The organism is Pseudomonas fluorescens, from assembly GCF_902497995.1.
In the GTDB taxonomy this organism is placed as follows: domain Bacteria; phylum Pseudomonadota; class Gammaproteobacteria; order Pseudomonadales; family Pseudomonadaceae; genus Aquipseudomonas; species Aquipseudomonas fluorescens_BK.
Genome location: NZ_CABVII010000008.1, coordinates 115343 through 173013 on the forward strand (window position 1 = coordinate 115343; position 57671 = coordinate 173013).

Annotated in this window: 49 protein-coding genes and 1 pseudogene (2 of these 50 running past the window's edge); 18 read left to right on the top strand and 32 right to left on the bottom strand. The window is 58.7% G+C overall.

What is annotated here, in order from left to right; all coding sequences use genetic code 11:
- Positions 1–1446 carry the 3' portion of a DHA2 family efflux MFS transporter permease subunit gene (locus F8N80_RS11700; RefSeq protein ID WP_150783919.1) on the top strand. It extends 84 nt beyond the left edge of the window, so 1446 of the gene's 1530 nt are visible here — the last part of the coding sequence; the start codon falls outside the window, past its left edge; the stop codon is at positions 1444–1446.
- A gap of 126 nt (positions 1447–1572) precedes the next feature.
- Here F8N80_RS11700 and lpxH read toward each other — a convergent pair whose 3' ends face one another.
- Entirely contained in the window at positions 1573–2325 is a 753-nt protein-coding gene (gene lpxH / locus F8N80_RS11705; RefSeq protein WP_150746627.1) for a UDP-2,3-diacylglucosamine diphosphatase, read from the bottom strand.
- A complete protein-coding gene (locus F8N80_RS11710) occupies positions 2322–2825 on the bottom strand; it encodes a peptidylprolyl isomerase (protein ID WP_150746626.1) in 504 nt (167 codons plus the stop codon). Before F8N80_RS11710 ends, lpxH begins: the two co-directional genes overlap by 4 nt.
- 279 nt (positions 2826–3104) lie before the next feature.
- Between F8N80_RS11710 and F8N80_RS11715 the strand changes: the two genes are divergently transcribed.
- Together F8N80_RS11715 and cysS are read left to right on the top strand one after the other, a co-directional pair.
- Positions 3105–4802, top strand: a complete 1698-nt coding sequence (locus tag F8N80_RS11715) for a glutamine--tRNA ligase/YqeY domain fusion protein (RefSeq protein ID WP_150746625.1) — start codon at positions 3105–3107, stop codon at positions 4800–4802.
- Positions 4803–4817: 15 nt separating this feature from the next.
- Positions 4818–6200: a cysteine--tRNA ligase gene (cysS, locus tag F8N80_RS11720; RefSeq protein WP_150783920.1), complete on the top strand. Its 1383-nt coding sequence runs from the start codon at positions 4818–4820 to the stop codon at positions 6198–6200.
- A 219-nt stretch (positions 6201–6419) separates the two neighbouring features.
- Here the strand turns inward: cysS and F8N80_RS11725 are convergent, their stop codons facing one another.
- Positions 6420–8252: a sigma-54-dependent Fis family transcriptional regulator gene (locus F8N80_RS11725; RefSeq protein ID WP_150783921.1), complete on the bottom strand. Its 1833-nt coding sequence runs from the start codon at positions 8250–8252 to the stop codon at positions 6420–6422.
- 380 nt (positions 8253–8632) lie between these two features.
- Between F8N80_RS11725 and F8N80_RS11730 the strand changes: the two genes are divergently transcribed.
- Genes F8N80_RS11730 through F8N80_RS11755 form a run of 6 tightly spaced genes read left to right on the top strand, consistent with a single transcriptional unit; the run spans position 8633 to position 14585 of the window.
- Positions 8633–9727 (top strand): ABC transporter ATP-binding protein, encoded by a 1095-nt coding sequence (locus F8N80_RS11730; RefSeq protein WP_150783922.1) that lies wholly within the window; start codon positions 8633–8635, stop codon positions 9725–9727.
- Positions 9727–10824 carry an ABC transporter ATP-binding protein gene (locus F8N80_RS11735; RefSeq protein WP_150783923.1) on the top strand — a complete coding sequence of 366 codons (1098 nt, stop codon included), beginning with the start codon at positions 9727–9729 and terminating at the stop codon, positions 10822–10824. The genes F8N80_RS11730 and F8N80_RS11735 overlap by 1 nt, the downstream gene beginning before the upstream one ends.
- A complete protein-coding gene (locus F8N80_RS11740) occupies positions 10821–11687 on the top strand; it encodes a carbohydrate ABC transporter permease (RefSeq protein WP_150746620.1) in 867 nt (288 codons plus the stop codon). Before F8N80_RS11735 ends, F8N80_RS11740 begins: the two co-directional genes overlap by 4 nt.
- Positions 11688–11716: 29 nt before the next feature.
- Positions 11717–12511 carry a carbohydrate ABC transporter permease gene (locus F8N80_RS11745; protein ID WP_412071184.1) on the top strand — a complete coding sequence of 265 codons (795 nt, stop codon included), beginning with the start codon at positions 11717–11719 and terminating at the stop codon, positions 12509–12511.
- A gap of 10 nt (positions 12512–12521) precedes the next feature.
- Positions 12522–12794, top strand: a complete 273-nt coding sequence (locus tag F8N80_RS11750; RefSeq protein ID WP_150783924.1) for a DUF2160 domain-containing protein — start codon at positions 12522–12524, stop codon at positions 12792–12794.
- A 48-nt stretch (positions 12795–12842) separates the two neighbouring features.
- On the top strand, positions 12843–14585 hold the full coding sequence (locus tag F8N80_RS11755; RefSeq protein WP_150746618.1) for an ABC transporter substrate-binding protein: 1743 nt from the start codon (positions 12843–12845) through the stop codon (positions 14583–14585).
- 251 nt (positions 14586–14836) lie between these two features.
- Here F8N80_RS11755 and F8N80_RS11760 read toward each other — a convergent pair whose 3' ends face one another.
- Together F8N80_RS11760 and F8N80_RS11765 are read right to left on the bottom strand one after the other, a co-directional pair.
- On the bottom strand, positions 14837–15022 hold the full coding sequence (locus F8N80_RS11760; RefSeq protein WP_150783925.1) for a hypothetical protein: 186 nt from the start codon (positions 15020–15022) through the stop codon (positions 14837–14839).
- A 262-nt stretch (positions 15023–15284) separates the two neighbouring features.
- Positions 15285–15647 (bottom strand): DUF6124 family protein, encoded by a 363-nt coding sequence (locus F8N80_RS11765; protein WP_150783926.1) that lies wholly within the window; start codon positions 15645–15647, stop codon positions 15285–15287.
- 663 nt (positions 15648–16310) lie between these two features.
- Between F8N80_RS11765 and F8N80_RS11775 the strand changes: the two genes are divergently transcribed.
- A complete protein-coding gene (locus F8N80_RS11775) occupies positions 16311–17393 on the top strand; it encodes a polymorphic toxin type 44 domain-containing protein (protein WP_224790673.1) in 1083 nt (360 codons plus the stop codon).
- A 1544-nt stretch (positions 17394–18937) separates the two neighbouring features.
- On the opposite strand, the pseudogene F8N80_RS11785 reads toward F8N80_RS11775, so the two are convergent.
- The 17 genes and pseudogenes from F8N80_RS11785 to F8N80_RS31905 all read right to left on the bottom strand — a co-directional run.
- Positions 18938–19282: pseudogene (locus tag F8N80_RS11785) on the bottom strand (proton-conducting transporter transmembrane domain-containing protein); the annotation flags it as partial.
- A gap of 25 nt (positions 19283–19307) precedes the next feature.
- Positions 19308–19622: a helix-turn-helix domain-containing protein gene (locus tag F8N80_RS11790; protein WP_150783927.1), complete on the bottom strand. Its 315-nt coding sequence runs from the start codon at positions 19620–19622 to the stop codon at positions 19308–19310.
- Positions 19623–19832: 210 nt separating this feature from the next.
- The gene (gene nuoN / locus F8N80_RS11795; RefSeq protein ID WP_150783928.1) at positions 19833–21296 is read right to left on the bottom strand and encodes an NADH-quinone oxidoreductase subunit NuoN; all 1464 of its coding nucleotides are present in this window, start codon (positions 21294–21296) and stop codon (positions 19833–19835) included.
- 7 nt (positions 21297–21303) lie between these two features.
- Positions 21304–22836 carry an NADH-quinone oxidoreductase subunit M gene (gene nuoM, locus F8N80_RS11800; RefSeq protein WP_150746612.1) on the bottom strand — a complete coding sequence of 511 codons (1533 nt, stop codon included), beginning with the start codon at positions 22834–22836 and terminating at the stop codon, positions 21304–21306.
- Between the two features lie 39 nt (positions 22837–22875).
- Positions 22876–24729, bottom strand: a complete 1854-nt coding sequence (gene nuoL, locus F8N80_RS11805) for an NADH-quinone oxidoreductase subunit L (protein WP_150746611.1) — start codon at positions 24727–24729, stop codon at positions 22876–22878.
- On the bottom strand, positions 24726–25034 hold the full coding sequence (gene nuoK, locus F8N80_RS11810; protein ID WP_007905077.1) for an NADH-quinone oxidoreductase subunit NuoK: 309 nt from the start codon (positions 25032–25034) through the stop codon (positions 24726–24728). The genes nuoL and nuoK overlap by 4 nt, the downstream gene beginning before the upstream one ends.
- Positions 25035–25036: 2 nt before the next feature.
- Complete coding sequence (gene nuoJ / locus F8N80_RS11815; RefSeq protein WP_095631557.1) at positions 25037–25540, bottom strand: NADH-quinone oxidoreductase subunit J; 504 nt, start codon at positions 25538–25540, stop codon at positions 25037–25039.
- Positions 25541–25549: 9 nt separating this feature from the next.
- The gene (nuoI, locus tag F8N80_RS11820) at positions 25550–26095 is read right to left on the bottom strand and encodes an NADH-quinone oxidoreductase subunit NuoI (protein ID WP_218244332.1); all 546 of its coding nucleotides are present in this window, start codon (positions 26093–26095) and stop codon (positions 25550–25552) included.
- A 12-nt stretch (positions 26096–26107) separates the two neighbouring features.
- Complete coding sequence (gene nuoH / locus F8N80_RS11825; RefSeq protein ID WP_150746610.1) at positions 26108–27115, bottom strand: NADH-quinone oxidoreductase subunit NuoH; 1008 nt, start codon at positions 27113–27115, stop codon at positions 26108–26110.
- A complete protein-coding gene (gene nuoG, locus F8N80_RS11830; RefSeq protein WP_150783929.1) occupies positions 27112–29826 on the bottom strand; it encodes an NADH-quinone oxidoreductase subunit NuoG in 2715 nt (904 codons plus the stop codon). The genes nuoH and nuoG overlap by 4 nt, the downstream gene beginning before the upstream one ends.
- A gap of 137 nt (positions 29827–29963) precedes the next feature.
- On the bottom strand, positions 29964–31319 hold the full coding sequence (gene nuoF, locus F8N80_RS11835; protein WP_150746608.1) for an NADH-quinone oxidoreductase subunit NuoF: 1356 nt from the start codon (positions 31317–31319) through the stop codon (positions 29964–29966).
- Positions 31316–31813 (bottom strand): NADH-quinone oxidoreductase subunit NuoE, encoded by a 498-nt coding sequence (nuoE, locus tag F8N80_RS11840; protein ID WP_150746607.1) that lies wholly within the window; start codon positions 31811–31813, stop codon positions 31316–31318. The genes nuoF and nuoE overlap by 4 nt, the downstream gene beginning before the upstream one ends.
- Before the next feature lie 2 nt (positions 31814–31815).
- The gene (gene nuoC, locus F8N80_RS11845; protein WP_150746606.1) at positions 31816–33600 is read right to left on the bottom strand and encodes an NADH-quinone oxidoreductase subunit C/D; all 1785 of its coding nucleotides are present in this window, start codon (positions 33598–33600) and stop codon (positions 31816–31818) included.
- 72 nt (positions 33601–33672) lie between these two features.
- Positions 33673–34347, bottom strand: a complete 675-nt coding sequence (locus F8N80_RS11850) for a NuoB/complex I 20 kDa subunit family protein (RefSeq protein ID WP_050682721.1) — start codon at positions 34345–34347, stop codon at positions 33673–33675.
- Between the two features lie 10 nt (positions 34348–34357).
- Positions 34358–34771, bottom strand: coding sequence for an NADH-quinone oxidoreductase subunit A (locus F8N80_RS11855; RefSeq protein WP_003223812.1), 414 nt, complete (start codon positions 34769–34771; stop codon positions 34358–34360).
- Positions 34772–35315: 544 nt separating this feature from the next.
- A complete protein-coding gene (locus tag F8N80_RS32040; RefSeq protein ID WP_191632907.1) occupies positions 35316–35513 on the bottom strand; it encodes an SDR family oxidoreductase in 198 nt (65 codons plus the stop codon).
- 92 nt (positions 35514–35605) lie between these two features.
- Positions 35606–36076, bottom strand: coding sequence for an SDR family NAD(P)-dependent oxidoreductase (locus F8N80_RS31905; protein ID WP_150783930.1), 471 nt, complete (start codon positions 36074–36076; stop codon positions 35606–35608).
- Positions 36077–36203: 127 nt separating this feature from the next.
- Here F8N80_RS31905 and F8N80_RS11870 point away from each other — a divergent pair, with 127 nt between their 5' ends.
- The 5 genes from F8N80_RS11870 to leuS all read left to right on the top strand — a co-directional run bounded on the left by F8N80_RS11870 (position 36204) and on the right by leuS (position 41884).
- Positions 36204–36434, top strand: coding sequence for a hypothetical protein (locus F8N80_RS11870; RefSeq protein ID WP_150783931.1), 231 nt, complete (start codon positions 36204–36206; stop codon positions 36432–36434).
- A 16-nt stretch (positions 36435–36450) separates the two neighbouring features.
- Positions 36451–37185, top strand: a complete 735-nt coding sequence (locus F8N80_RS11875; RefSeq protein ID WP_224790674.1) for an aminotransferase class I/II-fold pyridoxal phosphate-dependent enzyme — start codon at positions 36451–36453, stop codon at positions 37183–37185.
- 4 nt (positions 37186–37189) lie between these two features.
- Complete coding sequence (locus tag F8N80_RS11880) at positions 37190–38011, top strand: pyridoxal phosphate-dependent aminotransferase (protein ID WP_263596956.1); 822 nt, start codon at positions 37190–37192, stop codon at positions 38009–38011.
- A gap of 35 nt (positions 38012–38046) precedes the next feature.
- Positions 38047–39216, top strand: coding sequence for an MFS transporter (locus tag F8N80_RS11885; RefSeq protein WP_191632908.1), 1170 nt, complete (start codon positions 38047–38049; stop codon positions 39214–39216).
- Between the two features lie 82 nt (positions 39217–39298).
- The gene (leuS, locus tag F8N80_RS11890) at positions 39299–41884 is read left to right on the top strand and encodes a leucine--tRNA ligase (RefSeq protein WP_150783953.1); all 2586 of its coding nucleotides are present in this window, start codon (positions 39299–39301) and stop codon (positions 41882–41884) included.
- Positions 41885–42266: 382 nt separating this feature from the next.
- On the opposite strand, the gene aceA is transcribed toward leuS, so the two are convergent.
- The 9 genes from aceA to F8N80_RS11940 form a co-directional block, all read right to left on the bottom strand.
- Positions 42267–43592 (bottom strand): isocitrate lyase, encoded by a 1326-nt coding sequence (gene aceA / locus F8N80_RS11900; RefSeq protein WP_008032724.1) that lies wholly within the window; start codon positions 43590–43592, stop codon positions 42267–42269.
- Between the two features lie 475 nt (positions 43593–44067).
- Positions 44068–44829 (bottom strand): secretin N-terminal domain-containing protein, encoded by a 762-nt coding sequence (locus F8N80_RS11905; protein WP_150746597.1) that lies wholly within the window; start codon positions 44827–44829, stop codon positions 44068–44070.
- A gap of 273 nt (positions 44830–45102) precedes the next feature.
- Positions 45103–45528, bottom strand: a complete 426-nt coding sequence (locus tag F8N80_RS11910) for a GNAT family N-acetyltransferase (RefSeq protein WP_150746596.1) — start codon at positions 45526–45528, stop codon at positions 45103–45105.
- A complete protein-coding gene (locus F8N80_RS11915) occupies positions 45521–46690 on the bottom strand; it encodes a ribosomal protein uL16 3-hydroxylase (RefSeq protein ID WP_150746595.1) in 1170 nt (389 codons plus the stop codon). Before F8N80_RS11915 ends, F8N80_RS11910 begins: the two co-directional genes overlap by 8 nt.
- Positions 46691–46776: 86 nt before the next feature.
- Positions 46777–48147: an adenylosuccinate lyase gene (gene purB / locus F8N80_RS11920; RefSeq protein WP_150746594.1), complete on the bottom strand. Its 1371-nt coding sequence runs from the start codon at positions 48145–48147 to the stop codon at positions 46777–46779.
- Positions 48148–48273: 126 nt separating this feature from the next.
- Entirely contained in the window at positions 48274–48897 is a 624-nt protein-coding gene (gene hflD, locus F8N80_RS11925; RefSeq protein WP_150783932.1) for a high frequency lysogenization protein HflD, read from the bottom strand.
- The gene (gene mnmA / locus F8N80_RS11930) at positions 48894–50039 is read right to left on the bottom strand and encodes a tRNA 2-thiouridine(34) synthase MnmA (protein ID WP_150746593.1); all 1146 of its coding nucleotides are present in this window, start codon (positions 50037–50039) and stop codon (positions 48894–48896) included. Before mnmA ends, hflD begins: the two co-directional genes overlap by 4 nt.
- A 59-nt stretch (positions 50040–50098) precedes the next feature.
- Positions 50099–50545 (bottom strand): NUDIX hydrolase, encoded by a 447-nt coding sequence (locus tag F8N80_RS11935; protein ID WP_150746592.1) that lies wholly within the window; start codon positions 50543–50545, stop codon positions 50099–50101.
- 230 nt (positions 50546–50775) lie between these two features.
- On the bottom strand, positions 50776–53001 hold the full coding sequence (locus F8N80_RS11940; protein ID WP_150746591.1) for an NADP-dependent isocitrate dehydrogenase: 2226 nt from the start codon (positions 52999–53001) through the stop codon (positions 50776–50778).
- 496 nt (positions 53002–53497) lie between these two features.
- Here F8N80_RS11940 and icd point away from each other — a divergent pair, with 496 nt between their 5' ends.
- Positions 53498–54754, top strand: coding sequence for an NADP-dependent isocitrate dehydrogenase (gene icd / locus F8N80_RS11950; RefSeq protein WP_150746589.1), 1257 nt, complete (start codon positions 53498–53500; stop codon positions 54752–54754).
- A gap of 82 nt (positions 54755–54836) precedes the next feature.
- Here the strand turns inward: icd and F8N80_RS11955 are convergent, their stop codons facing one another.
- Positions 54837–55133 (bottom strand): cold shock domain-containing protein, encoded by a 297-nt coding sequence (locus F8N80_RS11955; protein ID WP_318185857.1) that lies wholly within the window; start codon positions 55131–55133, stop codon positions 54837–54839.
- A 219-nt stretch (positions 55134–55352) separates the two neighbouring features.
- Here F8N80_RS11955 and clpS point away from each other — a divergent pair, with 219 nt between their 5' ends.
- Both clpS and clpA read left to right on the top strand, forming a co-directional pair.
- The gene (gene clpS, locus F8N80_RS11960; RefSeq protein ID WP_150746587.1) at positions 55353–55736 is read left to right on the top strand and encodes an ATP-dependent Clp protease adapter ClpS; all 384 of its coding nucleotides are present in this window, start codon (positions 55353–55355) and stop codon (positions 55734–55736) included.
- A gap of 30 nt (positions 55737–55766) precedes the next feature.
- On the top strand, positions 55767–57671 hold the 5' portion of the coding sequence (gene clpA / locus F8N80_RS11965) for an ATP-dependent Clp protease ATP-binding subunit ClpA (protein WP_007946437.1). Its footprint extends 366 nt past the window's final position; 1905 of the gene's 2271 nt are visible here — the first part of the coding sequence; its start codon is at positions 55767–55769; the stop codon falls past the right edge of the window.

Below are 57671 nucleotides of genomic sequence, written 5' to 3' on the forward strand. Positions count from 1 at the left end.
GACACCACCATCGCCAACGTGGCGTTGCCGACCATTTCCGGCAACCTCGGGGTGAGTTCGGAGCAGGGCACCTGGGTCATCACCTCGTTCGCAGTGAGCAACGCGATTGCGCTGCCATTGACCGGTTGGCTCAGCCGGCGCTTCGGTGAAGTGAAGCTGTTTCTCTGGGCGACCATTCTGTTCGTGCTGGCCTCGTTTCTCTGCGGTATTTCGACTTCCATGCCTGAATTGATCGGCTTTCGGGTGCTGCAAGGCCTGGTGGCCGGCCCGTTGTATCCAATGACCCAGACGCTGCTGATTGCGGTCTATCCGCCGGCAAGGCGCGGCATGGCCTTGGCGTTGCTGGCGATGGTCACGGTGGTGGCGCCGATTGCCGGGCCGATTCTCGGGGGCTGGATCACCGACAGCTACAGCTGGCCGTGGATCTTCTTCATCAACGTGCCGATCGGGATTTTTGCGGTGATGGTGGTGCGCCAGCAACTCAAGGCGCGTCCGGTGGTGACCAGTTATCAGCCGATGGATTACGTCGGGTTGATCACGCTGATCATCGGCGTCGGCGCGTTGCAGGTGATCCTCGACAAGGGCAACGACCTGGACTGGTTCGAGTCGAACTTCATCATCATTGGCGCGGCCATTTCGGTGATTGCGCTGGCGGTGTTCGTGATCTGGGAAATGACCGACAAGCACCCGGTGGTCAACCTGCGGCTGTTCGCCTATCGCAACTTCCGTATCGGCACCATTGTGCTGGTGGCCGGGTATGCCGGGTTCTTCGGGATCAACCTGATCCTGCCGCAATGGTTGCAGACCCAGATGGGTTATACCGCGACCTGGGCCGGTCTGGCGGTGGCACCGATCGGGATTCTGCCGGTGCTGATGTCGCCGTTTGTCGGCAAGTACGCGCACAAGTTCGATCTGCGCTTGCTCGCCGGACTGGCGTTCCTGGCCATCGGCTTGAGCTGCTTCATGCGTGCCGGGTTCACCAATGAAGTGGACTTCCAGCACATTGCCCTGGTGCAACTGTTCATGGGCATCGGTGTGGCGCTGTTTTTCATGCCGACCTTGAGCATTCTGATGTCGGACCTGCCGCCGAGCCAGATTGCCGACGGCGCGGGCCTGGCGACCTTCCTGCGCACGTTGGGCGGCAGTTTTGCGGCGTCGCTGACCACCTGGATCTGGATTCGCCGGGCGGATCAGCATCATGCCTATATGAGCGAAAGCATCAGTACCTATGAGCCGGCGACACGGGATGCGCTCAATGCCCTGGGCGGGGCGAGCAATCAGGCCTATGCGCAGCTGGATCATGTGCTGACCAGCCAGGCGTACATGCTCTCCACCGTGGATTACTTCACGTTGCTGGGGTGGGCATTCATGGGCCTGATTGTATTGGTGTGGCTGGCGAAGCCGCCGTTTGCAGCGAAGGCGGGGCCGGCTGCCTCCGGCCACTAATCCAACCACAAAACCCATGTGGGAGCGGGCTTGCTCGCGAAGGCGGTGTGTCATTCAACATTGATGTCGACTGAACCACCGCTTTCGCGAGCAAGCCCGCTCCCACATGGGTTATGTGTTCGGCAGTTAGATTGTGGGGGCCGCCAATTGCGGCGGCGGGGCGAAATCGAACGGCGCCAGCGCAAACCCATGCTCATCCACCTGCAAAGCCCAGCCCTGACGATCCCAATCCCCCAACACAATGCGCCTGGCCGCCTGCTCGCCAATCTGCAACTTGTGGATGGCGGGGCGATGGGTATGGCCATGGATCAAGGTTTTCACCCCATATTCCTGCATGATCCGCGGCACTTCTTGCGGCGTGACGTCGACGATGTCATTGGCCTTCATCCGCACCTGGGCCGTGCTTTCGCTGCGCAGCTTGCGCGCCAGTTTGTGCCGGGTGCTCAGGGGCAGGTGGCGGAGGATGAACAGGGTGATGGGATTGCGCAGGTAGCGACGCAGCTTCATATAGCCGACATCGCGGGTGCAGAGGCTGTCGCCGTGCATCAGCAGCACCGGCTCGCCGTAAAACTGCACGACACTCGGGTCCTTCAATAATGTGCAGCCAGCCTGTTTGCAAAAGGCCTTGCCGAGCATGAAGTCGCGATTGCCGTGCATCAAAAAAATCGCCGTGCCGCTGTCGCTGAGGTCACGCAGGGCCTGGCAGATGGAACGCTGGAACGGCGTCATGGCATCGTCGCCAATCCACGCCTCGAAAAAGTCGCCCAGGATGTACAACGCACTCGCCGAGCGGGCGCGCCCGGCGAGCAAATCCAGAAACGCCCGGGTAATGTCCGGGCGCTCCTCTTCCAGATGCAAGTCTGAAATCAGCAGTATCACCCAATGATCTCGGCTTTCTCGATGATCACGTCTTCTGCTGGCACGTCCTGGTGGCCGGACTTCATGGTGGTGGAAACACCTTTGATCTTGTCCACTACGTCGGTGCCGGCAACGACTTTGGCGAATACCGCGTAGCCCCAGCCCTGAGTGGTCTTGGCGCTGTGGTTGAGGAAGCTGTTGTCAGCCACGTTGATGAAGAACTGGGCGGAAGCCGAATGCGGCTCCATGGTGCGCGCCATGGCCACGGTGTACTTGTCGTTCGGCAGGCCGTTGTCGGCTTCGTTCTGGATGCTTGGACGCTTGTCTTTCTTTTCTTTCATGCCTGGCTCGAAACCGCCGCCCTGGATCATGAAGTTACCGATGACGCGGTGGAAAACAGTGTTTTCGTAGTGACCGGCTTTTACGTACTCGATGAAGTTGGCAACGGTCAGCGGTGCCTTTTCAGCGTTCAGTTCCAGGACGATGTCGCCATGGTTGGTGGTCAGTTTGACTTGGGTCATGATCGTGAACTCTTTTTGGGAGATGCGTTTTCAGGGAATTCGTGGGTTCAGGGGCGTTACAGCCCTCAACCGGTCCGGCCAATGTTGGCCAAGGTGCGCAGTTTAGCGTGCCGAGCGCGAATTTCGAGGCCGTTTTTCATTTGCATCCGATTAAATGCAGCCGTTTTCGGGCCTGCTCTGTCAGCGACTTGACGGCATCGGCTATGATAAGCCCCTTTGATTTATAACAGCCGCTTTGATTTGGCCAACTGGCCGCGCACTTGTACGTTCAAGGATCCTATGAGCAAGCCCACTGTCGACCCTACCTCGAATTCCAAGACCGGCCCTGCCGTGCCGGTCAATTTCCTGCGCCCGATCATCCAGGCGGACCTGGACTCGGGTAAGCACACGCAGATCGTCACCCGTTTCCCGCCTGAGCCCAACGGCTACCTGCACATCGGTCACGCCAAGTCGATTTGCGTGAACTTCGGTCTGGCCCAGGAATTTGGTGGCGTCACGCACCTGCGTTTCGACGACACCAACCCGGCCAAGGAAGACCAGGAATACATCGACGCGATCGAAAGCGACGTCAAATGGCTGGGCTTCGAATGGTCCGGCGAAGTGCGCTACGCCTCGCAGTATTTCGACCAGTTGCACGACTGGGCCGTCGAGCTGATCAAGGCCGGCAAGGCCTACGTCGATGACCTGAGCCCGGAACAGGCCAAGGAATACCGTGGCAGCCTGACCGAGCCGGGCAAGAACAGCCCGTTCCGTGATCGCTCCGTGGAAGAGAACCTGGACTGGTTCGCCCGCATGAAGGCCGGTGAATTCAAGGATGGCGCACGGGTGCTACGGGCCAAGATCGACATGGCCTCGCCGAACATGAACCTGCGCGACCCGATCATGTATCGCATTCGTCACGCGCACCACCACCAGACCGGCGACAAGTGGTGCATCTACCCGAACTACGACTTCACCCACGGTCAGTCGGACGCCATCGAAGGCATCACCCACTCGATCTGCACCCTGGAGTTCGAAAGCCACCGTCCGCTGTACGAGTGGTTCCTCGAGAACCTGCCCGTGCCGGCGCAGCCGCGTCAGTACGAGTTCAGCCGCCTGAACCTGAACTACACGATCACCAGCAAGCGCAAGCTCAAGCAGCTGGTGGACGAGAAACACGTCAATGGCTGGGACGATCCGCGCATGTCCACGCTGTCGGGCTTCCGCCGCCGTGGCTACACGCCGAAATCGATCCGCAACTTCTGCGAAATGGTCGGCACCAACCGTTCCGACGGCGTGGTCGACTTCGGCATGCTGGAATTCAGCATCCGCGACGACCTCGACCACAGCGCCCCGCGTGCCATGTGCGTATTGCGTCCGCTGAAAGTCGTGATCACCAACTACCCGGAAGGCCAGGTCGAGAACCTCGAACTGCCGTGCCACCCGAAAGAAGACATGGGTGTGCGCGTGCTGCCGTTCGCCCGTGAGCTCTACATCGACCGTGAAGATTTCATGGAAGAGCCGCCAAAAGGCTACAAGCGCCTGGAGCCGAATGGCGAAGTGCGTCTGCGCGGCAGCTACGTGATTCGCGCCGACGAAGCGATCAAGGACGCCGATGGCAACATCGTCGAACTGCGTTGCTCCTACGATCCGCAAACCCTGGGCAAGAATCCTGAAGGCCGCAAGGTCAAAGGCGTGGTGCACTGGGTGCCGGCCGCGGCCAGCGTCGAATGCGAAGTGCGTCTGTACGATCGCCTGTTCCGTTCGGCCAACCCTGAGAAAGCCGAAGACAGCGCCGGTTTCCTGGACAACATCAACCCTGACTCGCTGCAGGTCCTCACCGGTTGTCGTGCCGAGCCAACGCTGGGCAATGCACAGCCGGAAGACCGTTTCCAGTTCGAGCGCGAAGGCTACTTCTGCGCGGATATCAAGGACTCGAAACCCGGTCGTCCGGTGTTCAACCGTACCGTGACCTTGCGTGATTCGTGGGGCCAGTGATTCAAGGATACTGACGTGCTTTCTATCTACAACACGCTCACCAAGAGCAAAGAAGTCTTCAAGCCGCTGGATGGCAACAAGGTGCGCATGTACGTCTGCGGGATGACCGTGTACGACTACTGCCACCTGGGCCATGGTCGCAGCATGGTCGCGTTCGACCTGGTGACCCGCTGGTTGCGGTTCAGCGGCTACGACCTGACTTATGTGCGCAACATCACCGACATTGACGACAAGATCATCAATCGGGCCAACGAGAACGGCGAGTCGTTCGAAGCCTTGACCGAGCGCATGATCGCGGCGATGCACGAAGACGAAGCGCGCCTGAACATCCAGAAGCCAGACATGGAGCCGCGCGCCACCGGGCATATCCCCGGCATGCACGCGATGATCCAGACCCTGATCGACAAGGGTTACGCCTACGCCCCGGGCAATGGCGACGTGTACTACCGCGTCGCCAAATTCATGGGCTATGGCAAGCTGTCGCGCAAGAAGATCGAAGACCTGCGCATTGGCGCGCGGATCGAAGTCGACGAGTCCAAGCAGGACCCGCTGGACTTCGTGCTGTGGAAAGGCGCCAAGCCGGGCGAGCCGAGCTGGCCATCGCCGTGGGGCGACGGTCGTCCGGGCTGGCACATCGAGTGCTCGGTGATGTCGACCTGCTGCCTCGGCGAGACCTTCGACATTCATGGCGGCGGTAGTGACCTCGAGTTCCCGCACCACGAAAACGAAATCGCCCAGAGCGAAGCGGCCACCGGCAAGACCTACGCCAACGCGTGGATGCATTGCGGCATGATTCGCATCAACGGCGAGAAGATGTCCAAGTCCTTGAACAACTTCTTCACCATTCGCGACGTGCTGGAAAAGTACCACCCGGAAGTCGTGCGTTACCTGCTGGTGTCGAGCCACTACCGCAGCGCGATCAACTATTCGGAAGACAACCTCAAGGACGCCAAAGGCGCACTCGAGCGTTTCTACCATGCGTTGAAAGGTCTGCCGAGCGTGGCGCCGGCCGGTGGCGAAGCCTTTGTCGAGCGCTTCACCCAGGTGATGAACGACGACTTCGGCACGCCGGAAGCCTGCGCGGTGCTGTTCGAGATGGTGCGTGAGATCAACCGCCTGCGCGAGAGCGATCTCGAGGCAGCGGCGGGTCTGGCGGCGCGCTTGAAGGAACTGGCCAGTGTGTTGGGTGTGTTGCAGCTTGAGGCTGATGACTTCCTGCAAGCGGGTGCCGAAGGGCGGGTTGATGCGGCTGAAGTCGATGCGCTGATTGCCGCGCGTCTGGCGGCTCGTGCGGGTAAAGACTGGGCCGAATCCGACCGTATCCGCGACCAGCTGACCGCCATGGGCGTGGTGCTGGAAGACGGGAAGGGCGGGACGACCTGGCGTCTGGCTGACTGATTGCTGTGTTTGCTACAAAACAAAACCCGCCTTGTGCGGGTTTTTGTTTTTGGGTATGGCAACGAATGCTGTATCGACAATACTGACGCCTTCGCGAGCAAGCCCGCTCCCACATTTGATCGACGGTGTAGTTGAATTTTATTTACGACACAAATCCCCTGTGGGAGCGGGCTTGCTCGCGAAGGTCTCAAGCCGAACACGGCACCTGCGGTTCTCTCGTCACTCAGCCTGGCGCAACCGCTTGTAAAGGGTATTGCGGCTTACCCCGAGCCTGCGGGCCAAATGCGAGATATTCCCCCCCACCGCCTGCAACTGCCGATTCAACTCCTCCACATCATTCAAATCCAACGCCAAGGGTTCCTCCACCTCGACCGGCTCCATCTCCAGATCCACAAAAAAATCATCTGGCAAATGCTCCAGCCGCACCGGCTGCTCTTCGGCCATGGCCAGAGCCACCTGAATCACGCTACTGACCTGCCTCAGATTCCCCGGCCACGGATGGCGGCCGAACAACTCCAGCACTTCACGACTCAATCCGGCCCACTGTGACGGCTCACGATGCTGCTCCCACATGCGCTTGAACAGTGCCTGCTTGTCGCTGCGTTCGCGCAGGGGAGGCAGTTCCAGGGTCAAGCCGCCTATCCGGTAATAAAGGTCTTCACGAAACCGCCCCAACTGAACCTGCTCGCGCAACGAGCGGTTGGTCGCCGAGATGATTCGAATGTCCACCGGGAACAGCTCGCTGCTGCCCACCGGTTGCACGCAACGCTCCTGCAACACCCTTAGTAGCCGAGCCTGGGTCGGCAACGGCATGTCACCGATTTCATCGAGAAACAGGGTGCCTTTATCCGCCTTGCGAATCAGCCCGATGCTCCCTTTCTGATTGGCCCCGGTGAACGCGCCTTTCTCGTAGCCAAACAGCTCGGACTCCACCAATTCGGCGGGGATCGCCGCACAATTAACCGCAATGAACGATTGTTTGCTGCGTGAGCTGGCCTGATGCAGGGCTTTGACGAAGACTTCCTTGCCGACGCCGGTTTCCCCATGGATCAACAGTGGAATGTCCTTTTCCAACAAGCGCTCGGCCTGGCGCACGGCTTTTTCCACGCGGCTGTCGCCGAAATGCAGGGTGTTCAGGCTGATCGCTGGGGGGGCCGTCACCGCCGGTTCAGCAACCAGCGGCGCCTGGACAGGTGCTTGCTTCGGCCGTTTCAACAGGCACTGAAAGCGGTTGCGTCCGGAGGCTTGCAGCGCAAAGGGTAATCCTTCGGGCTGGTTAAGCAGCTCCGATAGCGAGACCTTGAACAGGCTTTCGACACTGACCCGCGACAGGCTGATGCCCAGCAGGTTGTCCGCCCGGCGATTGGCGGACAGCACCTGACCGCTTTCATCGAAAATCAACAGCCCGGCCCATTGGCTGTCGAGATTGTTCAACCCGGTGTTGAAAGTCAGTTGAAAGTGCTGGCCATGGAACAGATTAAGGATCAGCCGGTTCTCCACGGTCTGGCTCATCATCTTGACCATGCCGAGGGTGTGGGACGGCGGCAGGTAGCTGTCGCTGGAGACATCGAGTACCGCGATCACCTTGCGTTCGGCATCGAAAATCGGCGCGGCGGAACCGGTCATGAAGCGGTTGGCCTTCAGGAAGTGTTCATCGTGCTCGATATGCACCGCCTGCTCGCAGGCCAGCGCGGTGCCGATCGCATTGGTGCCGCTGCAGCGTTCCATCCAGCTGGCGCCGGCGCTGAAGCCGCGGGTCAGTCTGGGCTCGATAAAACGCTGGATACCCCAGGATGTCAGCACCTGGCCCTGATTGTCGGCGAGCATGATCAGGCAATTGGAATTGCTCAGGATGTTCTCGTAATACGGCAGGACTTCCTGATGGGTGGTCTGCACCAGTGACTGCTGGCTCTCCAGCAACCGGGCGATGCCCTCGGGCAGCAGCTGATCGAACGCAGGGGCGCTCTGATGATCGAGACCGAACGCGCGGCAACGGGACCAGGAGTCCCGGATGATGGCGTCATGGGAGAGCGGCAGGGCAGGTGCGGCCATGGCAGTCGATCTCTGAGCAAAGCTTTTATTGTTTTTATGGGTGTCGCAAGACGTTTGGCGCGCCGCGGATATCGCGCCGAAAACAATACCCGTAGGAGCCAGGCTTGCCGGCGAAGGCGTCATCGAAATCGCCTTCGCCGGCAAGCCTGGCTCCTACAGGGATCGCGAAACGGTCCATAGAGTGTTGTTCACTATTGTTCAATGTCAACCGCCACAGTGTTCAAATGTTCAGTCGCGGTTGTTCATTTCTGTTCAGCAACGAACGCAATTTTTTTCCTCTTTGAGGAATTTTCAAGCCGGATCAAAGGCTTGAATTTTCTGGCACAAATATCGCTCAGTCGCTCAGGCCGCTTGACTCCAATAATAAAAAAGGCCGAGCCATGTCATTAACCCTGGAGCACGTCAGCCGTACCGTCGAGGGCCAGACCTGGATCGACGATGCCAACCTGAGTTTCGAACCCGGATCCTTCAACGTTTTGCTCGGCCGCACCCTGTCCGGCAAAACCAGCCTCATGCGCCTGATGGCCGGCCTGGACAAGCCCGACAGCGGTCGCATCCTGATGAATGGCGTCGACGTCACCCAGCGCCCGGTGCGCCTGCGCAATGTGTCGATGGTCTATCAGCAGTTCATCAATTACCCGACCATGACGGTGTTCGAGAACATTGCGTCGCCGTTGCGCCAGGGCGGTGTTTCCAATGAGCTGATCCAGAGCAAAGTGCTGGAAACCGCGAAGATGCTGCGCATCGAAAAATTCCTCCAGCGCTATCCGCTGGAGCTCTCCGGTGGCCAGCAACAGCGCACGGCCATGGCCCGGGCGTTGGTCAAGGACGCCGAGCTGATCCTGTTCGACGAGCCGTTGGTCAACCTCGACTACAAATTGCGCGAAGAACTGCGTCAGGAGATGCGCGAGCTGTTCAAGGCGCATCACACCATCGCCATCTACGCCACCACCGAACCCAACGAAGCCCTGGCCCTGGGCGGAACCACGACCATTCTCCATGAAGGCCGGGTGATCCAGAGTGGCAAGTCATCCACGGTGTATCACCAGCCGCAAACCGTGCTGGCCGCCGAATTATTCAGCGAGCCGCCGATCAACCTGATGCCCGGCCGTATCGCCGGCAACGAAGTGAGTTTCGCCAATTTCGTGCACTTTCCATTGAACGTGGATCTGCGGCCGGTGGGCGAGGGCGAGTTCCGCTTCGGCGTGCGGCCAAGCCACATTTCGCTGGTGCCCAGCAACGATGACGATCTGGAACTGGCGGTGACCGTCGAAGTGGCGGAGATCAGCGGTTCGGAAACTTTCCTGCACGTGCGCAACGAGCATTTCCTGCTGGTGCTGCACCTGCCCGGGGTCCATGAATACGATGTCGACGCGCCCATTCGCATCTACATACCGACCCATAAACTGTTTGTGTTCGATACGCAGGGGCGGCTGGTCCAGGCGCCCGGTCGCCGTATCGCGAGGGTTGCCTGATGGCCGAAATCCGCTTGCAGAACCTTGCCCACAGCTATACCCGCACGCCGACCGGCCCTGACGATTACGCGATCCGCGAGATGGACCACGTCTGGGAGCAGGGCGGTGCCTACGCCTTGCTCGGGCCTTCGGGCTGCGGCAAGTCGACCTTGCTCAACATCATTTCCGGCCTGCTCAGTCCGTCCCAGGGCCAGGTGCTGTTCGACAACAAGGTCGTCAACGCGCTGACCCCGGAGAAGCGCAATATCGCCCAGGTTTTCCAGTTCCCGGTGGTCTACGACACCATGACGGTGTACGACAACCTGGCCTTCCCGCTGCGCAACCAGGGCATGGCCGAGGCGAAGATTCACAGCAAGGTGCAGGACATTGCTGAAGTCCTCGACCTCCAGGCACTGCTGAGCAAGAAGGCGCGCAACCTCACCGCCGATGAAAAACAGAAAGTCTCCATGGGCCGGGGACTGGTGCGCGATGACGTGTCGGCGATTCTGTTCGACGAGCCGCTGACGGTGATCGACCCGCACCTGAAGTGGAAACTGCGGCGCAAGCTCAAGCAGATCCACGAGCAATTCAACATCACCATGGTCTACGTCACCCACGATCAACTGGAGGCCTCGACCTTTGCCGACAAAATTGCGGTGATGTACGGCGGGCAGATCGTGCAGTTCGGCACGCCGCGGGAACTGTTCGAACGCCCGAGCCACACCTTTGTCGGCTATTTCATCGGCAGCCCGGGCATGAACCTGATCGAGGTGCAGCCGCAACCTGGCGGCGTCGGGTTCGCCTCGACTCACTTGCCGCTGTCCGCTGCACAGCAACTGCGCATCGCCGAGTCCGAGTGGCAAACCCTGAAGGTCGGCATCCGTCCGGAGTTCGTCCATGTGTGGGACGAACCCTTTGATGACGCGCTGCGGGCCCAAGTCGTACACGTCGAAGACCTGGGCACCTACAAGATCGTGACCCTGGACCTCGACGGCGCACCACTGAAAGTGCGCCTGGCCGAAGACAAGCCGGTGCCCGAAGGTACGGCATACATCAGCTTCCCGGCGCAATGGTTGATGGTGTATGCCGATGACTATCTGCTGGAGGCGCAGCCATGAACAAGGTGTACAACAACAAGGCCTGGTGGCTGGTGTTGCCGGTGTTTTTGCTGGTGGCGTTCAGTGCGGTGATCCCGATGATGACCGTGGTCAATTACTCGGTGCAGGACATCTTCGACCAGTCCAGCCGCTACTTCGTCGGCGCCGACTGGTACCGGCAGGTGCTGCTCGATCCGCGCCTGCACGACTCGCTGCTGCGCCAGTTCATCTACTCCGGGTGCGTGCTGCTGATCGAAATCCCGCTGGGCATCGCCATCGCCCTGACCATGCCGACCAAGGGGCGCTGGTCGTCGCTGGTGCTGATCATCCTGGCGATTCCGCTGCTGATTCCGTGGAACGTGGTCGGTACCATCTGGCAGATCTTCGGCCGGGCGGACATCGGCCTGCTCGGTTCGAGCCTCAATGCCATGGGCATCAGCTACAACTATGCTGCCAACACCATGGACGCCTGGGTCACGGTGCTGGTGATGGACGTCTGGCATTGGACGTCGTTGGTGGCGCTGCTGTGTTTCTCCGGCCTGCGGGCGATTCCGGACGTGTACTACCAAGCGGCGCGGATCGACCGGGCCTCGGCCTGGGCGGTGTTCCGGCACATCCAGTTGCCCAAACTCAAGAGCGTGCTGCTGATCGCGGTGATGCTGCGGTTCATGGACAGCTTCATGATCTACACCGAGCCGTTCGTACTCACGGGGGGAGGGCCGGGGAATGCCACCACCTTCTTGAGTCAGACGTTGACGCAGATGGCCGTAGGGCAATTCGACCTGGGCCCGGCAGCGGCGTTCTCGCTGGTGTACTTCCTGATCATCCTGTTGGTGTCCTGGCTGTTCTATACCGCCATGACTCACGCTGACGCCAACCGTTGAGGTCTGCCATGAGCAAGCGTCTTATCCCTATGAAGAAAGTTATCCCCCTGCTGATTTACATCCTGTTCCTGCTGGTACCGATCTACTGGCTGCTGAACATGTCCTTCAAGAGCAACGGCGAAATCCTCGGTGGCCTGACGCTGTTTCCCCAGGACTTTACCTTCGCCAACTACAAGGTGATCTTCACCGACCCGAGCTGGTACACCGGTTACCTCAACTCGCTGTACTACGTGAGCCTGAATACGGTGATCTCGCTGAGCGTAGCGCTGCCGGCGGCTTATGCGTTCTCGCGTTATCGTTTCCTCGGCGACAAGCACCTGTTCTTCTGGCTGCTGACCAACCGCATGGCACCGCCGGCGGTCTTTCTGCTGCCGTTCTTCCAGCTGTATTCCTCGATCGGTCTGTTCGATACGCACATCGCGGTGGCGTTGGCCCATTGTCTGTTCAACGTGCCGTTGGCGGTGTGGATTCTCGAAGGCTTCATGTCCGGCGTGCCCAAGGAGATCGACGAAACCGCCTACATCGACGGTTACAGTTTCCCCAAGTTCTTCGTCAAGATTTTCGTCCCGCTGATCGGCTCCGGGATCGGTGTCACGGCGTTTTTCTGCTTCATGTTTTCCTGGGTCGAGCTGCTGCTGGCGCGCACCCTGACCTCGGTGAACGCCAAGCCCATCGCCGCTGTGATGACGCGCACGGTCTCGGCGTCTGGTATCGACTGGGGCGTGCTGGCAGCGGCGGGGGTGTTGACCATCCTGCCGGGCATGCTGGTGATCTGGTTTGTTCGCAACCACGTGGCCAAGGGCTTTGCCCTGGGCCGGGTATGAGGAACTGATGATGGAATGGATGAGCTGGACCGTCCCCACCGCGGCGTTCTTCTGCGCCATTGCCTTGATCCTGGTGGGCATGACGACCTGGGAATTACGCTCGCCGAGTGTCCCTCGGCGTGGTTTCTTGCCGATCGCCACCACCCGTGGCGACCGGTTGTTTATCGGTCTTCTCGGCAGCGCCTACCTGCATTTGCTGGTCATCGGCGCAACCGACTGGAGCATCTGGGTCGCGTTCGCGGTGTCCCTGGTGTGGCTGTTGGCTGTGATGCGCTGGGGCTAGTCGAAATCGATCGGCAATGTTGCTCCGAAACTTAAACAGGAGGTCTCTATGTTCGACAAAAACAATAAGCTGCGACATAGCGTTTCATTGGCAGCCATGCTGGCATTCAGCGGGTTGAGCGCTGCGGCCTGGGCCGATGCCTATGAAGACGCGGCCAAAAAATGGATTGGCAGCGAGTTCAAACCGTCCACCCTCACGCCAGAGCAGCAGCTCGCGGAGTTGAAGTGGTTCATCAAGGCCTCCGAGCCGTTTCGCGGGATGAACATCAAGGTGGTCTCGGAAACCATCGCGACCCACGAATATGAATCAAAAGTGCTGGCCAAGGCCTTTACCGAGATCACCGGGATCAAGCTGACCCACGACTTGTTGCAAGAAGGCGACGTGGTGGAAAAGCTGCAGACCCAGATGCAATCGGACAAGAACATCTATGACGGCTGGGTCAACGACTCGGACCTGATCGGTACGCACTTTCGCTATGGCAAGACCGAATCGATCACCGATCTGATGGCCAACGAAGGCAAGGCCTACACCTCGCCGACCCTCGACATCAAAGACTTCATCGGTATCTCCTTCACCACCGCGCCGGACGGCAAGATCTATCAACTGCCTGACCAGCAATTCGCCAACCTCTACTGGTTCCGCGCCGACTGGTTCGAGCGGGCGGATCTGAAGGCGAAATTCAAGGAAAAGTACGGCTACGAATTGGGTGTGCCGGTGAACTGGTCGGCCTATGAAGACATTGCCAAATTCTTCAGCGAGGACGTCAAGGAAATCGACGGCAAACGCATCTACGGGCACATGGACTATGGCAAGAAAGACCCGTCCCTGGGCTGGCGCTTCACCGATGCCTGGTTCTCCATGGCCGGTGCCGGCGACAAGGGCATCCCCAACGGCTTGCCGGTGGACGAGTGGGGCATTCGCGTTGAGGACTGCCATCCGGTCGGTTCCAGCATTACCCGCGGTGGCGACACCAACGGCCCGGCGGCGGTCTATGCCACCACCAAATACGTCGACTGGCTGAAGAAATATGCCCCGCCGGAAGCGGCGGGCATGACCTTCTCCGAATCCGGCCCGGTGCCGTCCCAAGGCAACATCGCCCAGCAGATCTTCTGGTACACCGCGTTTACCGCCGACATGACCAAACCGGGCCTGCCGGTGATGAACACCGACGGCACACCGAAATGGCGCATGGCGCCATCGCCGAAGGGGCCGTATTGGGAAGAGGGCATGAAACTCGGTTATCAGGACGCCGGTTCCTGGACCTTCCTCAAGTCCACGCCTGAGAAGCAAAGACTGGCGGCCTGGCTGTACGCACAGTTCGTGACCTCGAAAACCGTGTCCCTGAAGAAAACCATCGTCGGCCTGACCCCGATCCGCGAATCCGACATCAACTCCCAAGCCATGACCGACCTGGCACCGAAACTCGGTGGCCTGGTGGAGTTCTACCGCAGCCCGGCCCGCGTGCAATGGACCCCGACCGGGACCAACGTGCCGGACTATCCGCGCCTGGCCCAACTGTGGTGGAGCCACATTGCCGAAGCCGCCAGTGGCGAGAAGACCCCGCAACAGGCGCTGGACGGCCTGGCCAAGGATCAGGACGCGATCATGACCCGTCTGGAGCGTTCGAAGGCACAAGCCACCTGCGCACCGAAAATGAATCCTGAGCGGGATGCGCAGTATTGGTTCGATCAGCCAGGTGCACCGAAGCCGAAACTGGCGAACGAGAAGCCCAAGGGGGAGACCGTGAGCTATGCCGAACTGCTGAAGTCGTGGGAGGCGGCGCGTAAGTAAACGGCTGGACCTTGAAATACGAACGGCACCGTAAGGTGCCGTTTTTGTTAGTGCCTGTCTCATCGCCATCGCGGGCAAGCCCGCTCCCACAGGGATCTGTGGTGTACGCACCTAGTGTGACGGACGCAAAACGTGTGGGAGCGGGCTTGCCCGCGAAGGGGCCATGCCAGACGGCCAGCTTTTCCAGCCGAACAAACATCTGTCAGAAACGCTGCTCGCTGAGTTGGCTAACCGCCTGTGGAACAGAAATCTTATTCGTGGGTGCCTTCGAAATCATCATGTATGTCATCAGGCAGGGGCGCGTCGAAGTCTTCGGGAAGCACCAGTTTTACTTTCATTGCTCCAATGCGTTGGTAACTGGGTTCAGCATCACTCAGACGCTCAGCAGCCAAGGCTTCAAAGCCCTCTACCAGCTCGGAGAATATGTCACGTTTCATTGTTCGTTCTCGCGTTGATTTCTTTATCCAGGAGCTTTTCAAAGTCGATTGGACGGGAAGGCTCAAGGTGTAGACCATCGCTTACAGGCTTGGAACCAGCTATTGGATAGCCTGTCGGAACGTCGCTGGCAGGGCCTTGGTTGCTTACGCTCGGAGGCACAGCCTGTAGATGTCAGCGCTCCAACCACCATTGGCGGGGTACAAACTAGTCCGCCAATGGTGCGTTGCGACTTACAGTCAGCCGAAGCCACTGCGGCCGGGACTATTCAAGTGGGTCAAGCCGATCCAGCGCCCGGTTCACCGCCAGCTCACCCAGCATGATGACTTGCGCTATGCCCATTAGGGTATTGCGCCTTGGCCCATCCGTGTGGTCCGCCAAATCCATCGTCATGACATTGGCCGAGGCCAGCGACTCGCAAGCATGGGCCAGCAGGGTTTCGGTATCGAGTTCCGGGTTGACGATGAACATGGTGCCGGGAGTGCGTGGGTTGTCCATGATGGGGACGTCCGGCTTTAGGTGATAGTCGAGGGTGCACTCGGCGGCGTCGTGAAGTTTTTTTGATTCGAGGGTTTCGTACGGGGATGCCGGATCGCTGTCCAGCGGATTGGGTGTGACCTTGAACATAGATGAACTCCGATGCTATTTAAAAGGAATCACATCCTCGCTACCAAACGAAGGCGGTGACCATACGAAGGTTGGTAGACCGGGCATCGTAACCGGCGCCCCCGAGGGAGCCCTGCGCATGGCCACCATAAAAACACCGCCCAAACATTGGACAGTAAAGGGTGACGCTATGCGTCGATGCTACGGGTCTACCAAACCCGATCACTGCTTTTCAGTGACCGGCAAACGATAGAACCCGTGCCCAAGACGCACAAGCCGGCGGATTCTGTCTTACCTGTAGGTAACGCCGCAAGGTGTTGTGGCTTTTCACGAAGTAGTTTTCGAAGAGATTAAACAGACGTGTTTAAATTTATTTGAGCGCCGCGCAGGTCAGTAGGGTTTTCACACAGCCCGGGAAGACATCGTTGTTTAGTCTATCCATTGGGCTGCGCTCGCTCGTGCAAGAAACACCGCAGACACCACTCTCATATTTCACGAAAACTTACATTTTTGAAACTTCCGCTGTAGGAAATTGGCTGTTTGTTATTGCGAAAATTCCTATTCGTTCATTTGGCTATGCCATTGGATTGCTTTCAGCACGCCTTCCACCGTCTTATTCGTTGTCGCCCAATATTCGGTCGAAAACATCGCGGACTCAGTCGCATAAAATGGAGAAGTACATCAATGAATGAAGGTTATTTCATTGGCTTGAATGACAAGACCACCTGCGGTGGCAAAGTCCTGGATGGTGATACCAGAGTCATGATGTATGGCCTCGCTCATGCTCGCGAAGGCGATCGGGTCACTTGTGGAAAGGACGGCGAGACTTATCGAATCGTCGGTGGTGTCTCGCACATAATCAGTCATGGCAAGCACGTGGCTGGCACGCTGGACAGCTACAGCAATTGTCCCTGTAAAGCACAACTGATCCCTTCGGTATTCACGGCTATCTATCAGAATGAAGCACGTCCTGCGACACGTGCTTCCAGGGCCGCCGCCCCACCTGCAACCCAAACTTATAACAGGTTTACTACGGAACCCCTGATGGCTGATCCGAAACCTGCAGCGAAGATCTGGGTCTCTCCCGTCGATCCGGCTTCCTGCAATCACCCGGACCGAATGGAAGAACTAGCCTCCTACATCGCCGACGAGATGAACCGTAACATCACCCACCCTTCGGTTCTGAAAATGAGAGAGCTGAACAGCTACGATCCGGAGGCTGAAACAAATAAATACATGCAAATCCCGTTTTATCTCCGACTAGGCCATCAACCCAACTTCCACGCCATAGCCCTTGTCAAGCAAGCCGAGGCGTTTGCGCTGTGGACAGAGCGGGTTGGTCAGAATCGGCCTTGGGATCATAAGCCGAAGATAAAAACCAAGTTTGGGGGGGATGTTCGCCACAAACAGGGAAAATATGACTATTTTTACGATATTTGGTCGAATATTCATTATGGATATGTAGGAATGGCTGCGGGTTTTTCGGAACAGGTGTTATTGGATGGCGCAGGTGCCGAGCAGATCGTTTCCGACGCAGTACGTAAGCTTCAAGATTGGGAAAATAGGCCCGGGCCTCATCGCTCAGAGGACATAGAGGGATTAAGGGCGTGGGATGACATACCGAACAGGAAGTCCATTGCTATTGGCGTCAACCTCTTCAATACTTATTCAGCCCGTGGAGTCAGCACCAAGACTATTATGGATGAAGTGCTTGCGGGTGATCCGTCTGATTGGGGGGAAGGTATAAGTGTCCACAAATGCGGATAAAAGGTGCCGTTTTTATCTCAAGCGCAGACTGTTAACACTATTGTTGCTGATATATCTTGTCTGGTATGTCGCTGTCCCGAGGGTCAAAGTCTATTTCTCAGATGAAGGGAGTGGGGAATTGGAATTTGTCCTAAATACCCAGAACGATATATTTAGAGGGGGGATCTTTCCCGGCGAATCTACAGGAGGGCCTGGCCATCTTTTTCCCGATGATGATTTCTTTATGCGGCTTGACTGGGCTGTCTCAAATAAAAGTCATTGTATAATGATAAATCCTAACTGGCCGACGACCAATATCTACATTGCAGCGGATGGAACTCTCGACAAAAGCTCCAGCGGCGGAACAGATTTAGAGCAATTAGATAAATGCCCTTAGTCAGCGGGATGCGCAGTCTTGGTTTGACCAGTCGGGTGCGCCGAAGTGCCTGAAATCTTGGGAGGCGGCGCGTAAACGACTGAGGCTGTGAAAGGCGAACGGCACCGAAATGTGCCGTTTTATTGGTGGCTGTTTTATCGCCTTCGCGAGCAGGCTCGCTCCCACAAGTAATTGAAGGCGCTCCCAGTTGCGTTTAAAAGAGAATCACTGTGCGATATTGGTATTTTGTCCAGTTTTTCCAATGGCTACGAGTTAATATTTATATGGCCTTATGTCCGAAGAACATGGAAATTGAATATAGAAACCAGCCAGTGCAAAGACTGTATATTATTGTTCTCATGTATATTTTTGAGTAAGGTCGGTTCTTGTAGTGTGCTATAGATATTGCTAACAAGCCTACTGATAACAAAGTTAGGATCAGTATGGGGGTGATCATTTCCATTTTGGTGAATTCGTACCATACTACTGGGCTACCCTTCACGAGATAGGGGAATGCTATGTGCTGGTTGTAAATTGATTTGGCTGAGATCAGCGTGAAAATGAAAGCAGTAGTGCTGAATATTAAAGTTAATCGCCAGCGTGGTACTTTTTTTGTAATGATGGGGTGCACTTTTTTCCTACATGAATAGCAATTTCCGTGTTTGATCCTGGATGTTCCTGTGTTGTTTGGTGCGTGGCAACTGTTACATCTATTTGTTTTTGACTTCATTTATCAATGTTGTCCATTCGTCATTATTTCAGCCAATCCACTAGCGTCCGAGGTGGTCGTACAGCTGTGGCGAGGGAGTTTGCTCTCGCCGTCCGGTCAGCGCTCGGGCGAAGTAGACGCCAAAATTTCAGGCTGCTGCTATTTTGCGGGCACACCGGCCTCACCGGGATTGGGACTTCTGCGTAGTCCAGCGGAAGCGAGATCCCTCGCCGCAGACGTGTGTTGTTGCCGCTCTTTGGCTGGAGACTCAAAGCCCTCGACCAACTCAGAAACAATACTTCGCTTATTGTCTACAGCTGAAAGCCGGCCATTACCATAGAAGCAACTGAGCCGATTGTATGTAAGTTTTATCCGGTCTGCTTGCAGGCACTTTCCGAGAAAGGAGAAAGCAATCCTACAAAAGCAAAAACGGCACCCGAAGGTGCCGTTTCTGTTTTTCTACCGAGTACGCTTAAGCGATCAACCCGCCAGGCCCGATTGCTGAACCAGGTGCAGCAGCGGTTGTGGGTAGACGCCGAGGAAGAACGCGACCAGAGCAATAGCCAGCAGCATCACGCCGCCCGCACGTTGTTCCCAATGCAGTTGCGCATCGTGGCGACGCAGGTTCGGTTCCATCAGGTACAGGGTGACCATCACACGCAGGTAGTAGAACACGCCGATGGCGCTGCCCAGTACCAGGGAGCGGACCAGCCACCATTGGTGGTACTCGACGCCGGTGGCGATGATGTAGAACTTGCCGATGAAGCCCGCGGTCAGCGGGATGCCGGCCAGGGACAGCATCATCACGGTCAGTACCGCGGTCATGTGCGTGTGGTGCAGCCTCTACCGATCAGGTCAGGGCGGCGAGCTGCTCGATGGTTTGTGGAAAGCGTTCAACCAGGCGCATCAGTGTCGTGGCTTGGGCATTTGGCGTTGCCCGTCCCTGTTCCCAGTTTTCGAGGGTTCGGGTGTTGGTGCGCAGATACATGGCGAACACCGACCGGGAAAGGTTGAGTTGTTGGCGGATGGCTACCACTTCCTCGGCATTAATGGGTACCAGTTTTGGCAGCTGAACCTTGTGGGCCCGCAGCGTGATCTTGCCTTGGCGCTCGTCGGCCAAGGCTTCGAGGCCTTCCATCAGTTCGGAAAAAGTGTCACGTTTCATTGTGGACTCTCGTGTTGATTTCTCTATCCAGCGTTTGGTCTCCAAGGTAGTACCAAGTGCTTGATTCTGGCTGTAGGACGAAACGGACAATTCGGCGAGAGCTTTCGGGGATTGCAGAAGGAGGGCAGAGCAGCGGTAAAAAATCCTACAAACGCAAAAACGGCACCCGAAGGTGCCGTTTCTATTTACTACCGAATACCGCCTAAGCGATCAACCCGCCAACCCCGCCTGCTGAACCAGGTTCAGCAACGGCTGTGGATACAGCCCAAGGAAGAACGCCAGTGCAGCGATGGCCAACAGCATCACGCCGCCCGCACGTTGTTCCCAGTGCAACTGCGCATCGACGCGACGCAGGTTCGGTTCGATCAGGTACAAAGTGACCATCACGCGCAGGTAGTAGAACACGCCGATGGCGCTGCCCAGTACCAGGGAGCCGACCAGCCACCATTGGTGCGATTCGACGCCGGTGGCGATGATGTAGAACTTGCCGATGAAGCCCGCGGTCAGCGGGATGCCGGCCAGGGACAGCATCATCACGGTCAGCACGGCGGTCAGGTACGGACGGCGCCAGAACAGGCCGCGGTATTCGTACAGGGCGTCTGCGTCACGGCCTTTGTACGGCGAGGACATCAGGGTGATCACGCCGAACGCGCCGAGGCTGGTGATCACGTAGGTGACCAGGTATACGCCTATGGCTTCCACGGCCAGACCCTTGCTCGCGACCAGGGCGATCAGCAGGTAACCGAAGTGCGCGATGGACGAGTAACCCAGCAGGCGCTTGAGGTTGCTCTGGGTCAGTGCCAGCAGGTTGCCGAACAGGATCGACGCGATGGCGATGATGGTCAGCACGTCGCTCAGCACGCCACTGCTCGCCGCTGGCGAGATCTGGAACAGACGCACCATCACCGCGAATACGGCGACTTTCGAAGCGGTGGCCAGGAACGCGGCCACCGGTGCCGGAGCACCTTCGTAAACGTCCGGGGTCCAGAGGTGGAAGGGTACCAGCGACAGCTTGAACGCCAGGCCGATCAACATCATGCCCAGGCCCAGTTGCGCCAGAGAACTTGGCAGGCCGGTGGCCGCCAGGGCCTGACCGATGCCGTTGAAGCTCAGGCTGCCAGAGTCGGCATAGAGCAGGGCCATACCGAACAACAGGAACGCGGAACCGGCGGCCGACAGCACCATGTACTTGATACCGGCTTCCAGCGAACGCTTGTTGAAGAAGGCGTAAGCCACCAGACCGTAGACCGGTACCGACAGCAGTTCCAGGCCGATGAACAACCCGGCCAGGTGCTGCGCGCTGACCAGCACCAGGCCACCGGCGGCGGACATCAGGATCAGCAGGTAAAGTTCTTCACGGTTGCCCGGGTAACCCGAACCGCCATCGCCGAGGTAGGCGTGGGCGAGGGTCACACAAGCGAGGGTGGCGACCAGGATCAGCGCCATGTACAGACACGCGAAGCTATCGATCTGCAGCAGTGGGGTCACAGCCAATGGCGCGACTTTCAGGGCTGGCAGGATCGACAGCAACGCCAGGTTCAGACCCGCCACGGAAATCAGGAAGGTCTGCGAGTGGTTGCGGCGCCAGGCAATCGCCAGCATCACCACGATGATCGTGGCGCTGGTGATCAACAACGGCGCTAGCGCGATAAAGTGTTGAGTCGTGAATTCCATAGCGCTCTTACCGGGCCGAAGCGAGTTGAGTGAAGGCGGTACCGAGCCATTGCTGCACGCCATGCATCGTCGCGGCAGAGGTATCGAGGAACGGTTGCGGGTACACGCCGATGTAGATCAGCAGCGCCGCAAGCCCGACCACCATGATCATTTCGCGACCGTCCATGCCATGCAGTACCGCGTCCGATTTGGCCGGGCCGAAGTACGCACGGTGGATCATGATCAGCGAGTAGACCGAACCGAACACCAGGCCCGATGTCGCGATGATGGTGACCCAAGGCGCAGCGGGGAAGGTGCCGATCAGGATCAGGAACTCACCGACGAAGTTGCCGGTGCCCGGCAAGCCCAGGGACGCTGCTGCAAAGAACAGGCTGAGGGCCGGCAGGTAAGCGATCTTCGACCACAGGCCACCCATTTCACGCATGTCGCGGGTGTGGGTGCGCTCGTACAACTGACCGCTCAAGATAAAGAGTGCCGCCGCCGACAGACCGTGTGCCAGCATCTGCATCACCGCACCCTGCAGCGCCAATTGGCTGCCGGAGTAGATGCCGATCAGGACGAAGCCCATGTGGGAAACGGACGAGAAGGCAATCAGACGCTTGATGTCGGTTTGGGCGAAGGCCAGGAACGCACCGTAGAAGATCCCGATCAGACCGAGGGTCATGGCGATCGGCGCGAATTCGGCCGACGCATTCGGGAACAGCGGCAGGGCGAAACGCAGCAGACCGTAGGCCGCAGTCTTCAGCAAGATACCGGCGAGGTCGACGGAACCTGCGGTCGGCGCCTGGGCGTGAGCATCAGGCAACCAGGAGTGGAACGGTACGACCGGCAGCTTGACCGCGAAGGCGATGAAGAAACCGAGCATCAGGATGTACTCGGTGGTCAGCGACATCTTGGTTTTCAACAGGTCGGCGTAGTTGAACGTAATCACGCCGGTGTCGTTGAAGTTGACCAGCACCAGGCCCAGGATCGCCACCAACATGATCAGGCCGGACGCCTGAGTGAAGATGAAGAACTTGGTCGCCGCGTAGATCCGGGTTTTCTTGCCGTCCGAAGAACTGTGACCCCAGAGCGCGATGAGGAAGTACATCGGCACCAGCATCATTTCCCAGAAGAAGAAGAACATGAACAGGTCGAGGGCGAGGAATACGCCGACGACACCGCCCAGGATCCACATCAGGTTCAGGTGGAAGAAGCCGACGTGACGCTGGATCTCTTTCCACGAGCAGAGTACCGAGAGGACACCCAGCAGACCGGTCAGCATGATCATCAGCAGCGACAGGCCGTCGAGGGCCAGGTGCACGTTGATGCCGAAGCGCTCGATCCAGATGTGCTTGAACTCAAGCGCCCAGGTCGGGTCGGCGCCAGGCGCCGGGGCAAATGAATAATCACCGTTGGCCCACAGCCAGAGGCCTAGTGTGAGCAACAGGGACATGGTGATCAGCGCAATCCAGCGGGGGAGGGTGGCGCCGAAGCGCTCACCCATCCAGCACAGCAAGCCGCCGATGAAGGGGATCAGGATTAGCCAAGGCAGAATCATGACGGGCTCAATTCCTTTCGCAAGTTCGCAAGGTTCATATCAGACCGCTACCAGCACGATGGCGCCGATGACCAGCACGGAGCCGGCCGCCATGGAGGCCGCGTACCAACGCAGTTGACCGGTTTCGGTACGGCTCAGGGCGGTGTGGCCGCCCTTGGCCATGCGCGGGATCAGACCGATGGTCTGGTCGAGCGGGTCTTTGCGCAGTCCGTGGACGATCGCCAGGTAAGGCTTGACGAACAGTTTGTCGTAGATCCAGTCGAAGCCCCAGGCAGCGAACCACCAGGCCGACAGGAAGCGGCCGATGCCGCTGTTGGCGATGGCAGTGACGAAACGACGCTTGCCGAGGAACAGCAAGGCGGCCAGCAGGATACCGGCCAGGGCGATGGCGCCCGAGGCGATTTCCAGGCTGTGCTTGGCGTCGCCGCCGGCATGGCCGACGCTTTGCGGCAGCACGCCGTGCAGGGGCGGAACGATCATCGCGCCGATGGCGGTGGACAATACGATCAGCACCGACAGGGGCAGCCAGTGGGCAATGCCGTGACCGGCGTGGGCTTCGGTCTTCGCTTCACCGTGGAACGCGATGAAGATCAGGCGGAAGGTGTACAGCGAGGTCATGAATGCGCCGACCAGACCTGCGTACAGCAGACCCTGGTTGCCGCTGGCGAACGCTTCCCAGAGGATTTCGTCCTTGGAGTAGAAGCCTGCGGTCACCAGTGGCAGGGCCGCCAGGGCCGCGCCGCCGACGATGAAGCTGGCGTAGGCCAGTGGCAGTTTTTTCCACAGGCCGCCCATCTTGAAGATGTTCTGCTCGTGGTGGCAGGCCACGATCACCGCACCGGAGGCAAGGAACAGCAGCGCCTTGAAGAAAGCGTGGGTCATCAGGTGGAAGATCGCGCCATCCCAGGCACCGACGCCCAAGGCCAGGAACATGTAGCCGATCTGGCTCATGGTCGAGTAGGCCAGGATACGTTTGATGTCGGTCTGCACCAGTGCGGCAAAACCGGCCAGCACCAGGGTCACGCCGCCGACGATGCCGACGAGGTGCAGGATGTCCGGGGCCAACGCAAACAAGCCGTGGGTACGGGCGATCAGGTAGACACCGGCGGTCACCATGGTTGCGGCGTGGATCAGTGCCGAAACCGGGGTAGGACCGGCCATCGCATCCGCCAGCCAGGTTTGCAGTGGCAGTTGCGCGGATTTACCGACAGCGCCGCCCAGCAGCATCAGGGTGGCCATGACCATCCAGAAGTCGCCGGCCTGGAATTTCTGCGGCGCCAGCACCAGCAGTTCCTGGACATTCAGCGTACCCAGTTGGGCGAACAGGATGAACAGGCCGATGGCCATGAACACGTCGCCGATACGGGTGACGATGAAGGCTTTGAGTGCGGCGTTACCGTTGTTGCGGTTGCTGTAGTAGAAACCGATCAACAGGTACGAGCACAGGCCCACGCCTTCCCAACCGAAGTACAGGAACAACAGGTTATCGCCCAGCACCAGGAACAGCATGCTGGCGATAAACAGGTTGGTGTAGGCGAAGAAGCGCGAGTAACCGGCTTCGCCGCGCATGTACCAGGACGCGAACAGGTGGATCAGGAAGCCGACGCCGACCACCACACCGAGCATGGTCAGGGACAGACCATCCAGGTACAGGGCGAAGTTCGGCGTAAAGCCTTCCACCGCCATCCACTGCCACAACACCTGGGTGTAGTGACCGCCTTCAGGCGGGGCGACGTTGAACTGCCAGATCACATAGGCAGTGACGATCGCCGACAGGCCAATGGAACCGACGCCGATCAGCGCGGCAAGGTTTTCCGAGATGCGTCCACGGGAGAACGACAGCAGCAGGAAACCAATGAGAGGGAATACGAAAGTCAGATAGAGAAGATTCATCCGCGCATCTCGCTGGCAGCGTCGATATCGAGAGTGTGGAAGCGGCGATACAGCTGCAACAGAATCGCCAGGCCAATGCTGGCCTCGGCGGCTGCCAGGCTGATCACCAGGATGAACATGATCTGTCCATCCGGCTGACCCCAGCGGCTACCGGCAACGATGAACGCCAGGGCGGAGGCATTCATCATCACCTCCAGGCTCATCAGCACGAAGAGAATGTTGCGCCGGACCATCAGGCCGACCAGACCGAGGCAGAACAGGATGCCGGCGACCGCCAGACCATGCTCCAAAGGGATAGCAGGCATCGTCATTGCTCCTTGGCTTCGTTGCGGCCCAAGTGGAACGCCGTGACGGCTGCGGCGAGCAGCAGCATCGAGGCGAGTTCGACCACCAGCAGATAAGGACCGAACAGGCTGATGCCCACGGCCTTGGCGTCTACGGTGGTATGGCCGATGGCCTGGCCGCTGGCGTCGCTGAACAGCACGTACAGCAGTTCAACCAGCAGCAGGGCGCCGAGTGCGACCGGGCCGAGCCAGATGCCGGGCTTGAGCCAGACGCGCTCTTGCTGAACCGAGGCCGGGCCCAGGTTCAGCATCATCACCACGAACACGAACAGCACCATGATGGCGCCAGCGTAGGCGATCACTTCCAGCACACCGGCAAACGGTGCGCCGAGGGCGAAAAACGTCATCGCCACGGCAATCAGCGAAATGATCAGGTAGAGCAGGGCGTGCACGGGGTTGGTGTTGGTGATCACGCGAAGCGTGGACACCACAGCGATACCCGATGCGAAATAGAAAGCGAATTCCATCTTTCTTCCTTAAGGCAGCAAGCTCTTCACGTTGATCGGCTGGGCTTCATTCTGCGCGGAGCCTTTTGGCTTACCGGCAATCGCCATACCTGCAACACGATAGAAGTTGTAATCAGGGTTTTTGCCGGGGCCGGAGATCAGCAGATCTTCTTTCTCGTACACCAGGTCCTGACGTTTGAACTCGGCCATCTCGAAATCCGGTGTCAGCTGGATCGCGGTGGTCGGGCAGGCTTCCTCGCAGAGGCCGCAGAAAATGCAGCGCGAGAAGTTGATACGGAAAAACTCCGGGTACCAGCGACCGTCTTCGGTTTCAGCTTTCTGCAGCGAGATGCAACCGACCGGGCATGCCACGGCGCACAGGTTGCAAGCTACGCAACGCTCTTCGCCATCAGGGTCGCGAGTCAGGACGATACGGCCACGGAAGCGTGGCGGCAGGTACACGGCTTCTTCCGGGTACTGCAGCGTGTCGCGCTTGCGGAAGGCATGGCCGAAGATCATCACCAGGCTGCGAAGCTGGGTGAAGAAGCCATGCACGATGTCAAAAATGTACTTCATGATTCTCTATCCTCACTGAGCCGCGACGGCGGGCGTGTTGAGCAACACGATCGCAGCGGTCACCAGCATGTTGACGAGGGTCAGCGGCAGGCAGAACTTCCAGCTGAAATCCATCACTTGGTCATACCGTGGGCGCGGAATCGAGGCGCGCAGCAGGATGAAGAACATGATGAAGAACGCGGTTTTCAGCGCGAACCAGATGAACGGGATCTGCGGCAGAATGCCGAACGGGCCGTGCCAGCCACCGAAGAACAAGGTTACCAGCAGCGCCGAAATCAGCACGATGCCGATGTACTCACCGACGAAGAACATGCCCCATTTCATGCCGGCGTATTCAATGTGGTAACCGTCGGCCAGTTCCTGTTCCGCTTCCGGCTGGTCGAACGGGTGACGGTGAGTCACGGCGACGCCGGCAATGAAGAAGGTCAGGAAACCGAAGATCTGCGGAATGACGAACCACATGTTCTGCGCCTGGTACTCGACGATGTCGCGCATGTTGAACGAGCCGACCTGGATCACGATGCCCATCAGCGACAGGCCCATGAACACTTCGTACGACACGGTTTGTGCCGAAGCCCGCAAGCTGCCCAGCAGGGCGAACTTGTTGTTGCTCGACCAGCCGGCGAACAGCACCGCGTAGACCGACAGACCGGCCATGGCGAAGAAGAACAGGATGCCGATGTTGATATCCGCCACGCCCCAGGTCGGGGTGATCGGGATAATCGCGAAGGCAATCAGCAAGGCGCTCATGGCCACGACCGGTGCCAGGGTGAAGATCACCTTGTCGGCGAACGGCGGCGTCCAGTCTTCCTTGAAGAACATCTTGATCATGTCGGCGGCGATCTGGAACGCGCCGAACGGGCCGACGCGGTTCGGACCGTAACGGTCCTGCCAGAGGGCGAGCAAACGACGCTCGACCCAGCTCAGCAGGGCGCCGCACACCACCACGGCGAGCAGAATCACCACGGCCTTGAGGACCGCGATGATCACGTCGATCACTTCAGGAGTGAACCAGGTCATTGAGCTGCCTCCTGCAGACCGTCAACGGATTTGCCAAAGATCGCTGGCGGAATGCCAGCGATACCGGCCGGCAATGCGACCAGACCGGCACCCAGCTCTTCGTTGATGCGCAGCGGCAGACGCAGGGTCTGACCGGCCACGTTCAAGCTCAGCATGGCGCCGTCATTCACACCCAGGCGGTCGGCTTCGGACTTGGCCAGCGACACGTAAGCGGCCGGGATGCGTTCCTGGACCGGCGCGGCTTTGGAAGAGTTCTCTTCGCTGCCGAACAGGTGGAAGAACGGCACGACCTGCCAGGTGCCCGGAGCCGGGTTGAACGCACGTGGAACAGCGGCGAACCAGTTCAGCGAATCACCGCTGCTTTCGATCAGGCGGGTGCCCGGGTCGCCAGCGCGGATGTGACCACCGACTTCGTCCTGGAACTTGTTCCAGGCCTGCGGCGAGTTCCAGCCCGGCGACCAGGCGAACGGCACCTGTTGACGGGGTTCGACCGAGCCCGAGTAGCCTTCCATCGAGAAGGAAAACGCGGTGTCTTTGTCCTGGGAGGTCCGAGGTTCGTGCACGCTGATGTCGGCGCGCATAGCGGTCCGGCCACTGTAACGCAGCGGTTCGCGGGCCAGTTTCAGACCCTTGATGCGGAACGCGGCGGACGGTGCGGCATCGACGATGCGGTTCAGTTGCGGCGTGCTTGCAGCCACGGCAGCGGTGACGTGGTCCAGCTGGGTCCAGTCGATCGGCTGGTTCAGCAGGGTCGCGCGCAGGGCATGCAGCCAGCGCCAGCCTTCGTGCACCAGGATGCTCGCATCGAGGTAAGTCGGGTCGAAGACCTGGAAGAAGCGCTGGGCGCGGCCTTCCTGGCTGACCAGCGTACCGTCGCCTTCAGCGAAGCTGGCGGCTGGCAGGACCAGGTGCGCGCGATCGCTGGTGGCGGTCTTCTGATGGTCGGCCACGATCAGCACTTTCGCGGCGCTCAGGGCGGCATCGACCTTGGATTTGTCAGTACGGGTGTACAGATCGTTTTCCAGCACGACGATGGCGTCGGCTTTACCGTCGATCACAGCTTGCAGCGCGGCATCGACCGAGTTGCCACCGAGCATGGCCAGGCCAAGGCTGTTAGCCTCTGGCACGATCAGGCTGATGGAACCGTTCTTCTCGCGCAGCTTCAACGCTTTGGCGATGTTCGCAGCGGCTTCGATCAGCGCCTTGGAACCCAACGAGGTACCGGCAATGATCAATGGACGCTTGGCCGCGAGCAGGGTGTCGGCAATGCGCTTGGCCAGTTCAACGGCTTCAGCATCCAGGCCTTCAACGGCCGGTGCGCTGGCGTCGAGGGCGTGAGCCACGGCGAAACCGATGCGCGCCAGGTCGTCGGGAGCAGCGTGAACGCACTCTTCAGCGATGTCGTCGAGCTTGGTTTCAGCCAGGCTGGCGATGAACAACGGATTCAGCGCGTGCTGGCCGATGTTCTTCACCGCAGCGTCGAGCCAAGGCTGAACGCGCATGGCGTCGGCCATGTCTTCGGCCTTGCCCTTGACCGATTGACGCAGGGACAGCGCCATACGGGCAGCAGTCTGGGTCAGGTCTTCACCGAGGACGAAGATCGCGTCGTGGTCTTCGATGTCGCGCATGTTCGGAATCGGCAGCGGGCTGTCTTTCAGCACCTGCATCACCAGACGGATGCGTTCCAGCTCGGAGGCCTCGATACCGGAGTAGAAATGCTCGGCGCCGACCAGCTCGCGCAACGCGTAGTTGCTTTCGAGGCTGGCGCGGGGCGAACCGATACCGACGATGTTGCGACCGCGCAGCAGGTCGGCGGCTTTATCCAGCGCTTCGTCAAGGGTCAGCTTGGCGCCGTTGGCCAGCAACGGCTGACGCGGACGGTCCTTGCGGTTGACGTAGCCGTAGCCGAAACGGCCACGGTCGCACAGGAAGTACTGGTTTACCGAACCGTTGAAGCGGTTTTCGATACGACGCAGTTCACCGTAGCGCTCGCCCGGGGAGATGTTGCAACCGCTTGAGCAGCCATGGCAGATGCTCGGCGAGAACTGCATGTCCCACTTGCGGTTGTAGCGCTCGGAGTGAGTCTTGTCGGTGAACACACCGGTCGGGCAGACCTCGGTGAGGTTGCCGGAGAACTCGCTTTCCAGGGTGCCGTCTTCAACGCGACCGAAGTACACGTTGTCGTGGGCGCCGAATACACCGAGGTCGGTGCCGCCGGCGTAGTCCTTATAGAAGCGCACGCAGCGGTAGCAAGCGATGCAGCGGTTCATTTCGTGGGAAATGAACGGGCCCAGTTGCTGGTTCTGGTGAGTGCGCTTGGTGAAGCGATAACGGCGCTCGTTGTGACCGGTCATCACGGTCATGTCTTGCAGGTGGCAGTGACCGCCTTCCTCACAGACCGGGCAGTCGTGAGGGTGGTTGGTCATCAGCCATTCAACAACACTGGCGCGGAAGGCCTTGGACTCTTCATCTTCGATGGAGATCCAGGTGCCATCGGTTGCAGGGGTCATGCAGGACATGACGATGCGACCGCGGGTATCGTTCTCGTCGGTGTACTGCTTGACCGCGCACTGGCGGCAAGCGCCAACGCTGCCTAGGGCGGGGTGCCAGCAGAAATACGGGATATCGAGGCCTAGCGACAGACATGCCTGTAACAGGTTGTCTGCCCCATCGACTTCGAGCTCTTTGCCGTCTACGTGGATAGTGGCCATGGTTCAAAGTTCTTCGTTGGCCCGGTGTCAGCGGGCGTGGCTAATGGAATCTTGTTATCCGCACGAATCAACACAGCCGTTAAAGGCGTCATCGCACGAAAAGCGAAGGGCACGGACCCTTCGCCTTTTTTAAAGCGTTAAGCGCCGACTACGATCGGCCTTGCCAGAGGCGGGACGACGGCGCTGACAGGCGCGATGCCGGCTTCGAACTCATGGCGGAAGTATTTGATTGCGCTGCCCAATGGCTCCACGGCGCCCGGTGCGTGAGCACAGAAAGTCTTGCCCGGGCCGAGGAAACCGACCAGACCCAGCAGGGTCTCGATGTCGCCGGCTTGCCCTTCACCGTTCTCGATCGCGCGCAGCAGCTTGACGCTCCACGGCAGACCGTCACGGCATGGGGTGCAGAAACCGCACGACTCACGGGAGAAGAACTCTTCCATGTTGCGCAGCAAGGACACCATGTTGACGCTGTCGTCCACCGCCATGGCCAGGCCGGTACCCATGCGGGTGCCCACCTTGGCGATGCCGCCGGCATACATTTGTGCGTCCAGGTGTTCAGGCAACAGGAAACCGGTACCGGCGCCGCCTGGCTGCCAGCACTTGAGTTTGTAACCGTCGCGCATGCCGCCGGCGTAGTCTTCGAACAACTCGCGACCGGTGACGCCGAACGGCAATTCCCACAGGCCCGGGTTCTTGACCTTGCCGGAGAAGCCCATGAGCTTGGTGCCCATGTCTTCGCTGCCTTCGCGAGCCAACGATTTGTACCAGTCCACGCCGTCGGCAATGATCGCCGGCACGTTGCACAGGGTCTCGACGTTGTTCACGCAGGTCGGCTTGCCCCACACGCCAACGGCGGCAGGGAAGGGCGGCTTGGAGCGCGGGTTGGCGCGGCGGCCTTCGAGGGAGTTGATCAGTGCGGTTTCTTCACCGCAGATGTAACGCCCGGCACCGGTGTGGACGAACAGCTCGAAATCAAAACCCGAACCCAGGATGTTCTTGCCCAAAAGGCCGGCTGCCTTGGCTTCTTCCACGGCACGGTTGAGGTGCTTGGCGGCGGTGGTGTACTCGCCACGCAGGAAGATGTAGCCACGGTAGGTTTTCAGCGCGCGAGCACTGATCAGCATGCCTTCGATCAGCAGATGGGGCAGTTGCTCCATCAGCATGCGGTCTTTCCAGGTGTTGGGCTCCATTTCATCCGCGTTGCACAGCAGGTAGCGGATGTTGATGGATTCGTCCTTGGGCATCAGGCCCCACTTCACGCCCGTGGGGAAGCCTGCACCGCCGCGACCCTTGAGGCCGGCGTCTTTCACGGTCTGGACGATGTCGTCCTGGGCCATGTCGGCGAAGGCCTTGCGCGCAGCGGCGTAACCGTTCTTGGCCTGGTATTCGTCGAGCCATACGGCTTCGCCGTCGTCACGCAGACGCCAGGTGAGCGGGTGAGTCTCGGCCGAACGCTTGATGCGGTTGGCAGGACCGAAGGAAGTCAGGGTCATACGTAGCCCTCGAGCAATTTGGCAACGCCTGCAGGCTGCACATCACCGAACGTGTCGTCGTCGATCATCAACGCTGGCGCCTTGTCGCAGTTGCCGAGGCAGCAGACCGGCAGCAGGGTGAAACGACCATCGGTGGTGGTCTGGCCCAGGCCGATGCCCAGCTTGCTCTGGAGTTCGCTGACCACCGATTCATGGCCGCCGATGTAGCAGACCATGCTGTCGCAGACGCGAATGATGTGGCGGCCGACCGGCTGACGGAAGATCTGGCTATAGAAAGTAGCCACGCCTTCAACGTCGCTGGCCGGGATGCCGAGGATCTCGCCGATGGCGTACAGGGCGCCATCCGGCACCCAGCCACGTTCCTTCTGGACGATCTTCAGGGCTTCGATCGACGCCGCGCGCGGGTCTTCGTAGTGATGCAACTCGTGCTCGATGGCCGAGCGCTCGGTTTCGCTCAGGGCGAAACGGTCTGTCTGGATAAGCGTGCTGTTCATGCTTAGCGGTCCACGTCGGCCATAACGAAATCGATACTACCCAGGTACGCGATCAAGTCCGCGACCATGCTGCCTTTGATCACCGAAGGGATCTGCTGCAGGTGCGGGAAGCTTGGGGTGCGAATCCGGGTGCGGTAGCTCATGGTGCCGCCATCGCTCGTCAGGTAATAACTGTTGATGCCCTTGGTCGCTTCGATCATCTGGAAGGATTCGTTGGCCGGCATGACCGGGCCCCACGAAACTTGCAGGAAGTGCGTGATCAGGGTCTCGATGTGCTGCAGCGTGCGCTCTTTCGGCGGCGGCGTGGTCAGCGGGTGATCCGCCTTGTACGGGCCTTCCGGCATGTTGCGCATGCACTGCTCGATGATCTTCAGGCTCTGGCGCATTTCTTCGACACGCACGATGCAACGGTCATAGGCATCGCCATTGGCCGCCAGCGGTACTTCGAATTCGAAGTTCTCGTAGCCGGAGTACGGACGGGCCTTGCGCAGGTCGAAATCGCAACCGGTCGAACGCAGGCCGGAACCGGTGACGCCCCATTCCAGGGCTTCCTTGGTGTTGTAGGCCGCGACGCCGATGGTCCTGCCACGCAGGATGCTGTTGTCCAGGGCGGCTTTCTGGTATTCGTCCAGACGCTTTGGCATCCACTCGACGAAGTCTTTCACCAGTTTTTCCCAGCCCCGCGGCAGGTCGTGGGCGACGCCACCGATGCGGTACCAGGCCGGGTGCAGACGGAAACCGGTAATGGCTTCGATCACCGTGTACGCCTTCTGGCGGTCGGTGAAGGTGAAGAACACCGGGGTCATGGCGCCAACGTCCTGGATATAAGTCCCCAGGAACAGCAGGTGGCTGGTGATCCGGAAGAACTCGGCCATCATGATGCGGATGACGTCGACCTTCTCTGGCACCTTGATGCCGGCCAGCTTCTCGACCGAAAGCACGTACGGCAGGTTGTTCATCACGCCGCCGAGGTAGTCGATACGGTCGGTGTACGGGATGAAGCTGTGCCAGGACTGACGCTCGGCCATCTTCTCGGCACCACGGTGGTGGTAACCGACGTCCGGCACGCAGTCGACGATTTCTTCACCGTCCAGTTGCAGGATGATGCGGAACGCACCGTGCGCCGAAGGGTGGTTCGGGCCGAGGTTGAGGAACATGTAGTCCTCGTTCGCCCCGGAACGCTTCATGCCCCAGTCTTCAGGCTTGAAGCGCGCGGCTTCTTCCTCGAGCTGTTGCTTGGCCAGGGTCAGGGTGAACGGGTCGAACTCGGTGGCACGGGCCGGGAAGTCCTTGCGCAGCGGGTGACCTTCCCAGGTCGGCGGCATCATGATGCGGGTCAGGTGCGGGTGACCGGCAAAGTTGATGCCGTACATGTCCCACACTTCACGCTCGTACCAGTTGGCATTCGGCCAGATGTGGGTGACGGTCGGTACGCTAAGGTCGCTCTCGGACAAGGCGACCTTGATCATTACGTCACTATTACGTTCGATCGACATCAAGTGATAGAACACAGTGAAGTCGGCGCCGTTCGGCAGCCCTTGACGCTTGGTGCGCAGACGCTCGTCCACGCCGTGCAGGTCATAGAGCATGACGTACGGCTTGGGCAGGTTGCGCAGGAAAGTCAGGATTTCGACCAGTTTGGCCCGGGCAACCCAAAGCACCGGCATGCCGGTGCGGGTAGGCTGGGCGGAAAACGCCTCGGGGCCAAAACGGTTATTCAGTTCGACGACCACATCCTGGTCGTCTGCCTTATAAGGCGGGATGTACAGAGCACTGCCTGTAGTCATGGTTATTTATCGCTTTCGGTCAACGTAAAGAATGAAGCCAGGTTCTCGTTCTATAAAAGAAGCAGATCTGGATCAGACTTCGTCGGGGCTGCGCAGGTTGGTGACTGCGATTCGCTGTTCGCGGCGCTGTTCCTTCTGCGAAGGCATCTCGGCGCGGTACACGCCTTGATCGCCGACGACCCAGGAAAGTGGGCGACGCTCCTGTCCAATCGACTCCTGCAACAGCATCAAGCCTTGCAGGAAAGCCTCGGGGCGGGGCGGGCAGCCAGGCACGTAGACGTCCACGGGCAGGAACTTGTCCACCCCTTGAACGACGGAGTAGATGTCATACATGCCACCGGAGTTGGCGCACGAACCCATGGAGATGACCCATTTAGGCTCGAGCATTTGCTCGTAGAGACGCTGGATGATCGGCGCCATCTTGATGAAGCAGGTACCGGCGATAACCATGAAATCCGCCTGGCGCGGCGATGCCCGGATAACCTCGGCGCCAAAGCGCGCGATGTCGTGGGGCGCCGTGAAGGCGGTGGTCATTTCCACGTAGCAGCACGAAAGGCCGAAGTTATACGGCCACAGGGAGTTCTTGCGCCCCCAGTTGATCGTGCCGTTAAGCACGTCTTCGAGCTTGCCCATGAAAATGTTTTTGTGGACTTGATCTTCTAACGGATCGGAAACGGTTTCCCGCTGGCCGATCGGATACTGCTCGTTAGGAGCATCGGGGTCGATCCTGGTGAGATTGTATTGCATTGCCAAAGCCTCATTGTTTCAGCTTCGCCTGCCGCTTGCGACGAGCTTCCGGAGCCCAGTCAAGGGCGCCCACTCGGAACAGGTAGACAAGACCTGCCAACAGAATTGCTATGAAAACGAGAGCTTCGACGAATCCGGTCCAGCCGCTTTCGCGGACGGACACAGACCAGGCAAAGAGAAAGAGGGCTTCGATATCGAAGATCACGAAGAGCATCGCGACCAGATAGAATTTGGCTGAGAGCCGCAAGCGGGCGCCACCTGTAGGTAGCATGCCGGACTCGAACGGTTCGTTTTTGCTGCGGCCCCAGGCTTTTGACCCGAGGAGGCTGGAGACGCCGAGCATGAAGGCGCACAGGCCGACAACGCCCAGAAGGAAAATGGCAAAGCCCCAGTTGTGGGCCATGAGTCCTGTCGCTTCGGGCATGCTGGAAATCCTTAACAGAGAGCAAAGGTCTCTGAGCTTGAAAAAGAAACAACGCAGTGACGATATGTCGCAGCAATCGATCCCGCTGATTTTATGGCTAAACACCGTGCAAGTAAAATTCAGATAGCGAAATTATTGAGCGAAATAAGGACATCGCGGACCTCCAGGGCCCTGTAGCCCATGCGTGGCGGGCATTAGCCGGGTTTTCGTTAAATATGTTTTGTAAGGAATGTAACGAACATAATCCGAGTTAAATGATAATCAATATTGTTTGCGGTAGTTTTTAAACTGCTTAGCGGGCGGGTGAGTGGGAAGTTGTCTTATATGCGCATACTGCAAGTAGGGGTGGCGCACGTTTTAGCGGATTTTCCTGACGGCTTGGCGGCTCCAGGTCAACGCGTTTGCCCCGGACTGTCACCGCCTCCTGTGGGAGCTGGCTTGCCAGCGAAGAGGCCCGAAAGCCTTGCGCTGAATTTGCGGCCTTCGCTGCGGTGCGGCGATCCGACAAGCCAGCTCCTAGGATGGGGTAATCCCGGGCAGTTCTTTAGAGACAGCTGTGCCCCCCATCAATCACCAGATAGGCACCCGTCATCCACGATGACTCGTCAGATGCGAGGAGGATGGCAGCGCCTGTCATATCTGAGGGAATGCCGGCACGCTGCATTGGAATCTCATTTTTTCTGTTCTGCCATATCTCCGGGACGTTCCGCCACTGGTTGGCGTTGCTATTGGTGGCGGTCAATCCAGGTGAAATAGGTTGACCCTGATGCCATGGGGCGCAAGTTCCACGGCACAGCTTCGTGTAAGCATCGATGGGGCAGTCTTGCTGCCTTGCTAAGCTGGCATCCGACTGACCGACTTGAAGGCGCTGACCGATGAAATATTAATGATGCTGCCGCCCTGTTTGCGTGCTATGCAATCTTTTGCAAAACGTTGAATGGCAAAGAAGGGAAAGCGAAGGTTCACTGCTAAGGTACGTTCGTACTCGTCGCCGCTCAGCTCCAGAAATGGGGTGCGGGTTATAAATGCGGGGTTATTGACAAGTATATCTATCGGGCCGACGTCTGCGTGCGCTGTCTCGAAGAGCACATCGACGCTACAGCTTGCAACATCCATAAGCATGAAACTGGCCCGCTGTTCAAGACCCCCGGCTAATGCAGTAACTGCGCGCGCGGCGGCTTCATCCGTGCGGGCGGTAATGAAGACATCGACCCCTTGGGCAATGAACGCTTCGGCTATCGCTCTTCCAACGGCTGCCGATGCACCTGTTATTAGAGCTCGCTTACCTTTTAATCTTCCTTCCATGATTGAGCCTCCGTTTAGAGGTCGGTTGTAATAGAGTGGGCGTAACGCCTCAATATAGAGTGGCGTCTAAACTTTTCTGGTGTGAAGTCCAGCAAAATTAGATTGTTTCGTTACATGATATTTCTGGTTGGCGCTGGGTGTCATTTCTCATCTGGCTCGCATGGCGTATATGTCATTTGTTGATGCGCTGTTTAAATGGGGTCTTGGTTTTGTCGAAAATTCCTACGGAACTTTCATTCGTAAATTAACGACTTTTCTTAGTTGCCGAAATAAAATGAATGTGCAAGGCTACTGGGGCTGGCAGGAAGTGGTCGGTGTGTTGAGTTTCGTTGCTGTACTGGCTCTTCTTGCGTCATGAATGATGGAGGTCGTGTATGTCAGAGCAAAAAAACAAATATATTAATACTGCCAGGTCCGTCGACATCGGTAATCCTTCTTGGGCACTTGCACAAGATTCAGGGCTTACCGATTTGAGTATTGAGCACACTCGGCAGGGGCGCATGCAAGACCAGAACGGGCATGAGTTCATGAATATGTGCTCTTGTTCATATTTGGGGCTTGAGGTTGATGAGCGTCTGGCGCGACGTGCTGCAGATTATGTGCTGAGTTGCGGTACCGTGAATTTGCCCACCTCGCGTATCAGAATAAGGTTGAAAGAGCTCGATGAGCTAGAAGATGCTTTATCTGCGCATTTCAATTGTCGAGCATTCACAGCGACTTCCTGCAGCGCGGGCATCGTCGCGTCTCTGCCCCTGCTGGCAGCCGGTATGTTTACTGATGGCCAACGCCCCTTTTTGATCTTTGATAAACATGCCCATTTCGCACTCAATCAGGTCAAGGCAATCTGTGGTGATGAAACGCAGGTTGTCACTTGCAATCACAATGATGTCGATTTCATTGAGGATATGTGCAAGCGTCATCCTTTGGTCGCGTATGTTGCTGACGGTGCTTATAGTATGGGGGGAAGTGCGCCTATTGAACGTCTGTTGGCTTTGCAGGACAAGTATGGGCTGTTTCTCTACTTCGATGACTCTCACTCATTGAGTGCCTATGGCGAGCGGGGTGAGGGTTATATTCGTACTTTCATGCCTGATCTCGCCTGGGGATAGGGTGGTGGTTCCTTCTCCGGTTTTTTCCTTCTATTACCAGATGCTCGACGTCAATGGCGTAGTACCGGTGATCGTTGGGTTCGAGAAACAAGCCCAAAGATTCGTGCTGCCTACCGATGCTGTACTCGAATCCTTGCGGACTTGCCAGGGACTGATCCTGTGTAACCCCAACAATCCTCTGGGCGTACGCACCGACCCTGAGCAATTGAAAGCGCTAGTCAAGGCTTGTGTAAGACAAGACAAGCCGATGATCGTTGACGAATGCTACTTTGAGTACCTGCAACACTCGTGTCTGGATGCATTCAGCGCGGTCAGGCAGTTATTCGTCATTCGTTCGTTCTCCAAATACTTTGGTCTTGCCGGGTTGCGCCTGGGGTATGTAGTCACGCGACCGGAATCAATTCGTGAGCTGATGAAGGTGCGCGGCCCATGGGATGTAAACCATGTGGCGGTGAAAGCTGCGCTGTTCTGCTTGCAGAACCGGGATGCAATGCAGCAGGCGCACGATAAACTCGCGCAAATCAAGCGTGAAATAATCGAAGTCTGCCGGGCTAACGCGATCGTCGTATACGAAAGCGATACGAATTTTTTGCTATTGCAGGATCAGTACGACGGTCGTCTGGCCAACGCTTTCGCTCAGGCTAAAATTCGCGTCAGCGACTGTTCACAATACCCCCACAGCTTTGGCCTGCTCCACAATATGTTACGTGTGGCCGTTCCTGCTTCGGCGGATCTCAAAAAATTCCTGAAGGCAATACTACTTGGGAGCGGCAGTGCTGCTGCCAGCGTTGCGTGCTTGCGCAGCGTCGAGGTTATCCTCAAGTGAAGAGATTGCTAAAAAGGATCGGTCTGGCGGCAGGGATGCGCAATATCGTTTTGCTCAGGTTGCTGTTCGTCATGGCAAATGCCTTGGGGCCTTTCGCTGCCTTGTTTTTCCAGCGTCATTACCAACTCGACAGTTCGGCGGTGGCGTTGGTGATCACGCTAATGTCGGCGTTCTATCTGGTGGGCAATCTGTTGGGCGGGGCGCTGGTCGGTCATTATTCCTTCCGGGCGCTTTTGATCAGTACCTCGTCCTGTTCATCGGTGTTTTTGTTGCTCGCTGCCGTGTTCAGCTCATCGATCGCCTCCATTGCGATGGTGCTGTTGTTCATGCTGTGTGCGGGCCTGATCACTCCGGTATTCAGTGTCCTCACGTCCTTGGTGGCAAATGAAAGCAACCGCATCGCTTCCTTTGGCTATTTGCACTTGGCCAGCAATCTTGGGGCAGCGCTGCTGTTCATGATTGGTGGTTATTTGCTTGGCCTCGACAGTCACTACCTGATGCTTTTTGCGATGGTCGTGAGTGTGTTGTGCGTTTTAGCAAGTGTCTTTCTGGCGCTGCCGGAACGCCAGAGCGCTGTACCTGAAGACAGAAGAGCTGCCCTCGGCGCGATGGTCGATGTGCCAAGGATCGTGATCATCGCCGGCGCCATGTTCTTTGCGTTGTCCGTGCTGGATGCGCAGCGTGAATATCAGTTGCCTCTTTGGCTTGATATGGTGACGGCGGGGAAGGCCGCCAGCGTGTTCGGTGCTGTCGGTATCGTTAATGCGTCGCTGGTGATCTTATTGACGCAACCACTTATAGCGTTGACGTCGCGTTTCGGGGCGCTCACCAATCTGTCCCTGGCTGCGGTTTTTTACGGTATCGGGTTTGGCGCCTATGCCTTTTTCGAACACACGGTTCTAATCCTCGCGTTTGTTTTCTTCTGGACGCTGGGTGAGATTCTCGGCATTACCTACATCACTGCGCTGATTTCGCAGAAAACCACATTGCAAACTCAGGCCAGTCTTTTTTCCCTTATTCCGATCGTGCTGGCGGGGGCGAGAATGGTATCCGTAGGGCTGGGCGCCTCGTTGATCACCGGGGTCGGTTTCCAATTGAGTTGGAGTCTATATGGGCTGTTGGGCATCCTGTTCGGAGGCGGCTGTCTTTTGGTTGCTGCCAGGACGGCTGTAGCGCCCCGTGTTTCATCGCCGGACAGGAGCTGAAGCAAATCGACCGGTAACTTTTAAGGAGTGTGAGCCGAGCGAGTCATTTGTCGTTCAGCTCCAGCAATGTCAAGGAACCTCTATGCGACCGCAATATGATCCAGCCTGGGTAGAAAGTACGGTGCAAGCCAAATGGCTGCAAGATGATGTATTCAGGGCGGTCGAAGATGAAAGTCGGCCCAAGTTTTATGCCTGCTCCATGCTCCCTTACCCATCGGGAAAGTTGCACATGGGGCACGTGCGCAACTATACGATCAACGACATGTTGGCCCGTCATATGCGCATGAAAGGCTTCAACGTGCTAATGCCGATGGGGTGGGATGCTTTTGGCTTGCCGGCAGAGAATGCGGCCATGCAGTCGGGTGTTTCTCCCGCCGAGTGGACGCGGCTGAACATTGCGGATATGAAGGCGCAAATGCAGCCGCTGGGACTGGCTTTCGACTGGTCGCGCGAGATCGCCACCTGCGACCCGCAGTATTACAAGTGGAGTCAGTGGTTCTTCCTCAAGTTGCTGGAAAAGGGCGTGGCCTACAAGAAAACCCAGGCAGTCAACTGGGATCCTGTCGACCAAACGGTGCTGGCCAATGAGCAGGTGATCGACGGGCGAGGCTGGCGTTCGGGGGCGCTGGTCGAGACGCGGGAAATTCCCGGGTACTACCTGCGTATCACTCAATATGCCGAAGAGTTGCTGTCAGCCATCGACACACTCGATGGCTGGCCCGACAGGGTTCGCACCATGCAGCGCAACTGGATCGGCAAGGCCAGCGGTGTTCGTCTTGCCTTTGCCCACCAGATCCGGGATGCGTCGGGGCATCTGATCGATGCCGGCAGGCTGTGGGTGTTCACAACCCGCGTGGATACGCTTATGGGGGTGACCTTCTGTGCCATTTCTCCCGAGCATGCACTTGCCAGGCGTGCTCTGGAGCTTGATCCGAGCCTTGAGTTGCAGGTGCGGGCGTGTCGCCAGGCGGCAGAGGCCGGTCCGGCCTCCAGCGCCCAAGTGAAGATTGGCGTTCCCAGTGGCTTGCACGTCGAGCACCCGGTGACCGGCGAGCCTGTCGTCCTGTGGATTACCAACTATGTGCTCAGCGCATATGGTGAAGGCGCCTTGATGGCCGTGCCTGCCCACGATGAGCGTGACTTCGACTTTGCCAATCAATACGGTTTGCCTGTTCGTCAGGTCATTGCTTGCGACAATCAGGTCTATGACTTTCAGGACTGGTCGGACAGCCATGCCAGCCGGGACGGCCATCTCATCAACTCCGGCGCCTACGATGGGCTGACAGTCGCACAAGCCACCCAGGCCATTATCGCTGCGTTGGTTGAACGTGGGATGGGTGAGGAAGCTACCACCTGGCGCCTGCGCGATTGGGGGATTTCACGGCAGCGTTACTGGGGGACCCCAATCCCCATCATCCATTGTGAGCACTGTGGCGACGTCCCGGTACCGTACTCGGATCTGCCCGTGGTGTTACCGACCGATTGCATTCCCGATGGCAGCGCGAATCCGTTGCTGGCGCATGACGGGTTTCTCCATGTGGCTTGCCCGCGTTGCGCGGCTCCGGCGCTGCGTGAGACGGACACCATGGATACCTTCGTCGACTCAAGCTGGTATTTCATGCGCTATTGCGATCCCGACAGTGATGCCGCGATGGTCGGGCCTGGCAGCCGATACTGGATGCCCATGGATCAATACATCGGCGGTATCGAGCACGCGGTGTTGCATTTGCTGTACGCCAGGTTCTGGGCCCGGGCAATGCGGGATGAAGGGTTGGTGGCGTTCAGCGAACCGTTCAAGAACCTGTTCACCCAAGGCATGCTGCTGCGGGAAAGTTATTACCGCAAAGCGGATGATGGCAGTCGGCGATGGTTTTATCCCGCGCAGGTGACGGTCGAGTACGATGAAAAAAGTCGCCCGGTAAGGGCTACGGCGCTTGAGGACGGCTTGCCTGTCACCATCGGCGGCGTGGAAAAAATGTCGAAGTCGAAGAACAACGTCGTCGAGCCGAAGGACATCATCGACAAGTTCGGCGCCGACACGGCACGTTTGTTTACCATTTTTGCCGGGCCTCCCGACCAGAGCACGATCTGGAGCGACAGTGGGGTCGAGGGGGCTTATCGCTTCCTGCGCCGGCTATGGACTTTTGCCTATGAAGGTCAGGCACGGGAGGGCGATCCGGTCGAGGACGTTGCCGAATCCAGACGCGTGCGCTTTGAGATGCATCGCTTGCTGCAGCAGGTCAACAACGATTACGAACGGATGCAATACAACACGGTAGTGTCGGGTGCGATGAAGATGCTCAAGGTGCTGGAGGGGGGCAGGGCTGCCAGCCAGCAGGTGGCCGACGAGGGGAAGGCGATCCTGTTGCAGGTCCTGTATCCCGTGACGCCGCACATCGCCCAGATACTCTGGGCGCAACTGGGTTTCGCAGGTGACATCTACGACAGTGCGTGGCCTGTGCCGGACGATGAAGCCTTGAAACAGCACGAAGTAAAAATGATGGTGCAAGTCAACGGCAAGTTGCGTGGGGAAATCCTGATCCAGGCTGATGCCGATCACGATGCAATACGGATCCAGGCATTGGCTGATCCAGTGTTGCGCAGCCATCTCGAAGGCGCGAACAGGATGATCGTGGTGCCCAACCGACTGGTTAACTTCATCATCTGATTCCCGGTCGCTTACTCCTGTAGGAGCGAGCGGTGCGACGATTCGACTTGCCCGCGAACCAGGCGCCGCGGTGTATCTGTAATACCGCGTTACCGTTCTTCGCCTGTAGGAGCGAGGCTTGCCCGCGAACCAGGCGCCGCGATGTATCTGTAATACCGCGTTACCGTTCTTCGCCTGTAGGAGCGAGGCTTGCCCGCGAACCAGGCGCCGCGGTGTATCTGTAATACCGCGTTACCGTTCTTCGCCGGCAAGCCTGGCTCCTACAGGGGGTGGGTGAATCCCGGGCAAAAAAACGCCCCGAACCAGTCGGGGCGTCAGATGGGCGGCGTTACGGTTAGCTTTCTATTCGATCCGCAGCGGCCGTTTGTTCAGGTGCCGCCAATCAGTGGAACTGTTCTTCTTCAGTCGACCCGGTCAGCGCGGTCACCGAAGACGAACCACCCTGGATCACGGTGGTCATGTCGTCGAAGTAGCCGGTGCCTACTTCCTGCTGGTGAGCCACGAAGGTGTAACCCTTGGCGGCATCGGCGAACTCTTGCTCTTGCAGTTTCACGTAGGCGGTCATGTCGTTGCGGGCGTAGTCGTGCGCCAGGTTGAACATGCTGTGCCACATGTTGTGAATGCCGGCCAGGGTGATGAACTGGTGCTTGTATCCCATGGCGGACAGTTCACGCTGGAACTTGGCGATGGTCGCGTCGTCCAGGTTTTTCTTCCAGTTGAAGGAAGGCGAGCAGTTGTACGACAGCAGTTGGTCCGGGTATTCCTTTTTGATCGCTTCGGCGAAGCGACGAGCCTCGTCCAGGTCCGGCTTGGCGGTTTCGCACCAGATCAGGTCGGCGTACGGCGCGTAAGCCAGGCCGCGAGCGATGGCCTGGTCGAGACCGGCGCGTACTTTATAGAAGCCTTCCTGGGTGCGTTCGCCAGTCACGAATGGCTGGTCGTACGGGTCGCAATCGGAGGTCAGCAGGTCAGCCGCGTTGGCGTCGGTACGGGCCAGGATGATGGTCGGCGTGCCGGCCACGTCAGCCGCCAGACGGGCAGCGGTCAGCTTCTGCACAGCTTCCTGGGTTGGCACCAGGACCTTGCCGCCCATGTGCCCGCATTTTTTCACGGACGCCAGTTGGTCTTCGAAGTGAACGCCGGCGGCGCCTGCTTCGATCATGCTCTTCATCAGCTCGTAGGCGTTCAATACGCCGCCGAAACCGGCTTCGGCGTCAGCCACGATCGGGGCGAAGTAGTCGATGTAACCTTCGTCGCCCGGGCCTTTGCCGGCTTTCCACTGGATCTGGTCGGCACGACGGAACGAGTTGTTGATGCGCTTGACCACGGTTGGAACCGAATCCACTGGGTACAGCGACTGGTCCGGGTACATCGATTCGGCGGAGTTGTTGTCCGCAGCCACTTGCCAGCCTGACAGGTAGATCGCCTGGATACCGGCCTTGACTTGTTGCACAGCCTGGCCACCGGTCAGGGCGCCCATGCAGTTGACGAAATCTTTCTCGGGGCGGAAGGACGGCTTGGCGCCCTGGGTCACCAGGTTCCACAGTTTCTCGGCGCCGAGTTTTGCAAAGGTGTGCTCAGGTTGAACCGAGCCACGCAGGCGGACGACGTCAGCAGCGGAGTAAGCGCGTGTCACGCCTTTCCAGCGTGGGTTTTCAGCCCAGTCTTTTTCGAGGGCTGCAATTTGCTGTTCGCGTGTCAGTGCCATGGAGATAAACCTCGTCGCGTCTTTTACGGAAAGTTGTTCTGCGGTGAAAAATTCATGCGCTCGCAGACCCGAAGCTTAGGCGGTCAAATCGAATTCGGCGGGGTGGCGACGGGAAAAACGATGGCTCGAGGGGAAAGTGAGCAGGTAAGGGCGAACTGGCGAGCGCATTCGGGCGTCGTGGGCCTCTATACGAACTTCAGTGCGATGCCGGGTTTACCTAAATACGCTTCCGTCCCTCGGGACAACTTCGTTCCAGTCGGCAACCTCGTCAAACACACCTTGTGGGCGGTACAGACACGAAGCGGCTCGCGGGGTAGGTGCGAACATCGCTTCGAAGGCCCTTGCCAGGGCCTCTGATCAGCGGGAGCGAGGCCATCATGCCTTTGCTTTTTTGTATCGTCAAACGTTTTGTAGTGCTTTTTTTTGAGCACTACATCTTTGGTCTAATACGACTAATCAGTCAGTTTTCGGTGATTCAGTCCAAAGTATCGACTTTCACCCGCAGGGTCATGTCATCCCGGCCCTGGGTCGAGTGGCTGCGGGTCAGGCCTTGTTTATCGGCCTGGGTCTGGCGATTCGCACCGGCCAGGGTGATCCACTCGCCCAGGCGTCCCGTGACAGTTGTGTCGGTACTTTGCACGTTCACTACATCGGGACGTTCCTGGTTGATACGGTCACGATGGCTGCTGATTTCCAGGTGAACGGTTTCTCCGGTGACGCTGGCGGTGACGTAGAAACCCTGGGTAACGTTGCGGTACTCGGTCTGGCTGCGCAGGTCACCGTAGGAGTCGATTTGCGTGCTGGTCAGCGGTACGCTCTGGCCGATCCGGATCAGGGCCGGCGCACCTTCGCTGGCCTGGATTTGCTGGATGCCGCCGTCACGGCTGTCGGTGCTGCGATTGATGATGCGGGTCTGGCCCGGCCTGGCGCCGTTCACCGAGTAACCCCGGTCATCCTGAAAGTTGTTTTCGTTGGTGTCGACGGTGATCAGCAAGCGCTTGGGTTGGGTATCGAGGTGGGCGATAAGGGCTTTAAGTTCGTCGATCTTGCGTTGATCGGCCTTGACGATCAGTTGGTTGCCGTAGGCGCTGACCTGGCCTTCGTTGCCGATGAAATCCTGCGCCATCGGCAGCATGTCGGTGCTGGTGTGATAGTTCAAAGGCACGACCTCGGTGGCGGCCATGACCGAGCAACTGCAGGTCAGCAGCAGCGTGGTGAGCAGGGTGCGTGGGGACATGTCCGTTATCTCCGAGGTTGTCGTGTGTGTAGGAGCGAGCTGCTCCTACAAGGGTTTGATATTGCCAGTTTGTCGGCCTGGGGTGGGGCAAGTTGAATCGTAGACAGCAAAACGCCCCGGCATCCGAGGATGGCGGGGCGTTTTGTGGTGTTCTTCAGGGCCTCTTCGCGAGCAAGCCCGCTCCCACATTAGATTTGTGAGTTGCCATGGATTTCGGCAGTGCCATAAATCCAGTGTGGGAGTGGGCTTGCTCGCGAAGGGCGCGCCTCGGTCTCAAGCCGAATGACGGACCATGTCCACATGCGGAATCCCGGCTTCGAGGAACTCCTCACTGACCAGGCTGAAACCCAGGCGCTCGTAGAACGCCGTGGCCTGCACTTGCGCGCTCAGCATCTGCTGCTTCAGTCCGCGTTTCTCGGCTTCGCCGATGACGGCTTGCACCAGCGTATCGCCGACCTTCAAGCCGCGCCAGTCCTTGAGCACCGATACCCGGCCGATGTGGCCATCGGGCAGCAGGCGGGCGGTGCCCACCGGAAAGTCGCCTTCGAGCGCGAGGAAATGCACCGCGCCCTGGTCATCGGCATCCCATTCCAGTTCTGGCGGAACGGACTGCTCGGCGACGAACACCGTCTCACGAATGCGCCGGATCTCGGCGTTGTCCTTTTGCCAGTCTGCGACACGTACGTGAATCTTATTCATCGGCAAACCCCAGGCTTCCTTGCTTGATCAGTTCACACAGCAGGCCGCGACCGTCTTCGTCGCTCAACCAGTCGCCGAGATTGTCGACGTGCAGTGCATCGGCGGCGCAAATCATCTTGAGAAGCTCGCGCAGTTTGCCCGGCAGGTAACGACTCTGGCCGCTGGCGAACAGCAGCAGGTCGTCATCGACTTCGGACCAGGCCAGGCGCGCACTTGGGTTGCGGATCAGCACCGCACCTTGCTCGAGGCTGGCGAGCAGGTCGTCTTCTTCGATTTCTTCCGGGCCGACCACCAGCTCCGGGTAACGCGGCTCGGTCATGAATTGGCCGAACCAGGTCAGCAACAGGCGCTCATCGCTCATGTGCTCGGCCAGCAGGCCTTTCAAACGATCGAGGGCGTCGTGCTGGATCTGGTGCGGATCGGCCGCAGGCAGGGCGTCGGCGTCGGTGTAGCGCTCTTCGTCCGGCAGGAACTGGCTGAGGAAGTCGGTGAAGTGGGTCAGCACTTCAGCGGCGCTCGGCGCGCGGAAACCTACCGAGTAGGTCAGGCAGTCGTCGACGGCAACGCCGCAATGGGCCAGGCGCGGCGGCAGGTACAGCATGTCGCCCGGTTCCAGGACCCACTCGTCGGTGGCTTCGAAGTCGGCGAGGATGCGCAGGTCGGCGTGTTGCAGCAGCTTGCTCTCGGAATCGCACATCTGGCCGATCTTCCAGTTGCGCTTGCCATGGCCCTGCAGCAGGAACACGTCGTAGTTGTCGAAGTGCGGACCGACGCTGCCACCCGGGGCGGCGAAGCTGATCATCACGTCGTCGATGCGCCAGCTCGGCAGGAAGCGGAAGTTCTCCAGCAGCTCGGCGACTTCCGGCACGAATTGGTCGACGGCTTGAACCAGCAGGGTCCAGTCACGTTCCGGCAGCTTGCTGAACTCGTCTTCGGCGAACGGGCCGCGGCGCAATTCCCAAGGGCGCTCGCCGTTCTCGATGATCAGGCGCGACTCAACTTCTTCTTCCAGCGCCAGGCCGGCCAGTTCGTCGGCGTCGATCGGGCTTTCGAATTCAGGCATCGCCTGACGGATCAGCAGGGGTTTTTTCTGCCAGTAGTCGCGCAGGAATTCGCGCGCCGTGATGCCGCCCAGAAGTTGAAGAGGAATGTCAGGATTCATGTGTAACCTATTGAAAAAAAGCACTTTTCAGACGGGAATAAAAACGCCCGGCGCTGCCGGGCGTCTCAAACGGGTACAGCGGTCGATCAGATGCGCCTGGCTTGCTCTACAGCGTTGCCGATGTAGTTCGCCGGGGTGAGCAGTTTCAGCTCGGCCTTGGCCGCGGCTGGCATGTCCAGGCCGTCGATGAAAGTTTGCAGTGCTTCAGGGCTGATGCCCTTGCCACGGGTCAATTCTTTCAGCTTTTCGTACGGGTTTTCGATGTTGTAGCGACGCATCACGGTCTGGATCGGCTCGGCCAATACTTCCCAGCAGGCGTCCAGGTCGGCAGCGATCTTCTGAGCGTTGAGCTCCAGCTTGCTGATGCCCTTGAGGCTGGCTTCGTAGGCGATCACGCTGTGGGCGAAGCCGACACCGAGGTTGCGCAGTACGGTGGAGTCGGTCAGGTCGCGCTGCCAGCGGGAGATCGGCAGCTTGCTCGCCAGGTGCTGGAACAATGCATTGGCGATACCCAGGTTGCCTTCGGAGTTCTCGAAGTCGATCGGGTTGACCTTGTGCGGCATGGTCGACGAACCGATTTCGCCAGCGATGGTGCGCTGTTTGAAATAACCCAGGGAAATGTAGCCCCAGATGTCGCGGTCGAAGTCGATCAGGATGGTGTTGAAGCGCGCGATCGCGTCGAACAGCTCGGCGATGTAGTCGTGCGGTTCGATCTGCGTGGTGTACGGGTTGAAGCCCAGGCCCAGCTCGTCTTCGATGAAGGCGCGGGCGTTTTCTTCCCAGTCGATCTCGGGGTAGGCCGACAGGTGAGCGTTGTAGTTGCCGACAGCGCCGTTGATCTTGCCCAGCAGCGGAACGGCCGCAACTTGAGCGATTTGACGCTCCAGGCGGTAAACCACGTTCGCCAGCTCTTTGCCCAGGGTGGTCGGCGAAGCCGGTTGACCGTGGGTGCGCGACAGCATCGGCACGTCGGCGAAACGCACAGCCAGTTCACGGATCGCTTCAGCAGTTTGACGCATCAGCGGCAGCATCACGTCATCGCGGCCTTCGCGCAGCATCAGGGCGTGGGACAGGTTGTTGATGTCCTCGCTGGTGCAGGCAAAGTGGATGAATTCGCTGACCTTGGCCAGTTCCGGCAGCTTGGCCGCTTGCTCTTTGAGCAGGTATTCGATGGCCTTGACGTCGTGGTTGGTGGTGCGCTCGATCTCTTTGACGCGCTCGGCGTGCTCCAGGGCGAAGTTGTCCGCCAGGGTGTTCAGCACAGCGTTGGCTTCGGCGGAGAACGCCGGCACTTCGCTGATGCCTGGGTGAGCGGCCAGGCGCTGGAGCCAGCGCACTTCAACCAGGACGCGAGCACGGATCAGGCCGTATTCGCTGAAAATCGGGCGCAGGGCCTGGGTTTTGCCGGCGTAGCGGCCGTCAACAGGGGAAACCGCAGTGAGCGAAGAAAGCTGCATGGGGTGTTCTCGGACAGTCGGGCAACGAAATGGGGCGCGTATCATACATGAAAAAATCCGCCGGTCCGTTGCCAACTGACCGGCGTATTACGCGTTACAGATCTGAAACAGTGTTGCGGGCGCGGTTCAGCTGCTGCGCATCAGCGGGTAAAGCTCTTTGAGCAACTTGCGACGGCTGATCACCAGCTGCCAGCGATGTCCGCCCAACTGCCGCCACAGGCGTGCCGAACGAATCCCGGCCAGCAACAGGGCGCGGATTTTCGAAGCGTTGCTCGGTTGCTGCAGGTTGCGCATGTCGCCATGGACCTGAATTCGCTGGCGCAAGGTGCTCAGCGTGTCCTGGTACAGCGCGCCGCAGGCGGCAATCACGTTTTCGTGCGCCGGACCGAAGTGCTCGACCTGGGACTGAATCTGCGGCAGACGCTTGCCGATTTCGTCCAGCATGTCGTTGCGTTTGGCCAGCTGGCGCTCCAGGCCAAGCATGGCCAGCGCATAGCGCAGCGGTTCGCGCTGAAGGGTGCTGGGGTCGCGTTCCAGGGCGCCAATCAGCGCACGGTAACCTTCACGCAGATTGAGGTCGTCGCCGCCGTACACTTCCAGAGTGTCCTTGGGGTCGCGAATCAGCAGGCTGCCGAGCATGCAGGTCAGGCCGGCTTCGGTGGTCTGGCCGGTCTTGGCGATCTTGTCGACCAGTACCGCGGCGAGAAACACCCCGCCCAGTGCCGTCAATTGCTCCTGGGTCGGGTTCATTGGGCTTGGCCCTTGCTGGTGCTTTTGCTCGTCCAGGGTTCGGCAATTTCGATCACGCCGCCGCCGAGGCAGATTTCACCGTCGTAGAACACCACCGATTGTCCCGGGGTCACCGCGCGTTGCGGGTCATCGAAGGTCGCGCGGTAGCCGGTGGCGGTCTTTTCCAGGATGCAGGGTTGATCGCTCTGGCGATACCGGACCTTGGCGGTCAGCTTGCGCGGCTCGGTCAGGTCGATCGGGTTGACCCAATAGATATCCGAGGCGAGCAGGGCGCGGGAAAACAGATAAGGGTGGTCATTGCCCTGGCCAACGATCAGCTCGTTGTGCTCCAGGTCTTTGATCAGCACGTACCACGGTTCGTCACCGGCGTCTTTCAGGCCGCCGATACCGAGGCCCTGACGCTGGCCGATGGTGTGGTACATCAAGCCGTGGTGACGGCCGATGACTTCACCTTCGGTGGTCTTGATCTCGCCCGGCTGGGCCGGCAGGTACTGCTTGAGGAAGTCGCTGAAGCGGCGTTCGCCGATAAAGCAGATCCCGGTGGAATCCTTTTTCTTCGCGGTGGCCAGCTGGTGTTTCTCGGCGATCGCGCGCACTTCGGGCTTTTCCAGCTCGCCGACCGGGAACAGGGTCTTGGCGATCTGTTCACCGCCGACGGCATGCAGGAAGTAGCTCTGGTCCTTGTTCGGGTCCAGGCCCTTGAGCAGCTCGGTGCGGCCATCGATGTCACGGCGACGCACGTAGTGACCGGTGGCAATCAGGTCGGCGCCGAGCATCATGGCGTAGTCGAGGAACGCCTTGAACTTGATCTCGCGGTTACACAGGATGTCTGGGTTCGGCGTGCGACCGGCCTTGTATTCGGCCAGGAAATGCTCGAACACGTTGTCCCAGTACTCGGCGGCGAAGTTGGCGGTGTGCAGCTTGATGCCAATCCTGTCGCACACGGCCTGGGCGTCCGCCAGGTCATCCATGGCGGTGCAATATTCCGTTCCATCGTCTTCTTCCCAGTTCTTCATGAACAGGCCTTCCACCTCATAACCCTGCTCGATCAGCAGGAGAGCGGAAACGGAAGAGTCCACGCCGCCGGACATGCCGACAATGACGCGCTTCTTTTGTGTGTCAGAAGGGGCTGGATCACGCATAGGGATTCAATGAGTGTCTTGAAAAAGGACGCGATTCTAGCAGGCTCAAGCCTGCAAGGCTAAAGAGAAGGGCGGATCAATTCCAGACCGAAGTGTTGACCGTCCAGATAATCATCGATGCAACGGATGATCAACTCACTGCGCCAGTTTGCGCGCTGTTCGAGCAATTCGTCACGCGTCAGCCACTTGGCGCCGACGATGCCGTCGTCCAGTTGATAGTCCGGGTGATGTTTGAGCGGTTTGGCGCTGAAGCAGACCCGCTGGTAGGTTACGCCATTGCTCGGGGCGGTGTAGAGGTAGATGCCTGTGACGCCTGTCGGTTCGACGTCCCAGCCGGTTTCCTCGAGGGTTTCGCGGATGGCGGCTTCGATCAGGGTTTCGTCCGGGTCGAGGTGGCCGGCGGGCTGGTTGAGTACCGTTCGTCCGTGCTTGAGTTCTTCGACCATCAGGAAGCGGCCGTTGTCCTCGACTATGGTGGCGACGGTGATGTGGGGTTTCCAGTCCATAGAGCTTCCTCGATTTTGGGTTTGCAAAGATTTCAATGTGGGAACCGGCCCCTGTGGGAGCGGGCTTGCTCGCGAAAGCGGTGGGTCAGTCAATAGAGATGTTGAATGATAAACCGCTTTCGCGAGCAAGCCCGCTCCCACATTGGTCCAGTGTTCACATTGAACGTGTGTGAACGCCAGAAACACAAACCCCGGCACATGGCCGGGGTTTGTGATGTTCCCTTACAACCTTAAACCAACGCAGCGATCGCAGCGTTGAAGGTGTTGCTCGGGCGCATGGCCTTGCTGATCAGCTCGGCATTGGCGTGGTAGTAACCGCCGATGTCCACTGGCTTGCCCTGAACGGCGTTGAGCTCGGCAACGATGGTCGCTTCGTTCTCGGCCAGGGTTTTAGCAAGCTCGCCGAACTGCGCTTGCAGTGCAGCGTCTTCGGTCTGGGCGGCCAGGGCTTGTGCCCAGTACAGCGCCAGGTAGAAGTGACTGCCGCGGTTGTCGATGTTGCCGACTTTGCGCGATGGCGACTTGTTGTTGTCCAGGAACTGGCCGGTGGCCTGATCCAGGGTCTTGGCCAGAACCAGCGCCTTGGGGTTGTTGTAGGTCACACCCAGGTGCTCGAGGGAAGCGGCCAGGGCCAGGAACTCGCCCAGGGAATCCCAGCGCAGGAAGTTCTCTTCCAGCAGCTGCTGCACGTGCTTCGGTGCCGAACCGCCGGCGCCGGTTTCGAACAGGCCGCCGCCGTTCATCAGCGGCACGATCGACAGCATCTTGGCACTGGTGCCCAGTTCCATGATCGGGAACAGGTCGGTCAGGTAGTCGCGCAATACGTTGCCGGTCACCGAGATGGTGTCTTTGCCTGCGCGAGTGCGGTCCAGGGTGAACTTCATCGCGTCGACTGGCGACATGATGCGGATCTCCAGTCCTGCGGTGTCGTGATCCTTCAGGTAAGCCTGAACTTTCTCGACGACTACGCCGTCGTGGGCGCGCATCGGGTCCAACCAGAAAATCGCTGGCGTGCTGCTCGCGCGAGCACGGTTGACGGCCAGTTTGACCCAGTCCTGGATCGGCGCGTCTTTGGTCTGGCACATGCGGAAGATGTCGCCGGCTTCAACCGACTGTTCCAGCAGCAGGCCGCCTTTGCTGTCGGTAACGCGGACAACACCGTTGGTCTTGATCTGGAACGTCTTGTCGTGGGAACCGTACTCTTCGGCTTTTTTCGCCATCAGGCCAACGTTCGGCACGCTGCCCATGGTGGTCGGATCGAAGGCGCCGTGTTTCTTGCAGTCTTCGATCACCGCCTGGTAGATGGTGGCGTAGCAGCGATCCGGGATCACCGCCTTGGTGTCGTGCAGCTGGCCGTCAGTGCCCCACATTTTGCCGGAGTCACGGATCATCGCTGGCATCGAGGCATCGACGATCACGTCGCTCGGCACGTGCAGGTTGGTGATGCCTTTGTCGGAGTTGACCATGGCCAACGACGGACGAACGGCGTAGACCGCCTGGATGTCCGCTTCGATCGCCGCTTGCTGCTCGGCAGGCAAGGCCTTGATGCGAGCGTACAGGTCGCCGATGCCGTTGTTCAGGTTGAAGCCGATCTGTGCCAGCACATCAGCGTGCTTGGCCAGTGCGTCTTTATAGAACTCGGCAACGATCTGGCCGAACATGATCGGGTCGGAGACCTTCATCATGGTGGCTTTCAAGTGAACCGACAGCAGCACGCCTTTGGCTTTGGCGTCTTCGATTTCGGCGGCGATGAAGCTGCGCAGCGCGTTTTTGCTCATGACTGCGCAATCGAGAATCTCACCGGCTTGCACGGTGGTCTTTTCTTTCAGGACGGTGGTGGTGCCGTCTTGAGCGATCAGTTCGATTTTGACGGCGTCAGCGGCGTCGATCAGGGCGGCTTTTTCGCTGCCGTAGAAATCGCCGGTGCTCATGTGCGCAATGTGGGACTTGGAGTCCGCAGCCCAGGCGCCCATTTTGTGCGGGTGCTTGCGTGCGTAGTTCTTGACCGACAGCGGCGCACGACGATCGGAGTTGCCTTCGCGCAGGACCGGGTTCACGGCGCTGCCCTTGATCTTGTCGTAACGCGACTTGGCGAGCTTGTCGGCGTCGCTGGTCACGGTTTCCGGATAGTCCGGCACTGCGAAGCCCTGGGCTTGCAGTTCCTTGATTGCGGCTTGCAGTTGCGGAACCGAGGCGCTGATGTTCGGCAACTTGATGATGTTGGCTTCCGGCGTGACGGCCAGGTCGCCCAGTTCGGCGAGGTGGTCGGCGACGGCTTTGTCACCCAGTTGCTCGGGGAAGCTGGCCAGGATGCGCCCTGCAAGAGAGATATCGCGGGTTTCCACGGCGATATCAGCCGAGGCGGTGAAAGCCTCTACGATAGGCAACAGTGAATAGGTGGCGAGGGCGGGAGCTTCGTCGGTGAAGGTATAGATGATCTTCGAACGGGTGGGCATATTCGGATTAACTCTCTCTTCTTTGCTAAAGCGTGCGCAGAAAAACTCGAGGGGCGCCGGGTAAGCGCGTTCGTTCAAAGTCATCCATGAGCCGAATGTCGAGATTTGTGCGCGGTGATGTTGGGTGCATCAGTCGAGCGTCAAGCGGTTGGACTGCGGTAACAGTCCTGCTTTTTCGGGCCAAAGGCCTTGTAGTAGAAAGGTCGGCCGTCGTGACTCTGTGGTCAGCGGACCGCATTATACATAGGTAGCTGGCAATCTGCCGATGGTTCATGCACATCGATTGACGTCCATTGGTCTAAAGGTCGCAGGGGAGGGCTGGGCGTAGAGTCTTGTACCGTGCTTGTGTTTGGCGCTTTTCCCTTTGCTTTCAAGCTTGTAGGCCCCGAACCGTGCAGCTTTGCGGCAGATGGGTGGAACATAGGGTTTGCGCGCCGAATTAACTGGGTTACGCTCGAACCAAGCCAGATGTTCAATCCAATCAATGGAGTTCAGCATGGGTTACAAGAAGATTCAGGTTCCAGCCGTCGGCGACAAAATCACCGTCAATGCAGACCATTCTCTCAATGTTCCTAATAACCCGATCATCCCCTTCATCGAAGGCGACGGCATCGGGGTTGATATCAGCCCCGTCATGATCAAGGTTGTCGATGCTGCTGTTAAGAAGGCTTACGGCGGCGAGCGCAAAATTTCCTGGATGGAAGTCTACGCCGGGGAGAAAGCGACTCAGGTATACGATCAGGACACCTGGCTGCCTCAGGAAACCCTGGACGCGGTCAAGGATTACGTGGTTTCCATCAAGGGCCCCCTGACCACCCCGGTCGGCGGTGGCATCCGTTCCCTGAACGTGGCCCTGCGCCAGCAACTCGACCTGTATGTCTGCCTGCGCCCGGTGCGCTGGTTCGAAGGCGTGCCTAGCCCGGTCAAGAAGCCAGGCGACGTCGACATGACCATCTTCCGCGAAAACTCGGAAGACATTTATGCCGGTATCGAGTGGAAGGCCGGTTCGCCGGAAGCGACCAAGGTCATCAAGTTCCTCAAAGAAGAAATGGGCGTCACCAAGATCCGTTTCGACGAAAACTGCGGCATCGGCGTCAAGCCGGTATCCCTGGAAGGGACCAAGCGTCTGGCGCGCAAGGCCCTGCAGTATGTGGTCGACAACGACCGCGACTCGCTGACCATCGTGCACAAAGGCAACATCATGAAGTTCACCGAAGGTGCCTTCAAGGAGTGGGCCTACGAAGTGGCGGCGGAAGAATTCGGCGCGACCCTGCTCGATGGCGGTCCGTGGATGCAGTTCAAGAACCCGAAAACCGGCAAGAACGTCATCGTCAAGGATGCCATCGCCGACGCCATGCTCCAGCAGATCCTGCTGCGCCCGGCCGAGTACGATGTGATCGCGACCCTGAACCTCAATGGCGACTACCTCTCCGACGCCCTGGCGGCCGAAGTGGGCGGTATCGGTATCGCGCCAGGTGCCAACCTGTCCGACACCGTGGCCATGTTCGAAGCCACCCACGGTACTGCGCCGAAATACGCCGGCAAGGACCAGGTCAACCCGGGTTCGCTGATCCTGTCCGCAGAGATGATGCTGCGTCACATGGGCTGGACCGAAGCGGCCGACCTGATCATCAAGGGCACCAATGGCGCAATTTCCGCCAGGACAGTGACCTATGACTTCGAGCGTCTGATGGAGGGCGCCACACTGCTGTCTTCTTCGGCGTTTGGTGATGCGCTGATCTCGCACATGTAAACGATTCGACGCACAAAAAAACCGCCCGACTCAAGTAATTGAGTCGGGCGGTTTTTTTATGACTGGATCCTAATGAAGCAGGTCAGTTCGACACGGTATCTTTTGGTGCGATGACATGGGGGGCGGACAGAGGCGTGCATGCCTTTATCTCCTGCGCCTGCAGACCCTTGGGTCCCTGAACGATGTTGAATGTCACTTCCTGCCCGGCCTTCAGGGTTTTATAACCCTCCATCTCAATGGTGGAATAGTGGGCAAAAAAATCGATGTGCTGGCCGTCCTGATCCAGGCCTTCCCGGGCATCGGTAATAATGAATCCATAACCCTTGGCATTGTTGAACCACTTGACCTTGCCGCTGACCTTCACGCCTGACATACCCATATCCCTCTGCAACAGACTCCATCACTGGAGTATCATCCAGTACATCCGCAGTCATTTCTTAGAAATAAGGTTGACTCCGCGGACCTTTTTTACCCACTGTGGGCTCTATTGGTTGTAACACCGTTTTGCCGATAGTCAAGGTGACCAGGCAGTCGGAGTTGAAATCGACGATGGTCGCCCCCACCACTGTATTCGCACAACTGACGAACCTTTCTTTCCATGCATGCAATCAGCCAGATTCGACTAACATTCAATCAGGATCGCCCGATTCTCCAGAAAGACCACCCGGAGGAGCACGACGACGATTCCGCAGGCATTGCTGTTCAGGAGGCCAAGCCTGCTTTACAGGCGCCGCCGATGTACAAGGTGGTTTTGTTCAACGATGACTACACACCGATGGATTTCGTCGTCGAAGTGCTCGAGGTGTTTTTTAACCTGAATCGCGAGCTGGCGACCAAGGTCATGCTGGCCGTCCACACAGAAGGACGGGCAGTATGTGGAGTGTTTACCCGCGACATCGCCGAGACAAAGGCCATGCAGGTCAACCAGTACGCCAGGGAAAGCCAGCATCCGCTACTCTGTGAAATCGAGAAGGACGGTTAATCGCCGACCACTTGGGTATGAGGTGAAGCTATGTTAAACCGCGAGCTCGAAGTCACCCTCAATCTTGCCTTCAAGGAGGCCCGATCGAAGCGTCATGAGTTCATGACCGTCGAACACCTCCTGCTGGCCCTATTGGACAATGAGGCTGCCGCCACCGTTTTGCGTGCCTGCGGCGCGAACCTCGACAAACTCAAGCATGATCTGCAGGAGTTCATCGACTCCACTACGCCGTTGATCCCCGTTCATGACGAGGATCGCGAGACCCAGCCAACCCTGGGCTTCCAGCGTGTTCTGCAGCGTGCTGTCTTTCACGTACAGAGCTCGGGCAAACGCGAAGTGACCGGTGCCAACGTGCTGGTTGCGATCTTCAGCGAACAGGAGAGTCAGGCGGTGTTCCTGCTGAAACAGCAGAGCGTCGCACGCATCGATGTCGTCAACTACATCGCCCATGGCATTTCCAAAGTGCCGGGGCACGGCGATCACTCTGAAGGTGAGCAAGATATGCAGGACGACGAGGGCGGCGAGTCTTCATCTTCAGGCAATCCCCTGGATGCTTATGCCAGCAATCTCAACGAGCTCGCGCGCCAGGGTCGTATCGATCCGTTGGTAGGCCGTGAGCTGGAAGTCGAGCGTGTCGCGCAGATCCTGGCGCGCCGTCGCAAGAACAATCCGCTGCTGGTGGGCGAGGCAGGCGTGGGTAAAACCGCGATTGCCGAAGGCCTGGCCAAGCGTATTGTCGACAACCAGGTGCCGGATTTGCTGGCCAACAGCGTGGTGTATTCCCTCGATCTGGGGGCCTTGCTGGCCGGGACCAAATACCGCGGCGATTTCGAGAAGCGCTTCAAGGCGCTGCTCAATGAGCTGAAAAAACGTCCGCAGGCGATCCTGTTCATCGACGAAATCCACACCATCATCGGTGCGGGTGCCGCGTCCGGTGGCGTCATGGATGCCTCGAACCTGCTCAAGCCGCTGCTGTCGTCCGGTGATATCCGTTGCATCGGTTCGACCACCTTCCAGGAATTCCGCGGGATCTTCGAGAAGGACCGTGCCTTGGCCCGGCGCTTCCAGAAGGTCGATGTGTCGGAGCCGTCGGTGGAAGACACCATCGGTATCCTGCGCGGCCTGAAAGGGCGTTTCGAAGCGCACCACAACATCGAATACAGCGATGAAGCACTGCGTGCGGCGGCTGAACTGGCCTCGCGCTACATCAATGACCGGCACATGCCGGACAAAGCCATCGACGTGATCGACGAGGCGGGCGCCTACCAGCGTCTGCAGCCGATCGAGAAGCGCGTGAAACGCATCGAAGTGCCTCAGGTCGAGGACATCGTCGCGAAAATCGCGCGGATTCCGCCTAAGCACGTCACCAGTTCCGACAAAGAGCTGCTGCGTAACCTTGAGCGTGACCTGAAACTGACGGTATTTGGCCAGGATGCCGCGATCGACTCGCTGTCGACCGCGATCAAACTGTCCCGTGCCGGCCTCAAGTCGCCTGACAAGCCTGTCGGTTCGTTCCTGTTCGCCGGGCCTACCGGCGTCGGCAAGACCGAAGCGGCGCGTCAGCTGGCCAAGGCGTTGGGGATCGAGCTGGTGCGCTTCGACATGTCCGAGTACATGGAGCGCCACACCGTATCGCGTCTGATCGGTGCGCCTCCAGGCTATGTGGGGTTCGATCAGGGCGGCCTGCTGACCGAAGCCATCACCAAGCAGCCTCACTGCGTGCTGTTGCTCGATGAAATCGAGAAGGCGCATCCGGAAGTCTTCAACCTGCTGCTGCAGGTCATGGACCACGGTACGCTGACCGATAACAACGGGCGCAAGGCGGACTTCCGTAACGTGATCGTCATCATGACGACCAACGCCGGTGCCGAAACCGCAGCCCGTGCTTCGATCGGTTTCACCCATCAGGACCACTCGTCCGATGCGATGGAAGTG

Coding starts and splice junctions, on each gene's coding strand:
- F8N80_RS31905 (WP_150783930.1), bottom strand. CDS start 36,076: ATGGAAGGAAGATTAAAAGGTAAGCGAGCTCTAATAACAGGTGCATCG.
- F8N80_RS11905 (WP_150746597.1), bottom strand. CDS start 44,829: ATGTCCCCACGCACCCTGCTCACCACGCTGCTGCTGACCTGCAGTTGC.
- F8N80_RS11725 (WP_150783921.1), bottom strand. CDS start 8,252: ATGGCCGCACCTGCCCTGCCGCTCTCCCATGACGCCATCATCCGGGAC.
- F8N80_RS11740 (WP_150746620.1), top strand. CDS start 10,821: ATGAACAAGGTGTACAACAACAAGGCCTGGTGGCTGGTGTTGCCGGTG.
- F8N80_RS11955 (WP_318185857.1), bottom strand. CDS start 55,133: ATGGGTATGTCAGGCGTGAAGGTCAGCGGCAAGGTCAAGTGGTTCAAC.
- nuoE (WP_150746607.1), bottom strand. CDS start 31,813: ATGAACAGCACGCTTATCCAGACAGACCGTTTCGCCCTGAGCGAAACC.
- nuoH (WP_150746610.1), bottom strand. CDS start 27,115: ATGACCTGGTTCACTCCTGAAGTGATCGACGTGATCATCGCGGTCCTC.
- F8N80_RS11910 (WP_150746596.1), bottom strand. CDS start 45,528: ATGAATAAGATTCACGTACGTGTCGCAGACTGGCAAAAGGACAACGCC.
- purB (WP_150746594.1), bottom strand. CDS start 48,147: ATGCAGCTTTCTTCGCTCACTGCGGTTTCCCCTGTTGACGGCCGCTAC.
- F8N80_RS11790 (WP_150783927.1), bottom strand. CDS start 19,622: ATGAAACGTGACACTTTTTCCGAACTGATGGAAGGCCTCGAAGCCTTG.
- F8N80_RS11850 (WP_050682721.1), bottom strand. CDS start 34,347: ATGCAATACAATCTCACCAGGATCGACCCCGATGCTCCTAACGAGCAG.
- F8N80_RS11750 (WP_150783924.1), top strand. CDS start 12,522: ATGGAATGGATGAGCTGGACCGTCCCCACCGCGGCGTTCTTCTGCGCC.
- F8N80_RS11745 (WP_412071184.1), top strand. CDS start 11,717: ATGAAGAAAGTTATCCCCCTGCTGATTTACATCCTGTTCCTGCTGGTA.
- F8N80_RS11935 (WP_150746592.1), bottom strand. CDS start 50,545: ATGGACTGGAAACCCCACATCACCGTCGCCACCATAGTCGAGGACAAC.
- F8N80_RS11875 (WP_224790674.1), top strand. CDS start 36,451: ATGTCAGAGCAAAAAAACAAATATATTAATACTGCCAGGTCCGTCGAC.
- F8N80_RS11760 (WP_150783925.1), bottom strand. CDS start 15,022: ATGAAACGTGACATATTCTCCGAGCTGGTAGAGGGCTTTGAAGCCTTG.
- nuoL (WP_150746611.1), bottom strand. CDS start 24,729: ATGAATCTTCTCTATCTGACTTTCGTATTCCCTCTCATTGGTTTCCTG.
- nuoF (WP_150746608.1), bottom strand. CDS start 31,319: ATGACCCTGACTTCCTTCGGTCCTGCCAACCGCATCAAGCGTTCGGCC.
- F8N80_RS11855 (WP_003223812.1), bottom strand. CDS start 34,771: ATGCCCGAAGCGACAGGACTCATGGCCCACAACTGGGGCTTTGCCATT.
- F8N80_RS11710 (WP_150746626.1), bottom strand. CDS start 2,825: ATGACCCAAGTCAAACTGACCACCAACCATGGCGACATCGTCCTGGAA.
- nuoN (WP_150783928.1), bottom strand. CDS start 21,296: ATGGAATTCACGACTCAACACTTTATCGCGCTAGCGCCGTTGTTGATC.
- nuoK (WP_007905077.1), bottom strand. CDS start 25,034: ATGCCTGCTATCCCTTTGGAGCATGGTCTGGCGGTCGCCGGCATCCTG.
- F8N80_RS11735 (WP_150783923.1), top strand. CDS start 9,727: ATGGCCGAAATCCGCTTGCAGAACCTTGCCCACAGCTATACCCGCACG.
- hflD (WP_150783932.1), bottom strand. CDS start 48,897: ATGAACCCGACCCAGGAGCAATTGACGGCACTGGGCGGGGTGTTTCTC.
- F8N80_RS11775 (WP_224790673.1), top strand. CDS start 16,311: ATGAATGAAGGTTATTTCATTGGCTTGAATGACAAGACCACCTGCGGT.
- F8N80_RS11715 (WP_150746625.1), top strand. CDS start 3,105: ATGAGCAAGCCCACTGTCGACCCTACCTCGAATTCCAAGACCGGCCCT.
- aceA (WP_008032724.1), bottom strand. CDS start 43,592: ATGGCACTGACACGCGAACAGCAAATTGCAGCCCTCGAAAAAGACTGG.
- nuoI (WP_218244332.1), bottom strand. CDS start 26,095: ATGAAGTACATTTTTGACATCGTGCATGGCTTCTTCACCCAGCTTCGC.
- F8N80_RS11765 (WP_150783926.1), bottom strand. CDS start 15,647: ATGTTCAAGGTCACACCCAATCCGCTGGACAGCGATCCGGCATCCCCG.
- nuoG (WP_150783929.1), bottom strand. CDS start 29,826: ATGGCCACTATCCACGTAGACGGCAAAGAGCTCGAAGTCGATGGGGCA.
- F8N80_RS11885 (WP_191632908.1), top strand. CDS start 38,047: ATGCGCAATATCGTTTTGCTCAGGTTGCTGTTCGTCATGGCAAATGCC.
- leuS (WP_150783953.1), top strand. CDS start 39,299: ATGCGACCGCAATATGATCCAGCCTGGGTAGAAAGTACGGTGCAAGCC.
- mnmA (WP_150746593.1), bottom strand. CDS start 50,039: ATGCGTGATCCAGCCCCTTCTGACACACAAAAGAAGCGCGTCATTGTC.
- clpS (WP_150746587.1), top strand. CDS start 55,353: ATGCATGCAATCAGCCAGATTCGACTAACATTCAATCAGGATCGCCCG.
- nuoM (WP_150746612.1), bottom strand. CDS start 22,836: ATGATTCTGCCTTGGCTAATCCTGATCCCCTTCATCGGCGGCTTGCTG.
- nuoC (WP_150746606.1), bottom strand. CDS start 33,600: ATGACTACAGGCAGTGCTCTGTACATCCCGCCTTATAAGGCAGACGAC.
- F8N80_RS11730 (WP_150783922.1), top strand. CDS start 8,633: ATGTCATTAACCCTGGAGCACGTCAGCCGTACCGTCGAGGGCCAGACC.
- F8N80_RS11940 (WP_150746591.1), bottom strand. CDS start 53,001: ATGCCCACCCGTTCGAAGATCATCTATACCTTCACCGACGAAGCTCCC.
- F8N80_RS11755 (WP_150746618.1), top strand. CDS start 12,843: ATGTTCGACAAAAACAATAAGCTGCGACATAGCGTTTCATTGGCAGCC.
- nuoJ (WP_095631557.1), bottom strand. CDS start 25,540: ATGGAATTCGCTTTCTATTTCGCATCGGGTATCGCTGTGGTGTCCACG.
- F8N80_RS11915 (WP_150746595.1), bottom strand. CDS start 46,690: ATGAATCCTGACATTCCTCTTCAACTTCTGGGCGGCATCACGGCGCGC.
- icd (WP_150746589.1), top strand. CDS start 53,498: ATGGGTTACAAGAAGATTCAGGTTCCAGCCGTCGGCGACAAAATCACC.